The organism is Mycobacterium shottsii (assembly GCF_010728525.1).
Taxonomy (GTDB): domain Bacteria; phylum Actinomycetota; class Actinomycetes; order Mycobacteriales; family Mycobacteriaceae; genus Mycobacterium; species Mycobacterium marinum.
Genome location: NZ_AP022572.1, coordinates 3,344,331 through 3,402,001, shown reverse-complemented (window position 1 = coordinate 3,402,001; position 57,671 = coordinate 3,344,331). Strand labels below are relative to the sequence as shown.

47 protein-coding genes and 4 pseudogenes (1 of these 51 only partly in view) are annotated in these 57,671 nt (G+C 65.9%); 20 read left to right on the top strand and 31 right to left on the bottom strand.

Annotated features, from left to right (window positions below; genetic code table 11):
- The 4 genes from opcA to G6N41_RS15705 form a co-directional block, all read left to right on the top strand.
- Positions 1 to 192, top strand: the 3' portion of a protein-coding gene (gene opcA, locus G6N41_RS15720; protein WP_020728586.1) for a glucose-6-phosphate dehydrogenase assembly protein OpcA. It extends 720 nt beyond the left edge of the window; the window shows 192 of its 912 coding nt (coding positions 721-912); the start codon falls outside the window, past its left edge; it ends in the stop codon at positions 190 to 192.
- Complete coding sequence (pgl, locus tag G6N41_RS15715) at positions 189 to 932, top strand: 6-phosphogluconolactonase (protein ID WP_198913310.1); 744 nt, start codon at positions 189 to 191, stop codon at positions 930 to 932. The genes opcA and pgl overlap by 4 nt, the downstream gene beginning before the upstream one ends.
- Before the next feature lie 49 nt (positions 933 to 981).
- Entirely contained in the window at positions 982 to 1,380 is a 399-nt protein-coding gene (locus tag G6N41_RS15710) for an ATPase (RefSeq protein ID WP_198913309.1), read from the top strand.
- Between the two features lie 95 nt (positions 1,381 to 1,475).
- Positions 1,476 to 2,741, top strand: coding sequence for a PE family protein (locus G6N41_RS15705; protein ID WP_198913308.1), 1,266 nt, complete (start codon positions 1,476 to 1,478; stop codon positions 2,739 to 2,741).
- 23 nt (positions 2,742 to 2,764) lie between these two features.
- On the opposite strand, the gene ppc is transcribed toward G6N41_RS15705, so the two are convergent.
- Complete coding sequence (ppc, locus tag G6N41_RS15700) at positions 2,765 to 5,572, bottom strand: phosphoenolpyruvate carboxylase (protein ID WP_198913307.1); 2,808 nt, start codon at positions 5,570 to 5,572, stop codon at positions 2,765 to 2,767.
- A gap of 69 nt (positions 5,573 to 5,641) precedes the next feature.
- Between ppc and secG the strand changes: the two genes are divergently transcribed.
- Entirely contained in the window at positions 5,642 to 5,875 is a 234-nt protein-coding gene (gene secG, locus G6N41_RS15695; protein WP_011739926.1) for a preprotein translocase subunit SecG, read from the top strand.
- Positions 5,876 to 5,889: 14 nt separating this feature from the next.
- Positions 5,890 to 6,378, top strand: coding sequence for a hypothetical protein (locus G6N41_RS15690; RefSeq protein WP_231608520.1), 489 nt, complete (start codon positions 5,890 to 5,892; stop codon positions 6,376 to 6,378).
- Positions 6,379 to 6,411: 33 nt separating this feature from the next.
- On the opposite strand, the gene G6N41_RS15685 is transcribed toward G6N41_RS15690, so the two are convergent.
- Positions 6,412 to 7,140: a GntR family transcriptional regulator gene (locus G6N41_RS15685; RefSeq protein WP_020728581.1), complete on the bottom strand. Its 729-nt coding sequence runs from the start codon at positions 7,138 to 7,140 to the stop codon at positions 6,412 to 6,414.
- 231 nt (positions 7,141 to 7,371) lie between these two features.
- Between G6N41_RS15685 and G6N41_RS15680 the strand changes: the two genes are divergently transcribed.
- Positions 7,372 to 8,760, top strand: coding sequence for an APC family permease (locus G6N41_RS15680; protein ID WP_231608518.1), 1,389 nt, complete (start codon positions 7,372 to 7,374; stop codon positions 8,758 to 8,760).
- Positions 8,757 to 11,696: an aminotransferase gene (locus G6N41_RS15675; protein WP_198913306.1), complete on the top strand. Its 2,940-nt coding sequence runs from the start codon at positions 8,757 to 8,759 to the stop codon at positions 11,694 to 11,696. Before G6N41_RS15680 ends, G6N41_RS15675 begins: the two co-directional genes overlap by 4 nt.
- Before the next feature lie 45 nt (positions 11,697 to 11,741).
- On the opposite strand, the gene tpiA is transcribed toward G6N41_RS15675, so the two are convergent.
- Genes tpiA through gap form a run of 3 tightly spaced genes read right to left on the bottom strand, consistent with a single transcriptional unit; the run spans position 11,742 to position 14,806 of the window.
- The gene (tpiA, locus tag G6N41_RS15670) at positions 11,742 to 12,527 is read right to left on the bottom strand and encodes a triose-phosphate isomerase (protein WP_198913305.1); all 786 of its coding nucleotides are present in this window, start codon (positions 12,525 to 12,527) and stop codon (positions 11,742 to 11,744) included.
- On the bottom strand, positions 12,524 to 13,774 hold the full coding sequence (locus G6N41_RS15665; protein WP_198913304.1) for a phosphoglycerate kinase: 1,251 nt from the start codon (positions 13,772 to 13,774) through the stop codon (positions 12,524 to 12,526). The genes tpiA and G6N41_RS15665 overlap by 4 nt, the downstream gene beginning before the upstream one ends.
- Before the next feature lie 12 nt (positions 13,775 to 13,786).
- Positions 13,787 to 14,806 carry a type I glyceraldehyde-3-phosphate dehydrogenase gene (gene gap / locus G6N41_RS15660; RefSeq protein ID WP_198913303.1) on the bottom strand — a complete coding sequence of 340 codons (1,020 nt, stop codon included), beginning with the start codon at positions 14,804 to 14,806 and terminating at the stop codon, positions 13,787 to 13,789.
- A 349-nt stretch (positions 14,807 to 15,155) separates the two neighbouring features.
- Here gap and G6N41_RS15655 point away from each other — a divergent pair, with 349 nt between their 5' ends.
- Positions 15,156 to 15,929, top strand: a complete 774-nt coding sequence (locus G6N41_RS15655; RefSeq protein ID WP_198913302.1) for a beta-xylosidase — start codon at positions 15,156 to 15,158, stop codon at positions 15,927 to 15,929.
- Between the two features lie 7 nt (positions 15,930 to 15,936).
- On the opposite strand, the pseudogene G6N41_RS15650 reads toward G6N41_RS15655, so the two are convergent.
- The 3 genes and pseudogenes from G6N41_RS15650 to G6N41_RS15640 form a co-directional block, all read right to left on the bottom strand.
- Positions 15,937 to 17,359, bottom strand: a pseudogene (locus G6N41_RS15650) (phytoene desaturase family protein).
- A pseudogene (locus G6N41_RS15645) lies at positions 17,356 to 19,103 on the bottom strand (DUF3556 domain-containing protein). Before G6N41_RS15645 ends, G6N41_RS15650 begins: the two co-directional pseudogenes overlap by 4 nt.
- Positions 19,104 to 19,288: 185 nt before the next feature.
- Positions 19,289 to 21,067 carry a PE family protein gene (locus tag G6N41_RS15640; RefSeq protein WP_231609017.1) on the bottom strand — a complete coding sequence of 593 codons (1,779 nt, stop codon included), beginning with the start codon at positions 21,065 to 21,067 and terminating at the stop codon, positions 19,289 to 19,291.
- Between the two features lie 330 nt (positions 21,068 to 21,397).
- Here G6N41_RS15640 and G6N41_RS15635 point away from each other — a divergent pair, with 330 nt between their 5' ends.
- From G6N41_RS15635 to G6N41_RS15625, 3 genes are read left to right on the top strand one after another with little or no spacing between them, the layout of a single operon-like run.
- Positions 21,398 to 22,141: a lysophospholipid acyltransferase family protein gene (locus G6N41_RS15635; RefSeq protein ID WP_231609016.1), complete on the top strand. Its 744-nt coding sequence runs from the start codon at positions 21,398 to 21,400 to the stop codon at positions 22,139 to 22,141.
- Between the two features lie 3 nt (positions 22,142 to 22,144).
- Positions 22,145 to 23,779 carry an acyl-CoA ligase FadD12 gene (fadD12, locus tag G6N41_RS15630; RefSeq protein ID WP_198913298.1) on the top strand — a complete coding sequence of 545 codons (1,635 nt, stop codon included), beginning with the start codon at positions 22,145 to 22,147 and terminating at the stop codon, positions 23,777 to 23,779.
- Complete coding sequence (locus G6N41_RS15625; protein ID WP_198913297.1) at positions 23,776 to 25,053, top strand: alpha/beta hydrolase; 1,278 nt, start codon at positions 23,776 to 23,778, stop codon at positions 25,051 to 25,053. Before fadD12 ends, G6N41_RS15625 begins: the two co-directional genes overlap by 4 nt.
- Here the strand turns inward: G6N41_RS15625 and G6N41_RS15620 are convergent, their stop codons facing one another.
- The 11 genes from G6N41_RS15620 to G6N41_RS15570 form a co-directional block, all read right to left on the bottom strand.
- On the bottom strand, positions 25,054 to 26,436 hold the full coding sequence (locus tag G6N41_RS15620; RefSeq protein ID WP_011739914.1) for a WS/DGAT/MGAT family O-acyltransferase: 1,383 nt from the start codon (positions 26,434 to 26,436) through the stop codon (positions 25,054 to 25,056).
- A 102-nt stretch (positions 26,437 to 26,538) separates the two neighbouring features.
- Entirely contained in the window at positions 26,539 to 27,516 is a 978-nt protein-coding gene (whiA, locus tag G6N41_RS15615) for a DNA-binding protein WhiA (protein ID WP_198913296.1), read from the bottom strand.
- Entirely contained in the window at positions 27,513 to 28,589 is a 1,077-nt protein-coding gene (locus G6N41_RS15610; RefSeq protein ID WP_020728569.1) for a YvcK family protein, read from the bottom strand. The genes whiA and G6N41_RS15610 overlap by 4 nt, the downstream gene beginning before the upstream one ends.
- Positions 28,586 to 29,506, bottom strand: coding sequence for an RNase adapter RapZ (rapZ, locus tag G6N41_RS15605; protein WP_198913295.1), 921 nt, complete (start codon positions 29,504 to 29,506; stop codon positions 28,586 to 28,588). The genes G6N41_RS15610 and rapZ overlap by 4 nt, the downstream gene beginning before the upstream one ends.
- A complete protein-coding gene (gene uvrC / locus G6N41_RS15600) occupies positions 29,503 to 31,446 on the bottom strand; it encodes an excinuclease ABC subunit UvrC (protein ID WP_198913294.1) in 1,944 nt (647 codons plus the stop codon). Before uvrC ends, rapZ begins: the two co-directional genes overlap by 4 nt.
- A 19-nt stretch (positions 31,447 to 31,465) precedes the next feature.
- Complete coding sequence (locus G6N41_RS15595) at positions 31,466 to 32,935, bottom strand: HNH endonuclease signature motif containing protein (protein WP_198913293.1); 1,470 nt, start codon at positions 32,933 to 32,935, stop codon at positions 31,466 to 31,468.
- 45 nt (positions 32,936 to 32,980) lie between these two features.
- Positions 32,981 to 33,634, bottom strand: coding sequence for a hypothetical protein (locus G6N41_RS15590; protein ID WP_198913292.1), 654 nt, complete (start codon positions 33,632 to 33,634; stop codon positions 32,981 to 32,983).
- Between the two features lie 19 nt (positions 33,635 to 33,653).
- Complete coding sequence (locus G6N41_RS15585) at positions 33,654 to 34,124, bottom strand: PH domain-containing protein (protein ID WP_038579449.1); 471 nt, start codon at positions 34,122 to 34,124, stop codon at positions 33,654 to 33,656.
- Positions 34,121 to 34,603 carry a 6,7-dimethyl-8-ribityllumazine synthase gene (gene ribH / locus G6N41_RS15580; RefSeq protein WP_020728563.1) on the bottom strand — a complete coding sequence of 161 codons (483 nt, stop codon included), beginning with the start codon at positions 34,601 to 34,603 and terminating at the stop codon, positions 34,121 to 34,123. Before ribH ends, G6N41_RS15585 begins: the two co-directional genes overlap by 4 nt.
- On the bottom strand, positions 34,600 to 35,877 hold the full coding sequence (locus G6N41_RS15575; protein WP_198913291.1) for a bifunctional 3,4-dihydroxy-2-butanone-4-phosphate synthase/GTP cyclohydrolase II: 1,278 nt from the start codon (positions 35,875 to 35,877) through the stop codon (positions 34,600 to 34,602). Before G6N41_RS15575 ends, ribH begins: the two co-directional genes overlap by 4 nt.
- A 138-nt stretch (positions 35,878 to 36,015) precedes the next feature.
- On the bottom strand, positions 36,016 to 36,639 hold the full coding sequence (locus G6N41_RS15570) for a riboflavin synthase (protein WP_198913290.1): 624 nt from the start codon (positions 36,637 to 36,639) through the stop codon (positions 36,016 to 36,018).
- A gap of 109 nt (positions 36,640 to 36,748) precedes the next feature.
- Here G6N41_RS15570 and G6N41_RS15565 point away from each other — a divergent pair, with 109 nt between their 5' ends.
- Both G6N41_RS15565 and G6N41_RS15560 read left to right on the top strand, forming a co-directional pair.
- The gene (locus tag G6N41_RS15565; protein ID WP_198913289.1) at positions 36,749 to 37,450 is read left to right on the top strand and encodes an LppX_LprAFG lipoprotein; all 702 of its coding nucleotides are present in this window, start codon (positions 36,749 to 36,751) and stop codon (positions 37,448 to 37,450) included.
- The gene (locus G6N41_RS15560) at positions 37,450 to 39,003 is read left to right on the top strand and encodes an MFS transporter (RefSeq protein ID WP_198913288.1); all 1,554 of its coding nucleotides are present in this window, start codon (positions 37,450 to 37,452) and stop codon (positions 39,001 to 39,003) included. The genes G6N41_RS15565 and G6N41_RS15560 overlap by 1 nt, the downstream gene beginning before the upstream one ends.
- 4 nt (positions 39,004 to 39,007) lie before the next feature.
- Here G6N41_RS15560 and ribD read toward each other — a convergent pair whose 3' ends face one another.
- The 4 genes from ribD to fmt are packed head-to-tail and all read right to left on the bottom strand — an operon-like array spanning position 39,008 to position 43,171.
- Complete coding sequence (ribD, locus tag G6N41_RS15555; protein WP_198913287.1) at positions 39,008 to 40,027, bottom strand: bifunctional diaminohydroxyphosphoribosylaminopyrimidine deaminase/5-amino-6-(5-phosphoribosylamino)uracil reductase RibD; 1,020 nt, start codon at positions 40,025 to 40,027, stop codon at positions 39,008 to 39,010.
- Positions 40,028 to 40,034: 7 nt separating this feature from the next.
- The gene (gene rpe / locus G6N41_RS15550) at positions 40,035 to 40,733 is read right to left on the bottom strand and encodes a ribulose-phosphate 3-epimerase (RefSeq protein WP_085979811.1); all 699 of its coding nucleotides are present in this window, start codon (positions 40,731 to 40,733) and stop codon (positions 40,035 to 40,037) included.
- A 57-nt stretch (positions 40,734 to 40,790) separates the two neighbouring features.
- On the bottom strand, positions 40,791 to 42,236 hold the full coding sequence (locus G6N41_RS15545; protein WP_407663631.1) for an RsmB/NOP family class I SAM-dependent RNA methyltransferase: 1,446 nt from the start codon (positions 42,234 to 42,236) through the stop codon (positions 40,791 to 40,793).
- Positions 42,233 to 43,171 (bottom strand): methionyl-tRNA formyltransferase, encoded by a 939-nt coding sequence (gene fmt / locus G6N41_RS15540; protein ID WP_198913285.1) that lies wholly within the window; start codon positions 43,169 to 43,171, stop codon positions 42,233 to 42,235. The genes G6N41_RS15545 and fmt overlap by 4 nt, the downstream gene beginning before the upstream one ends.
- A gap of 201 nt (positions 43,172 to 43,372) precedes the next feature.
- Here fmt and G6N41_RS15535 point away from each other — a divergent pair, with 201 nt between their 5' ends.
- The gene (locus G6N41_RS15535; RefSeq protein WP_012393978.1) at positions 43,373 to 44,197 is read left to right on the top strand and encodes a class I SAM-dependent methyltransferase; all 825 of its coding nucleotides are present in this window, start codon (positions 43,373 to 43,375) and stop codon (positions 44,195 to 44,197) included.
- 122 nt (positions 44,198 to 44,319) lie between these two features.
- Here the strand turns inward: G6N41_RS15535 and G6N41_RS15530 are convergent, their stop codons facing one another.
- A complete protein-coding gene (locus tag G6N41_RS15530; protein ID WP_020728558.1) occupies positions 44,320 to 44,802 on the bottom strand; it encodes a MarR family winged helix-turn-helix transcriptional regulator in 483 nt (160 codons plus the stop codon).
- Between the two features lie 223 nt (positions 44,803 to 45,025).
- Here G6N41_RS15530 and G6N41_RS15525 point away from each other — a divergent pair.
- Positions 45,026 to 45,851 (top strand): annotated as a pseudogene (locus G6N41_RS15525) (class I SAM-dependent methyltransferase).
- Between the two features lie 17 nt (positions 45,852 to 45,868).
- Here G6N41_RS15525 and G6N41_RS15520 read toward each other — a convergent pair.
- Together G6N41_RS15520 and G6N41_RS15515 are read right to left on the bottom strand one after the other, a co-directional pair.
- The gene (locus G6N41_RS15520; RefSeq protein WP_231608514.1) at positions 45,869 to 47,815 is read right to left on the bottom strand and encodes a primosomal protein N'; all 1,947 of its coding nucleotides are present in this window, start codon (positions 47,813 to 47,815) and stop codon (positions 45,869 to 45,871) included.
- A 110-nt stretch (positions 47,816 to 47,925) separates the two neighbouring features.
- Positions 47,926 to 48,663 carry a lysoplasmalogenase gene (locus tag G6N41_RS15515; RefSeq protein ID WP_036455538.1) on the bottom strand — a complete coding sequence of 246 codons (738 nt, stop codon included), beginning with the start codon at positions 48,661 to 48,663 and terminating at the stop codon, positions 47,926 to 47,928.
- Between G6N41_RS15515 and G6N41_RS15510 the strand changes: the two genes are divergently transcribed.
- From G6N41_RS15510 to G6N41_RS15495, 4 genes and pseudogenes are all read left to right on the top strand, one after another.
- Positions 48,662 to 49,636 carry an alpha/beta hydrolase gene (locus G6N41_RS15510; RefSeq protein ID WP_198913283.1) on the top strand — a complete coding sequence of 325 codons (975 nt, stop codon included), beginning with the start codon at positions 48,662 to 48,664 and terminating at the stop codon, positions 49,634 to 49,636. The two genes, G6N41_RS15515 and G6N41_RS15510, sit on opposite strands and share 2 nt — an antisense overlap.
- A gap of 26 nt (positions 49,637 to 49,662) precedes the next feature.
- Positions 49,663 to 50,634, top strand: a complete 972-nt coding sequence (locus G6N41_RS15505; protein ID WP_020728553.1) for an alpha/beta hydrolase — start codon at positions 49,663 to 49,665, stop codon at positions 50,632 to 50,634.
- 150 nt (positions 50,635 to 50,784) lie between these two features.
- Positions 50,785 to 52,218, top strand: a pseudogene (locus G6N41_RS15500) (flavin-containing monooxygenase).
- A 136-nt stretch (positions 52,219 to 52,354) separates the two neighbouring features.
- Complete coding sequence (locus G6N41_RS15495; RefSeq protein WP_198913282.1) at positions 52,355 to 52,930, top strand: pyridoxamine 5'-phosphate oxidase family protein; 576 nt, start codon at positions 52,355 to 52,357, stop codon at positions 52,928 to 52,930.
- Positions 52,931 to 53,011: 81 nt separating this feature from the next.
- Here the strand turns inward: G6N41_RS15495 and metK are convergent, their stop codons facing one another.
- The 5 genes from metK to mihF all read right to left on the bottom strand — a co-directional run bounded on the left by metK (position 53,012) and on the right by mihF (position 57,068).
- Entirely contained in the window at positions 53,012 to 54,223 is a 1,212-nt protein-coding gene (gene metK, locus G6N41_RS15490) for a methionine adenosyltransferase (protein ID WP_198913281.1), read from the bottom strand.
- A 128-nt stretch (positions 54,224 to 54,351) separates the two neighbouring features.
- A complete protein-coding gene (gene coaBC / locus G6N41_RS15485; RefSeq protein ID WP_198913280.1) occupies positions 54,352 to 55,593 on the bottom strand; it encodes a bifunctional phosphopantothenoylcysteine decarboxylase/phosphopantothenate--cysteine ligase CoaBC in 1,242 nt (413 codons plus the stop codon).
- A gap of 15 nt (positions 55,594 to 55,608) precedes the next feature.
- The gene (gene rpoZ, locus G6N41_RS15480) at positions 55,609 to 55,941 is read right to left on the bottom strand and encodes a DNA-directed RNA polymerase subunit omega (RefSeq protein WP_012393967.1); all 333 of its coding nucleotides are present in this window, start codon (positions 55,939 to 55,941) and stop codon (positions 55,609 to 55,611) included.
- 86 nt (positions 55,942 to 56,027) lie between these two features.
- Positions 56,028 to 56,621, bottom strand: a complete 594-nt coding sequence (gmk, locus tag G6N41_RS15475; RefSeq protein WP_198967878.1) for a guanylate kinase — start codon at positions 56,619 to 56,621, stop codon at positions 56,028 to 56,030.
- 129 nt (positions 56,622 to 56,750) lie between these two features.
- A complete protein-coding gene (gene mihF / locus G6N41_RS15470; RefSeq protein WP_015355818.1) occupies positions 56,751 to 57,068 on the bottom strand; it encodes an integration host factor, actinobacterial type in 318 nt (105 codons plus the stop codon).
- Positions 57,069 to 57,671: the final 603 nt, after the last annotated feature.

The window sequence follows — 57,671 nt, the reverse complement described above, 5'->3', positions numbered from 1 at the left end:
GAAAACATCGTGCTCAGCCGGCCGCAAGAAGGGATCACCGCAACCCTGAGCCGCACCGCCAAGCCCGATGCCCTGGTTCCGTTGGCGCGCAGGGTCGTCGGGGAATGTCTGGCCGAAGATCTGCGCCGGCTCGACGCCGACGAGATCTACTTCGCCGCCCTGGAGGGCATCAAGAAAGTGCAATACGTGTGAGCCTGGACGTCGAGATCTTCCCTGACAGCGACATGCTGATCGGAGCCGCTGGACAACGCCTGATCCAGACCATCGGCAGCGCGGTAGCCGAGCGTGGACAAGCCCTGATCGTGCTGACCGGCGGCGGCAACGGTATTGGGCTGCTGCGGTATCTGGGCAGTCAAGGCTCGCAGATCGACTGGTCCAAGGTTCATCTGTTCTGGGGCGACGACCGCTACGTTCCCGAGGATGACGACGAGCGCAACGACAAGCAGGCGCGCGAGGAACTGCTCGATCACGTTGACATACCGGCGAGCCAGGTGCACCCGATGGCCGCCAGCGACGGCGAGTTCGGCGCCGACCTGGACGCCGCGGCCCTGGCCTACGAACAGGTACTGGCGGCCAGTGCAGTCCCCGGAAACCGGGCGCCGGACTTCGATGTGCACCTTTTGGGCATGGGGCCAGAGGGCCATATCAATTCGCTTTTCCCGGGCACTCAGGCCGTGCGTGAGACCACCCGTCTGGTGGTCCCGGTCGGCGACTCCCCCAAACCACCGCCACAACGAATCACCCTGACGCTTCCGGCAATTCAGCGTTCACGCGAAGTCTGGTTGATGGTTTCCGGTGGGACCAAAGCGGAGGCGGTGGCCGCTGCCATCGGCGGTGCGGACCCGGTGTTGTTGCCGGCGGCGGGTGCCATCGGGCGCGAAAGCACGCGCTGGCTGCTGGACCGCGATGCCGCGGCCAGGCTGCCTGGCTAGCATCAGGGCTGTCGCCGCACGGTGAGTTATCCCTTGTCAAGGGGTGATAATGACCGTTATGGCAGACAGAGGCGGCCGCCCGACGCCAGCTCGACAGCGGATGAAGACCCTTACACAGGCGGCGTTGAACGCCGACAAGACGGTGGAACAGGTCGAAGACGTACTCGACGGATTGGGTAAGACCATGAACGAGCTGAACAGCTCGTTATCGCCCCTCAACGCCACGGTCGAACGCCTGGAGGGCGGCCTGGATCACCTGGAGGGCACGCTGTCCAGCCTGGACGAGCTGGCCAAGCGCCTCATCGTGCTGGTGGAACCGGTGGAGGCCATCGTCGATCGGATCGACTACATCGTCAGCCTGGGTGAAACGGTGATGTCCCCGCTGTCGATCACCGAGCACACCGTTCGTGGATTCCTGGACAAGCTGCGGAATAGAACAGCGTACTAGAACGCCCGTCCAGGTTTGGGCCGTTCCGGCAAATTAGTGTGGACCTGTCACGACAATTCGGCATTTGGCCGGGAAAAACCGCATACACTGCGGCGATGTCGGCAGCACTAGTGGTGGCCCCGGAGGCGTTTACCGCGGCGGCAGCGAACATAGCGGGAATCGGTTCGTCACTGGGTGCGGCCAACGCGGCCGCGGCGCCCCCGACCACCACGGTGCTGGCCGCCGGCACCGACGAGGTCTCGGGGGCCATCGCAACCCTGTTCTGCGGCTACGCCCGCGACTACCAACACCTCAGCACCCAGGTGGCCAGCTTTCACCAGCAGTTCCTGCAGGCCCTCACCGGCAGCGCAAACTCCTACACGGCCGCCGAAGCCGCCAACGCCAACCCACTACAAGCCCTCGAACAGCAACTACTCGCCGCGATCAACGCACCCACCCAAACCCTGCTGGGCCGCCCCCTGATCGGCAACGGCGCCAACGGGGCGCCCGGCCAAAACGGCGCCGACGGCGGACTGCTGTGGGGCAACGGCGGCAACGGCGGAACCGGCGACGCCACCCACCCGGCCGGCGGCAACGGCGGCAACGCCGGACTGATCGGCAACGGCGGAGCCGGCGGCATCGGCGGGCGCGGCGGCTCTCTCTTCGGCAGTGGCGGCGCCGGCGGCCACGGCGGTGCCGGCGCTGGCGGCACCAGCCCTGGCGGCCAAAGCGCCGGCGCGGGCGGCAACGGCGGCAGCGGCGGCGGAACCGGGCTATGCGGCAGCGGCGGCGACGGCGGCTCCGGTGGTGTCGGCGGCAAAGGCGGGTCGTCAGGCGCGACCGCTAGCCTCGGCGGGATCGGGGGCAGCGGCGGCGCCGGTGGTGACGGCGGGTGGATGTACGGCGACGGCGGGGCGGGCGGTGCTGGCGGCAAAGGCGGCACGGGCGGTCAGGGCTTGGGCATCGGCGGCATCGGCGGCGACGGCGGCGCCGGGGGCGATGCAGGCGCGGGCGGCAATGGCGGCTGGCTGGTCGGCAACGGCGGCATTGCCGGCGAAGGTGGCCACGGCGGCACCGCGGGCTCCGGTGGCCAGTCCAGCGGCAATGCCGACGGCGGCAACGGCGGCAACTGCGGAGCCGGCGGCACCGGCGGTCGCCTGCTCGGCAGCGCCGGCGACGGCGGCGGTGGCGGAGATGGCGGCTTGTCCGTTGGCCCCCACAGCAGCCGCGGCGCGGGTGGCGGTGGCGGCGGCGGCGGTAGCGCGCTGCTGATCGGGAACGGGGGCAATGGCGGTGCCGGTGGCACCGGCTTGCCGGACGGAACCGGCGGCAACGGCGGCACCGGCGGACTGCTCTTCGGCACGCCCGGTGCGCATGGGTAACCGTCGATGACGGCCAGCCGCGATCAGCCGCTGTTTCTTAGCGCACTGGCCAGCCCATTCATCGTGAGCAGAATGCCGCGCTGCACAGATTCGTCGTCCTCACCGCTGCGGTAACGGCGGAGCAGTTCGACCTGAAGGTGGTTGAGCGGTTCCAGGTAGGGGAACCGGTTGAACACCGAGCGCGCCAGGGCCGGGTTGTCGGCAAGCAGGTCATCTTGTCCGGTGATTCGCTTGTACATGGCGATGGTGCGGTGGTGCTCGTCGGCGATCTTGTCGAACACCCGGCGCCGCAGTGTTTCGTCGGCCACCAGTTCGGAGTAGCGGGCCGCCAGTTCCAGGTCGCTCTTGGCCATCACCTGCGCCATGTTGGACAGCACGCTGCGGAAAAACGGCCACCGCTGATACAGGTCGTGCAGCACCTGCAGCCGGTCGGCCTCACTTTCGGGACCCGCCGCCAGCCATTGCTCGAACGCCGAGCCGGTGCCGTACCAGCCGGGCAGCATCACCCGCGACTGGCTCCAAGCCAGCACCCACGGGATGGCCCGCAGGTCGGCGATGGAAGCGGTGGGTTTGCGCGAGGTCGGCCGGCTGCCGATGTTCAGCGCCCCGATTTCGCTGACTGGGGTGGAAGCCTTGAAGTACTCGACGAAACCCGTTGTCTCGTACACCAATTCGGCGTAGGCACGTTGCGCCAATGCCGCCACCTCGTCGAGCACCGCATAGGCCGGCGCCGCCGTATCGCCCAACCCCTCGACGTCCAGCAGCGTCGACTCCAGGGTGGCGGCCAGCAGGCTCTCCAGATTGCGTCGGGCCATCTGCGGTTCGGCGTACTTGGCGGCGATCACCTCACCCTGTTCGGTGAGACGCAACGATCCGCTTACCGCACCCGGCGGCTGCGCCAGGATGGCCTGGTAGCTGGGTCCGCCACCGCGGCCGACCGTGCCGCCACGGCCATGGAAGAGCCTCAGCCGGATTCCGGTCTTGCGCGCCGTCTCCACCAGCGCGAGTTCGGCTCTATACACCGCCCAGTTGGCGGCCAGATACCCGCCGTCCTTGTTCGAGTCCGAGTAGCCGAGCATCACCTCCTGGCAACCACCCCGGGCCGTCACCAAAGCGCGATAGAGCGGAAGATCCAACATCGCCTGCAGAATGGCCGCCCCGTTGTGCAGGTCCTCGATCGTCTCGAACAGCGGCGAGATACCCACCGGGCAATAGGGTTCAGACTCGGAAGCGTCCAGTAGGCCGACCTCTTTGAGCAGGACCGCGGCTTCCAGCATGTCCGATACCGACCGGCACATCGAGATGATGTAGTTGGGCACCGCGGCGGGACCAAAGGTCCAGACGGCGTGGGCGGCGGCCGCCAGAACGCCCAGTTCGCTGCGAGCCAAATCGGAAAGCTGCGCACCATCGCGGATCAGCGGCCGGCGGGTGCTCAGTTCGGCCGCCAACAGCTCGACCCGCTCCCCTTCGGCCAGCGAGGTGTAGTCCGGGTGCACGCCCGCCCACGCGAGCAGCTCTCCGACCACCTGCTCGTGGACGTCGGAGTTCTGTCGCATGTCCAGGCCGGAGAGATGAAATCCGAAGACCCGCACCGCTTCACGCAGCCGGGCCAGCCGGTCGTCGGCCAACAACCCGGCGCCGTGGTTATGCAGTGAGGCATCGATGGTGTCCAGATCGGCCCGCAGCTCGGCCGCGGTGGCATATGGCGGCAAGCCCAACTCCAGCGTGTGCTGCGGTTGCTGGTCCAGGATTTCGGCCGCGGTGGCGCTGAGCCGGCCGCGCACGACCTGCAAGGCGCGCCGGTACGGCTCGTCGGGGCGGGCACCCGCCGGACAGGCATCGGCCAGCGTGGCCAATTCGGGGGTGACGGTGATCAGTCGCGCCGACATCGAAAGCTCCTGCGCGAGTGCCGTCAGTTCGGCCAGGTAGTGCGCCAGCGCGGTGAAAGCGGCACTGCCGGTGGCCAGCCGAACCACCTCGGCGGTGACGTTCGGGTTTCCGTCCCGCTCCCCGCCGGTCCACGAGCCCGGCCCCAAAATGGGTTCGGAAAGCAGGTCGGCATCGGGCCAGCGGGCTCGCAACGCATCCCGCACCTCGGCGTTTACCTGCGGAATCACCTCGAAGAGCGCCGCCGGGTAGTACCGCAACCCGACCTCGATCTCGTCGGAGATCTGTAACCGAAACAGCCGGATCAGCGCGGTCTGCCACAACCTCAAGACCTGCCGACGCAATTCGACTTCGATGCCGCGCCCGTCGTCGGTTTCGGTGTGTCCTTCCGCGTGCAACCGCATCAACTGGGTGATCCGGTGCTGGGTCTCGAAAATGGTGCGCCGCCGGGTCTCGGTCGGATGGGCGGTGATGACCGGAGACACTAGTGCGCCCTTCAGCGCTTCGGCGATGGTTGCCGAATCCAACTGGGCCGCGTCAAGTTTCATATAAGTGGCGGCCAGACTGCTGTCCTGCGGCGGCTCACCGGCGGCGACGTGAATGCTGCGACGGCGCTCACGGTGGATGTCTTCGGCCACATTAGCCAGCAACGCGAAGTGACTGAACGCGCGGATGATCGGGATGGCGTGGTGGATGTCGATGCCCTCGAACATGCGCGCCATCTCGGCGCGGTCGATCTCGGAGTGCCGCACCCGAAAGGCCTCCACCCGCGCCCGCTCCACCAACTCGAAGACCTCGTCACCATTTTGCTCACGCACGGTATCCCCGAGGATGGCGCCCAGCAGTCTGATGTCGGCTCGCATTGGTTCGGTAGCCTCGCGGCCAATCCGGGTCCGGTGGACGTCGCCAATGGGCTCGAGTGCGGTATCGGACACCTCAACCATGTGTCCCAGTATCAAGGACCAACTCGCCCGGCGCCTGTTGTCGATCGGTTGTTCGGTAGGCTGCTGGTCATGGAGTTGGCCCTGCAGATCACCTTGGTGATCACCAGTGTGCTGGTGGTGTTGCTGGTGCTGCTGCACCGCGCGAAAGGTGGCGGCCTGTCAACGCTGTTCGGCGGCGGTGTGCAGTCCTCGCTGTCCGGGTCCACCGTGGTGGAGAAGAATCTCGACCGGTTGACCCTGTTCATCACCGGGATCTGGCTGGTATCGATCGTCGGCGTGGCATTGCTGATCAAGTACCGCTGACGCGGCACACCTCGGTGAGCTATCCCCACCAACCGGCGCCGTACCCGCATGATCGCCCCCCACATCAGGCTTATCCGCCCGCACCGCACGGCTACGTCCAGCCGAGCCCGGGTTCCGGCGGAATCGCGGTAACGACTCAGTACTTCCCGCTGGGGTTCATGTTGGCGCTGTTCAAGCCCAAGATTTTCATCAATGGCTTCCAGGTACCGGTTGCCGGTTGGGGTCGCACGGTGGTGCCCGTGCAACCGGGACGGCACCGGGTGCACGTGCATGTGCCCTACTGGTTGCCGTCGCAGATCGGGCCGGCGGACACCCTGGTGGATGTCTACCCTGGGCAGCTGGCCGAATTGGGGTACAAGGCGCCGGTTTGGGGGTACAGCGCCGGGTCGCTGGGCACGCCGCCGCAAAGCTACAACGGCGTCGGAATCACCATCGCCGTGCTCACGATCGTCGCTGCCTTGGTGTTCGTACTGCCGATCATCGTGGTGTTGTTTCTGGCATGACTCAGCGGACCCGCAGCACTGCAGCCGCTGCAGTCAGCTGGCGACGATCCGGATCAGGACGTCGCGGTTGATCCGAAGATGTTCGGAGATGAGCTGCGTCGATCGTTGCTCGTCGCGGTCGCGAAGCGCCTCATACATTGCCTTGTGCTCGCCGAATGCCTTTGCCGCATCGGTCTTGTACTCGCCCTCGCTGGCCTCGAGAATGGCCAGCGCATAGAGCATCTCGGCCTCGATCGCCGCAAAAAAGCGATCCACGCGCGGGCTGTCGAGGAGGCCGATGATTGCCGCGTGGAAGTCAAGGTCAGACTTGACGATCAGCCCGGAATCGGTCCCCCGCGAGGCCTGCTCCAGCCGGCCGAGCGCCTCGGTCAGGCGGTGGAACCGGTACCCGGAATCCACCGCGCCTGCCCTACACCACCGTTTTGCGGCATCGAGTTCGAGGACCTCGCGCGACCGGTACATATCGGTGATGTCTTCAGCACTGAAGTCGACCACGGTCGAGCCCTTGTGCCGCTGATGGCGAACCAGCCCGTTGGACTCCAATACCCGAAGCGCATCTCGAACCGTGCGACGAGACACCTGATACCGGTCGGCAATCAATTCTTCGCGCAGCGGCGCACCGCGCTTTGCCTCGCCGGACAGGATCGACTCCTGGATCAGATCCGCGACCTGTTCGCCGATGGTGCCGCGCGCCGGTAACCGCCCGCACGTCTGATCTGGACTATCCGCCCTTGGGATCACCACCGCTTCTTCCTCGAGCATTCGTCGTTTCAAAACATTGTTACCACGACGGTTTACACCGCCAATGAGCACGCGCCCGGCAGCCGGCCGAAGTCTTCGGTTCGCGCTTACCGAGATCGGCGCGTATCGTCTACCGACGAATCGTGTCATTGTGATATTGGTGATCAATGTTTCCTCGCAAATCTACGCACCTCTAGGTGGGAGGCCCAGCATGCAAGACGGTTCGACGCAGTTGATCAGACCGGTGCCATCGTGAGTCAGCCCACAGGCGAACCACGGCTGCGCCGGGCGTTGGGCGTGGCCGGGCTGGTTGCATTCGGCTTGGCCTACATCGACCCGCTCGCCATGTTCGACACATTCGGCGTCGTCAGCCAAACGACGCACGGCCACGTGCCGACCGCCTACGTCGTGACATTTGTTGCGATGCTGTTCACCGCCGCAAGCTACGCCGTGCTCGTCCACGCCTACCCCAGCGCCGGGAGCGCCTACACTTTCGCGCGCCGCTCCTTCGGCGGCAACGTCGGCTTTCTGACCGGCTGGGCATTGATGCTCGACTACCTGCTGTTGCCCCTGGTCAACTACCTATTGATCGGGATCTACCTCAACGCGCAGTTCCCCGCCGTCCCGGCGCCCGTCTTCTGCTTGGCCGCAATCGCCTTGGTCACCACCGTCAACATTGTCGGCGTCGTCATCATGAACCGCCTCAACTTCGCGCTCGTCGGTTTGCAGCTGGCGTTCGTCCTCGTTTTCATCACGGTGTCGCTGCTGTACCTGCGCGACCACCCGGACGCGTCGCTGCTACAGCCGCTCTACAGCGCCGGATTCCGCGGCGGAGACATCCTCGGCGGGGCGGCCGTCGTCGCCTTGAGCTTCGTCGGGTTCGACGCGGTGTCGACGATGGCTGAGGAGGCGCGCAACCCGCGCCGCACGGTTCCGCTGGCGATCATCCTCACGGTGCTCATCGGCGGTGCGACCTTCTTGTCAGTCTCCTACTGTGCCACCCTGGTCGAGCCGGACTACCGCGCAATCACCACGCCAAACTCGGCCGCATTGCAGATAGTCGTTTCCGCCGGCGGCCATTCGCTACAAACATTTTTTATCATCGCCTACATGTGCGCCTGCAGCGCCGCCGCGCTGTCATCGCAAGTCAGCGTCACCCGCATCCTGTACGCCATGGGACGCGACGGTGTGTTGCCCCGTGCGGTGTTTGGCCGGATCAGCCGACGATTCCGCACCCCGATCGGAGCGGCGCTGGTCGTCTCGGCAGTCTCCACGCTGGCGCTGATCGCGGACCTCGAGACGATGGCGTCGATCGTTAGTTTCGGCGCATTGGCCGCCTTCACCCTGGTGCATCTCGCGGTCACCGAGCACTTCCTGATCGATCAACGCCGGCGCGGCTGGCGGAGCTGGGCGCTGTACGCGGCGATGCCTGCCGTCGGTGTGGTCCTCACGGGCTGGCTTTGGACCAGCCTGTCCGTCGGTGCCTTTGCCATCGGGTTTGCCTGGCTCGGGATCGGAACCACCTACCTGGCCGTACTGACGCGCGGATTTCGCGAGCCAGCACCGGCGGTGGATTTCGACGCCGACGCCGCGCCCATCCAGACCGAAATTGCTCTCACCAAAGAAGGGACCCTGCAGTGAAACCCGTGAAAGCCCCGACGGGCTTCGACTTCTTCGCGCACCCGGAACTGCCGGGGCCGCCGGTCAGCGAACGCGATGCCGAGAAGTTTGTCGTCGAGAACTACGGAATCAGCGCTCGCGCCAGAAGTCTGGGAAGCCAGCAGGACGCCAACTTCTTGATGACAGATCCCCACGGCAACACCGTCGGGGTGCTCAAGGTCGCCAACGCGGTGTTCAGCACCGAAGAGATCGACGCCCAGGTCGAAGCCGTTGAATGGGTGGCCGAACGCGACAGCGCACTACGACTCCCCCGCGCCATCCCGGACCGCCGGGGCCAGCGCCACGCTCCCATGTCGATCGGGCAGGAAATGCTGGGAGTGGCGCGCCTGCTGACCTTCCTACCGGGCGGCGCCATGTCGCAGTCCGGATACCTCGCACCGAAGATTCTCGCCGGGATGGGCAATGTGACGGGTCGTGTCAGCCGGGCGCTTGCCTCATTCGAGCATCCTGGGTTGGATCGCGTGCTGCAGTGGGATCCACGCTTCGCGAGCGAGTCCGTCGATGCCCTCATCGGGCATGTAGCCGAACCCGCGGAGGCTCACCGCCTAGCGGTCGCCACCGCCACGGCGGTCAACAGCCTACAGCGCCTTAACCCACAACTGCCGCGACAGGCCGTTCATCTCGATATCGCCGACACCAACATGGTGGGGTCCCCGGGCAGCGACGGTCGCCGCCACCCCGATGGCGTCATCGACTTCGGCGACCTGACCAAGACCTGGGCGATCGCCGAGCTTGCCACCACCGTGGCCTCCTGCCTGTACCACGCGGGCGCCGAGCCGGCCACCATTCTTCCGGTCGTCGCCGCCTTCCACGCCATTCGTCCCCTCAGCGGCGACGAGATCGAAGCGCTGTGGCCCATGGTGATCGCGCGGGCTGCCGTGCTACTGGTCAGCGACCTGCAACAGATCGCCATCGACCCCGGCAACGAATACGCCGCCAACACCGTCCAACGCGAACGGGTCATCCTCGACCAGGCTCTGCTGGTGCCGGCCCCGGTGCTGACCGGCCTCATCCGCGACCGGCTCGGCATCGTGCAACCGCAGCACCACCCGCTCCCCAAACCGCACCGACCGATCATCGATATCGACCCAAAGTCCATTGTGAGATTGGACTTTTCCGTGGAGTCCGACGCCGCGAACCGGGGCGCCTGGCTCGATGGCGCCCTCGCCCACGAGCTGGCAGATTCCGCACTTTCATCCAACGCACTCGCCGCAGCGACGCGCTACGCGGCCACCCGCGCGGATTACATCGCACCGTTGCACCCACGAAGCAGCCCCACCATCGCCACCGGCATCGATTTCTGGCTACGCGAAGACACGGAGCTCGTTGCCCCGTGGGCCGGGGACGTCGTCGCCAGCACCGGGACCATCACCCTACGCACCGACTCCCATGAGCTGCAGCTCACCGGCGCACAGCCGGTGCCGACTAGCGGCCAGCGCGTCCAAGCGGGCCAGCCCTGGGCCAAAGCCCCCTTTGGCCAACGCATCCACCTCGCGCTACGCCCGACCGACGCGCCCACCGCGCCCCACACGGTACGTCCCGAGTACGCACCTGGCTGGTTGGCGGTCACCGAAGATCCGGCCGCGCTGCTGGGCTTGGAGCCAGCCCCCTCTGATGGGCTCGACGTCCTGGAACGGCGCGCCGCCACATTCGCCGAAGTGCAGGAGCACTATTACGACGACCCGCCTCAGATCGAACGAGGCTGGCGGCACTACTTGCTGTCCACAGCGGGGCGAAGCTATCTGGACATGGTCAACAACGTCACCGTTCTGGGACATGCCCACCCAGGTGTGGCCGCGGCGGCGGCGCGCCAACTAGAGCGGCTCAACACCAACTCGCGATTCAACTACGCGGTGGTGGTCGAGTTCTGCGAACGACTTACCCAGCTGCTGCCGGATCCCCTCGACACCGTATTCCTGGTCAACTCCGGTTCGGAGGCCGGCGACCTCGCAATGCGGCTGGCGATGGCGGCCACCGGCCGGCGCGATGTCGTCGCGGTCGGCGAGGCATATCACGGCTGGACCTACGCCACCGACGCGGTATCCACGTCGACCGCGGACAACCCCAACGCGTTGAACACCCGCCCGGACTGCGTGCACACCGTGGAGTCCCCGAACAGTTTCCGCGGAAAGTACCGCGGTGCCGGGGCGTCCCAGTACGCCCACGACGCCGTCGCCGCCATCGAGGACCTGGTGCAGTCGGGCCGTGCGCCCGCGGCATTTATCGCCGAAACCGTCTATGGCAGCGCCGGAGGGATGGCACTTCCCGATGGATATCTGGACGCGGTATACACCGCCATTCGTGCCGCGGGCGGCCTGACCATCGCCGATGAGGTCCAGGTCGGGTACGGCAGGCTCGGCAAGTGGTTCTGGGGATTCGAGCAACAAGGCGTTGTGCCCGATATCGTGGCGATCGCCAAGGCGACGGGCAACGGTCATCCCGTCGGCGCCGTCATCACCAGCAAGGCCGTCGCGCAGCGGTTCCGTTCGCAGGGCTACTTCTTCTCGTCCACGGGTGGCAGCCCGCTGTCGAGCGCAATCGGGATCGCAGTGCTCGACGCCCTGAAAAGCGAACGGCTACAACACTATGCCCTGGCCGTCGGCAGTCACCTGATCGCCCGGATACGCAAGCTGGCCACCAAACACCCGCTGATCGGTACCGTCCACGGTTTCGGCCTCTACATCGGCGTCGAGATGGTCCGCGACCGCAAGACACTGGAGCCAGCGCCCGAAGAGACCGCTGCCATCTGCGACCGGATGCTCGAACTCGGAGTCATCATCCAACCAACCGGCGAGCGGATGAACATTCTGAAGACCAAGCCACCGCTGTGCATCGACATGACCGCGGCGGACTACTTCGCCGATACGCTGGACCGAGTGCTCACCGAGGGTTGGTGAGCTACTCGATGAGCACTCGCGGGACCGCTCGCCGTGACTGCCCGGTTACGGCAGCGGTCCCCCGGCGGCGATGGCCGCCAGCGTCGCAAACTGTTCACCATCCAACGACGCGCCACCCACCAGGCCACCGTCGACGTCCGCTTGCGCGATCAGTTCGCCGATGTTCTTCGCATTGACCGAGCCGCCGTAGAGCACCCGAACCGCGTCGGCGATCTGCGGCGAGGCCAGCGAACCAAGCTCGCTGCGGATTGCCGCACAGACTTCCTGGGCGTCGGCTGCGCCAGCTACCCGCCCGGTGCCGATCGCCCAGACCGGCTCGTAGGCGATGACCACCTTGCTGATCTGCTCTGCTGACAGCCCGGACAGCGAACCGCGCAGCTGTTCGACGTTGTGCGCCACGTGATTTCCCGCCTCACGCACATCGAGGTGCTCGCCGATGCAGACGATCGGAGTCAGGTCGTGCTTGAGCGCCGCGGCAGCCTTGGCGGCCACTAGAGCGTCGTCCTCGTTGTGGTAGGTGCGCCGTTCGGAGTGCCCCACGACGACGAAGCTGCAGCCCAGTTTGGCCAGAAATGCCCCACTGATGTCACCGGTATAGGCACCGGAGTCGTGCTGGGACAGGTCTTGACCGCCATAGGTCAGGCGCAGCTTGTCACCGTCGACCAAGGTCTGCACACTGCGCAAGTCGGTGAACGGCGGAATGACCGTCACATCGACTTTGTCGTAGTACTTGTCCGGCAACGAGAATGCGATCTTCTGCACCAGAGCGATCGCCTCGAAGTGATTGAGGTTCATCTTCCAGTTGCCGGCGATCAACGACTTGCGGCTCACGCGGGTCCTCCGCCCTCGGTTTGGCCGGGCTGGGGTCTACCGAGCACCTCGATGCCGGGCAGCGTCTTGCCCTCCAGGTATTCCAGCGACGCGCCGCCGCCGGTGGAAATGTGCGAGAACGATCCCTCCGAAATGCCAAGCGCGCGAACCGCGGCAGCGGAGTCACCGCCGCCGACCACGCTGAACGCACCTTTGCCGGTCGCCGCGACAATCGCCTCGGCGATGCCCCTGGTGCCCGTCGCGTACGCCGGGAATTCGAATACGCCCATCGGGCCATTCCAGAAGATGGTTTTGGCGTTGGACAGCAGCGCGGCGAACCTCTTGACCGATCCCGGCCCGATATCCAAGCCCATCGTGTCGGCCGGGATCGCATCCGCGGCAACGGTTTGAGGTGGTGAATCGGCGGCGAACTTCTCGGTCACCACCACGTCGACGGGTAGCCGCAGCACATCGTGGTAGGTGTCGAGCAGCCTTCGACAGGTGTCGATCATCTCTTTCTCCAGCAGCGACGTGCCGACCGAGTAGCCTTGGGCGGCAAGGAATGTGAAACACATTCCGCCGCCGATCACGATGCTGTCGGCCTTGGTTGCCAGCGACTCGATGACACCGAGCTTGTCGGATACCTTCGACCCGCCCAGCACCACCGCGTACGGCCGCTCGGTCGAACTGGTCAACTGCTCGAGCACGCGGATTTCATCAGCCACCAACCTGCCGGCGTAGTGCGGCAGCAATGTGGCGACGTCATACACCGAAGCTTGCTTGCGGTGCACCACGCCAAAGCCATCCGAGACGAAAGCACCTCCCGGGCTGACCAGTTCGGCGAGCTGCTTGGCCAAAGCGAGGCGCTCGCCGTCGTCCTTGCTGGTTTCGCGCTTGTCGAAGCGGATGTTCTCCAGCAGCAGGACGTCGCCGTCGGTCAGTCCTTCGGCGCGAGCGAGCGCATCGGTGCCGACGATGTCTCCGGCCAACTGCACGTGCCGGCCCAGTTGCTCGCCAAGAGCCGCGGCAACCGGCTCCAGAGACAGCTTCGGGTCGGGCCCATCCTTGGGACGACCAAAATGCGCTGCGATGACGACCTTGGCGCCGGCGTCGAGCAGCGCTTTCAACGTCGGTACCGACGCGGTGATGCGGCCCGCATCGGTAATGACACCGTTCTCGTCGAGCGGCACATTCAGATCGGAGCGCACCAGCACCCCGCGACCCGAAACACCTTCAGAGAGAAGGTCTTCAAGGGAATGGATGGTCACGGCTGCCGGAACCTAGAGGGACTTGCCGACCAGCGCGACCAGGTCGATGAGCCGGTTGGAGTAACCCCATTCGTTGTCGTACCAAGACACCACCTTGGCCTGGTCATCGATCACCTTGGTCAGCCCGGAATCGAAGATCGAGCTGTGCGGGTCGGTGACGATGTCGCTGGACACGATCGGGGCGTCGTAGTACTTCAGAATGCCCTTGAATCTGCCTTCGGCCGCGGCTTTGAACGCCGCGTTGATCTCTTCGGCGGTCGCGGCCTTGGCCAATTCCGCGGTCAGGTCGGTCACCGAACCGGTCGGGATCGGCACCCGCAGCGCGTAACCGTCGAGCTTGCCCTTGAGCTCGGGCATCACCAGACCGATGGCTTTGGCGGCGCCGGTAGAAGTCGGCACGATGTTGAGCGCGGCGGCCCGGGCACGACGCAAGTCCTTGTGCGGCCCATCCTGCAGGTTCTGGTCCTGGGTGTAGGCGTGGATGGTGGTCATCAGGCCCTTGACGATGCCGAACTCGTCGTGCAGCACCTTGGCCAACGGCGCCAGGCAGTTCGTCGTGCACGACGCGTTGGAGATGATGTTCTGGCTGCCGTCGTACTTGTCGTCGTTGACCCCCAGCACGATGGTGAGGTCCGGGTCGGTCGCAGGCGCCGAGATGATCACCTTCTTCGCACCCGCGTCCAGGTGGCCCTTAGCCTTGGCAGCGTTGGTGAAAAGACCGGTGGACTCGACGACGACATCGACCCCCAGGTCGCCCCAGGGCATCGCCGCCGGGCCCTCCCGCACCTCGAGGGCCTTGATCTTCACACCGTCGACGACGATGGTGTCCTCGCCCTCGAGACGCACGTCCTGGGGCAACCGGCCCAGAATCGAGTCGAATTTGAGCAGGTGGGCCAGCGTCTGATTGTCGGTGATGTCATTGACGGCGATCACCTGGATGTCCGCGCTGCCCTGCTGTTGTTGAGCCAATAAGGCCCGGTAAAAGTTGCGGCCGATTCGACCAAAGCCGTTGATACCTACCCGGACCGTCACTTGCCTCTCCCTGCCTTCCATGTCCGCCTAAAAGCGCCTTGCCCGTCAGCCTAGATCAGTGACACGCGTCACCGCCCTGCCGGTAACAAATGCCAGAACTCTGCGGCCGCGAAAACCCAGGCGCGGCGCGGCGGGTTCGCCGGCCCCGGCGGACAGGGCCGGAAGGGGATTCGAGGGGAAACGTCACCATTTGGAAACGGCGCGGTGCGGCGCGGCGCGTGTATCGCGGCGGCCGCTAACAATTGCGCCGGTCGGCTAGACACGAGTGCAGTAGGACCATGCGGTGTTACTGCACCAATTGATTGCAGAAGTACCGGGCGCGAATAAAAATAAAGAGGAGTCGGCGTTGATGACGATCTTTGATCGGTTCAACTTCAAGGTAGTTGCCTGCGCTGGGCTGTGCGGAGCCGCTATTGCGTTGAGCCCACAAGCGGCAGCTGTCCCGCTGAAAACCGACGGCTACGCGTGCATCCAAGGGATGGCGGGCGAAGGCGGAGCACCGGCGGCGGGCGGTCCGGCTGCGGCGGGCGGTCCAGCTGCGGCCGGCGGTCCGGCAGCGGCCGGCGGTCCGGCAGCGGCCGGCGGTCCGGCTGCGGCCGGCGGTCCGGCAGCGGCCGGCGGTCCGGCAGCGGCCGGCGGTCCGGCAGCGGCCGGCGGTCCGGCAGCGGCCGGCGGTCCGGCAGCGGCCGGCGGTCCGGCAGCGGCCGGCGGTCCGGCAGCGGCCGGCGGTCCGGCAGCGGCCGGCGGTCCGGCAGCGGCCGGCGGTCCGGCAGCGGCCGGCGCGACATGCGCGGCCAGCGCTCCCATCAATGACATGGCTGGTGTTCCGATGGCGGTGCCAGGTCCCATTCCGGTGCTTCCGGCTGGTGCGCCACTGATCGATCTCGGTGGGGCCGCGGCGGCCGCACCGGTACCCATCCCGGCCGGCGCACCCATCCCCATCCCGGCCGGCGTTCCGCTGATCGCGCTCGGGCCGGTGCCCCCGGGCGTTCCGGCGGCCGGAGCTCCCATCATCGATATGTCGGGAACCGGCAAGGACGGGCCAATCGGTCCGGCGCCGGCCGGCGGACCTGTGGCGGGTCAGCCGGTTCAGCCCGGCCCGTCGGGTGCGGGAGCCGGCTGAGACAGCCTCAGCGCCGCTTACGCAACCCCTGCAACCGCCGATTCCGCGGCGTGGTAGCCACACAGTCCGTGGATTCCGGCGCCCGGCGGGGCGGATTGGGAACACACATAGACACCGGGTACCCCGATCGCATACGGATCGAGGGCTATCCGCGGCCGGAAAATGACCTGGAGCCCGTCATTGGCCCCGCCGATGATGTCACCGCCGATGAAGTTGCGGTTGTAGGCCTGTAGTTCGGCGGTCGACTTGCTGACGGTCGCGGTGATGCGATCGCGGAATCCGGGCGCGAATCGTTCTATCTGGTCGATGACGGCGGCAGTGGCGTCGCCGGTATAGCCGAACGGTACGTGTGCGTAGGCCCAGATCGGGTTGATGTTGCCCGCCGAACGCGACGGGTCGGCCAGGTATTGCTGCCCGATCAAGACGAACGGTCGTTGCACCATTCGACCTTGTGCGCGTTGGCGTTCGGTGTCCGCGATCTCGGCGAACGTGCCCCCGAGGTGGACGGTCCCGGCCCGCCGGCAGTCAGGATTGGTCCATGGAATGTCGCCTTCGATGGCGAAGTCGACCTTGAACGCCGACGATCCTTCCCGATAACGCCGGTAGGACCGCCTGATCCGCGCGGGCATCGCATCGCCGTACAGCGTCAGAACGTTGGCCGGGCTGAGGTCGAGCATGACGATGTCGGCATCGGGGATGTCACGGCGGCTGGTGACGGTTATCCCCGTGGCCACGACACCGCCGAGCGCGTTCAGGGCGGCTCCCAGTGCCGCGGTTATCGACCCGGAACCGCCTTGTGCGACGGGCCAGCCGTAGCGGTGGCCGCTGGCCAAGATCATCAACCCCAGCGACGCGGTCAGCGGCCGGTCCAGCCGGGTGTAGACGTGCGCGGCAGCGCCTCCGAACAGTGCGCGCGCCTGCTCGGTACGGAACCAGCGCGCCATCATGGTGGCGGGCAGCGCCGCCCGAGGCCCGAAGGCGGCCAGCCGAAGCGGGTGACGGGGAACGCCGAGCAGCGGGCGGAGCAGGTCGCCCGCCAGTTCATCGAAACCGGCCGCCAGGTCCCCCACCGCACGGCGCCACCGTTTGCCGTCGGGCCCCATGCCCGCCGCGGTGTGTTCAATCGACTGGTGCAGCACCCCGGCCGTGCCGTCGTCGAGCGGATGTGCGCAGTCGACTTCGGGCCAATTCCACGTCAACCCGTAGCTTTGAAGGTCGATCTCATTCCAGAACGGTGAGCCGACACCCAGTGGGTGAAACGCTGAGCAGTGATCGTGGATCACCCCGGGCACGGTCAGCTCACCCGAACGCGCTCCCCCACCGATGGTGTCGTGCGCTTCAAGCACCTGCACCTCGACCCCGTGCCTGGCCAACTGGATCGCGGCGGCCAGGCCGTTGGGCCCGGCCCCGACAACGACTGCCTTGGTCATTGGGCGGCGCGTTGAGTCGTCACGTGTACCGGAAATTCGTCGCCGGGCTCGGGCCACGGCTGCCGGGCAAGCATGTCCTCGACTGTGACGTACCCGGCTTCGATCAATCCGGTCTTGGCGTCGACGATGCGGTACCACTGCTTTTGGATGTGGATCGGTTGACCTTCAAGGATGATGACGCGCAGGTCGCCGTCGGCGAAATTGCAGCGCCGCTGCACGGCCTGTACCAGCTGCTCATTGTGCAGGTGGCCCTCGCCGAAGTTCCAGCCGACCAGCGGCCCGGCCACGATTTCGCCCTCACGGACCTTGTACTCGGCTTCGTTGCCGATCGCCCGGGGCAACAACCCGTTGAGCGCCCTGCCGTGGGTATGCATGGCCCGGAACGCGGCCGTCTTGTCGGCCATGATTTCGGCCGTGTTCGCGTCGTAGAGCTTGGCCAACTGGTTGACCACCAGCGCGGAGCTCTTGACGACGCTGGCCTCGATCTTTTCCTCGGCCCCGGCACGGAAACACCACACGCTGGTGGCCCAGTTACCCGCGTAGTAGCGCATCGCCGGCAAGAACGAAATCTTTTCCGGGAAAGGTTTCCCGCTACCACCACGGCGACAGCGGCGAGCACGATCACCAGCAGCAGCGGGGATCGAAGATCTATGGCGCGGATCGAACCGTAGTGCCCGAACAGATAGAACAGCGAAAAGATGAAGAACACATTCCACTCCAGCGGGACTCCCATGGGGAGGTTGGAAAGGATGTTGAGGTGGAAGATCACCATGAACCCGATCAGGAACCAGCGCCACGGCTGGTCACCGGCGACGAGCACCAGAACCGCCGGAACCAGGAACTCCGCCGTGGTCCCACCCACGTGGGCCATGAGTTTCGGCAGCCAGGACGGGCGCAGGTCGTTGACGTAGTCGCGGTAGAGCAGATGCTTGATCGGATTGAACAGCCTGCCGCGCAGTAGCGCGTTATTGCTGGTCATCACCGCGACGACGTACGGGAAATGGTGGTTGAGCTTGGATGTGGCCGCTCCCCACCACAGGCAGAGCATGATGATCTTGAACGCCGCAATCTGATCGGTGAACGGGAAGAAGAACACGAACAGCTTCAGCCAATAGTGTTCCCCGCGCGCGGCCAAAAAGACCGTCTTGTCACGCAGACCCAGTAACGCCAGCGCGATGATCGTCGGTACCACCAGGATCGGGTCGATCAGGCCGACGTCACCGCTGGCTGTCACCGGCCCGGCATGGCCGGGAGAAAGCAGTGCCCATCCCCCGCTGATCAGGACGATGGCGTAGAGCGTCACATCCACCACGGTGCGAGTGTCCCCATCGGTGAAGGGCACCTTTGCCGGCCAGGGGGGCAGGCGAATTGTCTTGGGTCGCAGCCAATAAAGGAACCCGCCAACCGGCGGCATGAACCGCCCGGTCAACGGTCCGGAGCCGCAGCCAAATCCGAGGACCTCGAACAGCAGCGTGAAGATGATGACCTTCTGATACACGATTGGTTGCGTCCACCAGTCGGCGATATGCCCCAGCCCACCCAAACCCGGCGTCAGCGAGATGATCGCCGCGGGGGCGGCGACGTAGATCGCGATCTTGAGCAAATAGAGCAGGTAAACCGCATACGGGGTCCCGAAGCCATGTTCGGCCCAGTGCCGAGTAACAACCTGCAGTCGCGTTGCACGTGGCAGGGTATGCCAGGTTTCGTGATCGACGTCTGGCAAGTCCGGTGACATGAATCCCATAGCGGCCTCATTCTCGGTGCGAAACCCTGCTGGTGTGTCCCTTGCGGTTCCAATCTATCGGCACCACGCGGCCGACGAATAGATGCTTTTGAATCCCGCCGTGCTTTCCCCGTCCGGCCGCGACCAAAAGCACTAGCACACAATGCCTTCACGGCCTTCAGGTTGCTGCACCGACACGGCAACTATCAGGGAAAGTCACGACCGATGTAAGCGGAGACCCCGGCCGCGATCGGAATTGTCGCACCGAAAGTCAGCAGCATGGCGTTGGTGGCAGGGATGAGTTGCAGGTTTTGATTGAAGCCGCTGAGGTTGCCGGCCGCCAGATCCTTGATCGCGTTGATCGAATAGTAGGTATCGGCGGTCAGAATGACCCCCGGCCCTTCGATCAAGATCGGCAACACCTGCCGGCCAACGTAGATCGCGTTGAGCAGTTCGGAAGAAGCGCCGTGCCTGGCGGCCTCGGCGGAGAGGTCGGCACCATATTGGTAGATGCGCGATGTGATGGCGGGATTTATCTGCCCGTTGATGACGCTGTCGAGTGCGCGATACAGATGATCGAGCGGCCCGGCTATCGCGCCGCCGAGCTGCGGTGGAACCGCAATGGTGCTAAGAACACTCGCCGGCCAGCCGGGGATGGGCGGCGCATTGCTCCATATTTCCGGCAGCAACGGCGCGGCCGGCAGATCCGGTAGCGGCGGTAGCCCCATGCCGGCCAGGCCATTATCGATCCCCCGCACCGCGCTCTCGACGAACGCGCCCGCGACCACGTTGGGATTGACATTGGCGGGGAACAACGACGCGGGGGTGGGTACATCCGCGTATCCGGTTCGGTCGTAGCCCAACTCAAAGACGTCGCGCAGACCGGGCTCAATGCCATCGAGCACCGAATCGGGCACAATGCCGCGCAGCGGTTGCAGCAAAGGCAAGTGCTCGTTCGGGATCAAGATATAGGTGGTGTTGACGTCCGGCGAGGACACCGGCAGCACCACGCCCGCCGCCACTTGATCAGGCGTGAGCCCGTAGTAGAGGCTGTGCGAATAGGAGATACCCAACAGCGCATTGACGTCCGCGACGACATTGAGCGGGTACTGCGGTAAATCGGCAAAGCCGTCATATTGGGTCGTGTAGACCGTCGTCGGGTACTCGGTGACCGGCGTCGCGCCATTGAATGTCAGACCCACTGATTGGATATACAGACCTGGAAAACGCGCCAGGATCCCGCCGTTCGGGTTATTCGGATTGCCGAGCAATACGAACGAGAGGTCTTCGGGGCTCGGCCTGCTGTCGATGGGCAGGCTCTGCAGATGCCGCATCTGCAGGGTCGCCACCGAAGCGCCCTGCGAAAAGCCAGCAACGACAACGCGATTCCCGTCGGCGAGTTGTTGCGTGATCGCGGCGTGCAGGTAGCCGGCTCCCGTAGCGGCCGATTCATCGAAGGTCAGGTTGGGAATCCCGGTAAACGGCTGGAACTGCGCGGGTGTCTGTACGCCGAAAAGCGAATCGCCAAAATAGTGCGGTGCGACGAACAGGTCGTAGACCTCCCGCATGAAGCGATACGACGGTCGCGGGGTTCCGGTGGAGCCCACGACCAAGACCGAGCGCCCCCCGGACAGCAAGGCCCAACTCATCAGCGCGTCAACGCCGGACGCTCCCGCGGAGGCGGCGCCGGCCCCAGACCATGCCCTGCCCGGCGCCGTCAACCCGGTGAGTAAGTCTTGCTGCACGTTGCGCAACAGCGCCGCGTTGCCGGTTTCCGCGTCCGCGTACCAACCCGCGGTCCGATCGAGGGCCTGCACCAATTGGTCGTGATAGGTGGCCAGCTGGCCGCCCAGGAGCTGATATTCCTGGGCGTGGGTGCTCATCAACGCCGCGATCCCCGCCGATACCTCGTCAGCCGCCTCGGGAAGAAGCCGCGTGGTCAGGGCCGCGGCTGCCGCGTTGGCCGCCTCGATTGCCGATCCGATGCCCGTTAATTGGGACGCCGCGGCGACCACCGTCTCCGGCGCGGTGACCACGAACGACATCCCACCCCCCTCCGCCGCCTGACCCAGGCAGCTCTGGCAAGGTCAGCCGCCCAGCACATCTAGCAGGGCGGATGCTATCGCGATCCGGCGAACTCTGGTGGGTGATTCGCCGAGATCACTGCCGCCCACCCGGTGGGGCCGCCGGCCGCGGGACCAATTGGCCATCGGTACCATCGGTTGACCCACAGCGCCCATGGTCAGGGGATCTTCGTGAGCGATACCGACAACGACAACGACATCGAAAAGTTCGACCCGGGCCTGACCCGGCGCATGATCGGTGTGATGTGGCCGGTGGTGAAGACGTACTTCCGCTCCGAGGTCCACGGCTTGGACTCGTTTCCGCCGGGCGGGGCGCTAGTGGTGGGCAACCACTCCGGTGGCATGTTCCCGATGGACGTCCCGATCTTCAGCGTCGACTTCTACGACAAGTTCGGTTATGACCGGCCGGTCTACCCGCTCAGCCACGACATCCTGTTCATGGGCGCGACCGGGTCGTTCTTCCGGCGCACCGGCTATATCCGGGCCAGCCGAGACAATGCGGCAAAGGCATTGCGCTCCGGCGGGGTGGTGATCGTGTTTCCCGGTGGCGACTACGACGCGTACCGGCCCACGCTTTCGGAAAACGTCATCGACTTCAACGGCCGCAAGGGGTACGTCAGCACCGCGATCGAAGCCGGCGTCCCCATCGTGCCCGCGGTGTCCATCGGCGGACAGGAAACCCAGCTCTACCTGTCCCGGGGCACCTGGCTCGCCGAACGGCTTGGGCTAAAGCGGTTGCTGCGCAGCGATATTCTGCCCCTCTCGTTCGGCTTCCCGTTCGGATTCAGCGCGGCTATCCCGCCCAACCTGCCGCTGCCGACCAAGATCGTCACCGAGGTGCTGGATCCGATCGACGTCATCGCCCAATTCGGCGAGGATCCCGACGTGGACCAGGTCGACCAACATGTTCGTTCGGTGATGCAGGAGGCTCTCACCAGGCTGGCCGCCACTCGTCGATTCCCGATTCTGGGCTGAGCCATGGCGCCTCGCATCGACCAGATCCTGGGTCTGATCACCACGTTGGCGCGGTCCGGTCTGATCGCCCCGATGCGACCGGACCGATACCTGAAGATCGCCGCCGCCATGCGTCGCGAGGGGATGGGATTCACTGCGGGATTCGCGGGAGCCGCCCAGCGCTGCCCAGATCGGCCGGGCCTGGTCGACGAGTTGGGCACGCTGACCTGGCGGCAGCTCGAGGAGCGCAGCAACGCCCTGGCCGCCGCGCTGCAGGCACTGCCGGCCGGCTCGCCCAAGGTCGTCGGAATCATGTGCCGCAACCATCGCGGGTTCGTCGAAGCGCTGGTGGCGGCCAACCGGATCGGTGCCGACATTCTGCTGCTCAATACCGCATTCGCGGGTCCGGCGCTGGCCGATGTGGTGGCCCGCGAAGGCGTCGACACCGTCATCTACGACGAAGAATTCACCGCCACGGTGGACCGCGCATTTGATGGCCGGCCACAGGCCACTCGGATCGTCGCGTGGTCTGATGGACAGCACGACCTGACCGTCGAACAGCTCGTCAACGCCCACCTGCGCGACCAGCCCGAGCGCACCGACCGCACCGGCCGGCTGATCCTGCTGACCTCGGGAACCACCGGAACGCCTAAGGGCGCCAAGCATTCTGGAGGTAGCGGCGGAATCGGCACCCTGAAAGCGATTCTGGACCGCACACCGTGGCGAGCCGAACAGCCCATCGTGATCGTGGCGCCGATGTTCCACGCCTGGGGCTTCTCACAGCTGGTGCTGGCCGCATCACTGGCATGCACGATCGTCACCCGCCGCAAGTTCGACCCGGAAGCGACGCTGGATCTCATCGACCGCCATCGGGCGACCGGCCTGGTGGTGGTGCCGGTGATGTTCGACCGCATCATGGAACTGCCCACCAAGGTGCTCAACCGCTACAGCGGCCGCACACTGCGGTTTGCCGCGGCGTCCGGTTCCCGGATGCGCCCCGACGTCGTCATCGCGTTCATGAACCGATTCGGCGACGTGATCTACAACAACTACAACGCGACCGAGGCCGGGATGATCGCCACCGCGACACCGGCAGGCCTGCGTGCCGCACCCGACACCGCGGGCCGCCCCGCCGAAGGAACCGAAATCCGGATCCTGGAACCGGAATTCAACGAAGTGCCGGTGGGCGAGGTCGGCAGCATCTTTGTCTGCAACGACAGCCAGTTCGACGGATACACATCGGGCACCACCAAGGATTTCCACGCCGGCTTCATGTCGTCGGGCGACGTGGGCTACCTGGACCGCAACGGACGGCTGTTCGTGGTCGGGCGCGACGACGAAATGATCGTCTCCGGAGGAGAGAACGTCTACCCGATCGAGGTGGAAAAGACCCTTGCTACCCATCCCGAAGTCGCGGAGGCCGCGGTGATCGGCGTCGACGATGAACAGTACGGACAGCCGCTGGCCGCATTCGTGGTGCTCGAACCCGACGCTGATCTTGATGAGAATGCCGCCCCCGAAACCCTCAAACAACATGTGCGCGACAACCTGGCCAACTACAAGGTGCCCCGCGAAATCGCGGTTCTCGACGAGTTGCCCCGCGGCAGCACCGGCAAGATATTGCGCGCCGAACTGCAGGCAAAGGTCTGCGGCTCATGAGGGGCGATCGACTGCGCAAGCTGGCCCGCCGGCCCCGGCCCCTGACCCGGGCGACGGCCGAACTCGTCAACGCCGCCAACGGATTACGGCCCATCAGCCGCAACCCCTATGCCGCCTTTTTCGTGTTCTGGCTTGGCTGGCCGACCTCGGAGGTGCCTGGTCTTTACCTGGCCGCGTCAGTGGTGGACGCGCTGCGCCGCGGACGACGCGGTGATTTCGCCGGGCCGAAGGGCAAAGCCGCGTTGGCCCTTACCGCCGCGGCCTGGGCAACGCTGAGCGTGATCCGCTACCGCGGCATCACCACCCCCGGGCCGGTCCTCGAGGCGGGGTTGACCGAAGGACTGGGGGCTGACTACGCCCAGGAGTTGGCCACCCTGCCGACCGAGCCGACGCGGCGGGGACGACGCAACCTCCCCCTGCGCACGACCGTGGCACGCCGACTCTATGTGGAGAAGACCAACATCGTGGCCTACGGCCCACACCGCCGTGCCAACCTGGCCGACATCTGGCGGCGACGCGATCTGCCGCGCGACGGCAAGGCCCCGGTGCTGGTGCAGGTGCCCGGTGGCGCCTGGGTCCTCGGATGGCGCCGCCCCCAGGCGTATCCCCTGATGAGCCACCTGGTTTCGCGTGGCTGGGTCTGTGTGTCGCTGAACTATCGGGTCTCTCCCCTACACACCTGGCCGGCGCATATCGTCGACGTCAAGCGCGCCCTGGCCTGGGTGAAAGAAAACATCGCCGACTACGGCGGCGACCCGGACTTCGTGGCGATCAGCGGCGGGTCAGCGGGCGGCCACCTGTCCGCGCTGGCGGCTCTGACCCCCAACGAACCCAGGTTTCAACCCGGTTTCGAGGAAGCCGGCACCTCTGTGGCGGCGGCGGTTCCCATCTATGGCCGCTACGACTGGTATTCGACCGAGGCCGAGGGGCGACCTGAATTCGTCGAATTGCTAGCGCGTTTCGTGGTGAAACGGAAATTCCGCGACCACCGCGAGGTCTTCGTCGATGCTTCGCCAATCCACCATGTACGGGCCGACGCACCACCGTTCTTCGTGCTACACGGCCAAGACGACTCCCTCATCCCGGTGGTCGAAGCTCGAGAGTTCGTCGAAGAATTACGGGCGGTGTCGAAGTCCCCGGTCGCCTACGCCGAATTGCCCAACGCCCAGCATGCCTTCGACATCTTCGGTTCCCCACGCGCGCATAAGGCTTCCGAAGCCGTGGCCCGGTTCCTGTCCTGGGTATACGTCACCAACGGCCCGGGCCCACGCTAGCTAGAGACCAGCCGCGCGTTCGAGCTCGGCCAGCGCCGGTTCGATGAGGTCGGCCATCTCGTCGATGTCATTGGCTACCTCGGGTGTCGTCACGAACCCGAAGTCCAGATGCTCCTGATACGAGAAGCAGGTGATGTTCAACGCCACGTCCATCACCGGCGGCCCTAGCGGCACCAAGGAGTCCAGCCGCGCACCCGCCATATAGAGGGGGAACTGCGGGCCGGGGACGTTGGAGACGACGAGGTTGATCGGGGCCAGGTTATGGGAAAGCCCGGTAGCGGTGTACGCACGGGCGGCCAGATGGAGCAGACCGGGCGGGGTGGTCTCGGTAAGCCCCATGATCTGATGCGCCGAGAGCGCCTTGGCCATCTCTTTGGCGTTCTGGGTGCTCTCGTGAATGGCCTTGAGACGCTCGGCCGGATCATTGATGTGGGTCGCCAGCGACGCCGTCATCGAGCTGATCTGGTTACCGACGTCCTCCTTGGTTTGATCGGTGCGGGTGGACACCGGAATCTGCGCGATGAGCGGCTTGGCAGGCAGCTCGTCGCGCTTCTTCAGGTATTCGCGCGCCGCCCCGGCCACCGTCGCCAGCACAACGTCGTTGAGTTTGACGCCGAAGGCATCCTTGACCGCCTTGGCCCTTGCCAGTTCAATGCGGCACCCACTGACCCGCCGGTGCGGCGAGACATGTGCGTTGAACCGGGTCTTGGGTGCATCGAAGTAGCGGGGCGGCCTGGCGCTCACGCCCAGCGCCGCGATCTGCTGGCGCACGGTTTGCTCCACCAGCCGTGCGATGCGGAACGGGGTCATGATTCCCACGTTGATCAGGGCACCCACCGCGCGGCGCTCCAGCCTGGGGATCTGGAATCCGACGAATCCAACTGTTTCCTCTTGCGGCGGCCGCGGTTCGGGCGTGACATCCAGCAGGATCTCACCTAACCCGGCACCCGAGACACCGTCGACAATGGCGTGGTGCATCTTGGTCAGGGTGGCGATGCGCCCGCCTTCGACGCCCTCGATGACCCAGAGTTCCCACAGCGGTCGAGAGCGATCAAGCTTGTAGGACATGAGCCGACCGACGAGTTCCTCGAGCTCGCGCCGGCCGCCCGGCGCGGGGACTCCGATTCGCCGCACGTGAAAGTCGACGTCCAGATCCTGGTCTTCGACGAACCAGGGCCGGTCCAGCCCCAGCGGGGCCCCGGTGACTCTCCAGCGCAGCTGTGGGATCTCCGGGAGCCGTTCGATGAGTAGTTCGCGCAACCGCTGAAAGCTGTAGTCGGGCGCATCGGTCGGATCGCAAATCGCCAGCGCACCAACATGCATGTGCCAGCCTGCGGTCTCCGCAGACCAGAACGCCGCATCAACACTCGAGAGCCGCCTCATTGGGCGACCATAACCTCCCGTGAGCTGCTAGGGCCAGCACTCCCAGAAATCTCACAACGCGCCGTCGTCGTGCGACGGCCCCGCAAGCAGTGCTTGCGCGGACTACGCATCCTCGAGCAAGTCGGGCGTCACCGCCGATTCGGTGTCGGGAATTCCTTCCACCTTCGCCTTGCGATCGGCCATCGACAGCAGCCGCCGAATCCGACCCGCCACAGCATCTTTCGTCATCGGTGGATCGGCGAGGCGGCCCAGCTCCTCCAGCGATGCCTGGCGATGCTCGACACGCAGTTTGCCGGCCGAGGCCAGATGATCGGGCACCGTGTCACCGAGGATCTCCAGCGCTCGTTCCACCCTGGCGGCCGCCGCCACCGCCGCGCGCGCCGAGCGGCGCAGATTGGCATCATCGAAATTGGCCAGCCGGTTGGCCGTCGCGCGCACCTCGCGACGCATCCGGCGCTCTTCCCAGACCAGCCTGGTGTCCTGCGCCCCCATTCGGGTCAGCAGGGCACCGATCGCCTCGCCGTCGCGCACCACCACGCGATCGGCTCCGCGGACCTCACGGGCCTTGGCACCCACCCCGAGCCTGCGGGCGGCCCCCACCAGCGCCAGGGCAGCTGCCGGGCCCGGGCAGCTGACCTCCAGTGCCGACGAGCGCCCGGGTTCGGTCAGTGACCCATGCGCCAGAAAAGCGCCCCGCCACGCGGCTTCCGCGTCGCCGATACTGCCGCCGACCACCTGGGCCGGCAGGCCACGCACCGGACGGCCCCGCATGTCGAGCAGTCCGGTCTGACGCGCCAGCGCTTCGCCGTCGTTGGCGACCCGCAGCACGTACCGGGTGTTCTTGCGGATCCCGCTGGCCGACAGCACGTGCACCACCGCGCTGTAGCCATAGAGGTCGAAGATGTCTTTGCGCAGCCGCCGTGCGATGCTGCCCAGATCCACCTCGGCCTCGACGACGACGCGCCCAGCCACTATGTGCAGGCCCCCGGCGAATCTGAGCAGCGAAGTGACCTCAGCGCGCCGGGCGCTGACCGATTTGACTACTAGGCGACTCAGTTCGTCCTTGACTTCAGTCGTCATCGCCACGCGTCGTCACCCTTCGGTCTGTTGCCACCCGCCCCGGGCCCACCGGTCTGTTGACGTCCGCCCTCGATCGGTATCTCCTGCGGACTCGTCACCGGAGGCGTCGTGAGGTCCCTGTCACGGACCCGCACTGCATCCAGGACGGCCGCTAGCTTGCCCGGGTCATGTAAAGGTGTACCAGGTCGGGCAACGTCGGCGAAGTGGACCTCGGCCTGAAGCATTGTTGCCGTGCGGCGAAGTTGCTCCTTCTCTCGATCGCTAGGCACCCGGTCCGCGTCGATGATTATGTCGTGGACCGTGAACCCCGGGGCATGCTGGGCCAGGACGTGCAGGTGACGCTCAACCGAGAAACCGGCCGTCTCCCCCGGCTCGGCCACCAGGTTGAGCACCAGCGCGCGACGCGCCGACGTGGCCTGCAACGCCGCGAACAGCCCTGGCACCAGCACATGCGGAATCACACTGGTGAACCACGACCCGGGACCTAAGACGATGAGATCGGCGGCCATGATGGCGTCGACAGCCTGGCGGGTCGCCGGTGGGTCGGCCGGCCGCAACCGCACCCGTCTCACCTTTCCCGGGGTGGTGGCCACCGCCACCTGGCCGCGGATCAGCCGGAACATCCGCGGATCAGACTCCAGCCCGGAAACGTCGGCTTCGATCTGCAGCGCAATCGGACACATCGGCAGCACCCGGCCCTTGACGCCGAGAATGCGCCCGAGTTCGTCGAGCGCCGCTACCGGATCGGCCAGCACCTCGGACAGGCCGGCCAGCAACAGGTTGCCGATCGGATGCCCGGCCAGCGCGCCGCTGCCACCGAACCGATGCTGCAGAATGGTCGCCCAAAGCCGGCCGTACGGACTGTCGGATGCCAAGGCCGCCAGCGCCATTCGCAAATCACCCGGCGGTATCACGTCGAGTTCGCTACGTAGCCGACCCGAGGATCCACCGTCGTCGGCAACGGTCACGATCGCGGTGACGTAGGGAGTGAGCCGACGAGCCGCCGACAGCGTCGCGTATAGCCCGTGTCCGCCACCCAAAGCAACGATGCTATGGCTCGCCGGTGAATTCATTCGCGGCCCAGATCCCGGTGCAGCACCCGCACCGAAAGTCGCGAATTCGACCGCAGCAGCCCCACCAGTGCTTCGGCGATGGCGACGCTGCGATGCTTGCCACCGGTGCAGCCGATCGCGACCGTCATGTAGCGCTTGCCCTCCCGACGATAGCCCTCCACGACCAGGGATAGCAGCCCATGGTAGGTCTGCAGAAACTCGGACGCGCCCGGCCGGCCCAGGACGTAGTCGCTGACCGCCTGATGTTGGCCGGTCAGTGGCCGCAGCTCGTCGACCCAGTGCGGGTTGGGCAAAAACCGCACGTCCATGACCATGTCCGCGTCCATCGGCAGTCCGTACTTGAAGCCGAAGGACTCTACGGTGACGCTGGTGATCGCCGCGGCGTCGCCGCCGAAAGCTCGTTCGATGTTCTCCCGCAGCCCGCGCACCGAGAGCGTGGACGTGTCGATGATGAGGTCAGCGGTGGCGCGCACCGGCTCGAGCATCTTGCGCTCGGCGGCCATCCCCTCGGCAAGTGTGTGTCCGCCCTGCAGCGGGTGGCTACGGCGATTCTGTTCGTAGCGGCGCACCAACATGTCGTCCGATGCCTCCATGAACACCACTCGGGGGGTGATGTTGCGGGTGGCCAGTTCGTTGCGCACCGAATCCAGGTCGCCGGTGAAGCCCCGTGACCGAACGTCCATCACCACGGCGAGTTGGGTGATGCGTGATCCGGCCGCCAGCCCGAAATCCACCATTCGGGTGATTAGCTGCGGAGGCAGGTTATCCGCGACATACCAGCCCAAGTCCTCCAGTACCTTGGCCGCCGTGCCGCGGCCCGCCCCGGACAGCCCGGTCACCAGCACCACGTCGATACCGGCCGAGGCGTCGCCTTCTGGACCAGGCGGATTCCCGCCACCCGCAATATGGTTGGTCATTGGGCACCCCCCGGCTGGTCGGGACACAACGCCTCGAGCACGGCAGTTGCCGTTGCTACGCCAATACCCGGTACCGCGGTGATCTGGTCGACGGTGGCCTCCTTGAGGCGGGCTATCGATCCGAAATGGGTGACGAGCGCCTTGCGACGGTGCTCTCCCAATCCGGGCACCGCATCCAGCGCCGACGCCGTCATCCGCTTGGATCGCTTGCTCCGATGGTAGGTGATGGCGAATCGGTGCGCCTCGTCGCGCACCCGCTGCAGCAAGTAAAGGCCCTCGCTGTTACGCGGCATGATGATCGGATCCGGCTCGGAGGGCACCCATACTTCTTCCAGCCGCTTGGCCAGGCCGATCACCGCGACGTCGACGATACCCAGCTCCTCGAGAACGGCGCTGGCGGCGTTGACCTGCGGCGCACCGCCGTCAACGACATAGAGATTGGGCGGATAGGCGAACCGGCGAGATTTTCCTTCCGGGGAAAGCAGATTCGGATCGTTCTGTTCGCTCAGGTGGCGCTGGAACCGGCGTCGAGTCACTTCGGCAATGGATGCAACGTCGTCGGAGCGGCCCTGCCCAGCCGCTTCCCGGATGGCGAAGTGACGGTAGTCGGACTTGCGCGGTAGGCCGTCCTCAAAGACCACCAGCGAGGCGACCACATCGGTGCCCTGCACGTGGCTGATGTCGACGCACTCGATGCGCAACGGCGCATCGGCCAGCCCAAGCGCCTCCTGAATATTCTGCAGTGCAGCAGATCTGGCCTTGAAGTCACCGGCCCGCTTCAGCTTGTGCTGCTGCAGCGCCTCTTTCGCATTTCGCTGCACGGTTTCGGCCAGCGCGCGCTTGTCTCCGCGGCGCGGCACGCGCAGCGTGACCCGCGAGCCGCGCAAGCCGGACAACCAGCTGGACAGTTGGTCGGCGTTGGAGGGCAGGCACGGCACCAGTACCTCGCGGGGAACCGGGTTGACCGACTCATCGGCGGCACCGCCCAACTCCGCCTGGTCGCCATAGAACTGAGCCAGGAATTGCTCCACCAACTGTTCCTCAACGGAAACATCTGGTGCACTGGGCTTTTCGACCACCCAGCCGCGCTGACCGCGAACCCGACCGCCGCGGACATGGAACACCTGCACCGCCGCATCGAGTTCGTCGTCGGCAAATGCCACCACGTCCGCGTCGGTGCCGTCCCCCAGCACCACGGCTTGCTTTTCCATCGCGCGCTTCAATGCAGACCGGTCATCTCGCAGCCGTGCGGCGCGCTCGAAGTCGAGGTTCTCCGCAGCGGCGTTCATCTGCTGTTCCAGCTCGCGGGCGTATCGGTCGGTCTTACCGGAGAGAAAGTCGCAGAAATCATCGACAATCTGGCGATGCTGCTCTTTGCTGACCCTGCCGATACAGGGAGCCGAGCACTTGTCGATATAGCCGAGCAGGCATGGCCTGTCTATCTGCTTGTGCCGCTTGAACACTCCCATCGAGCAGGTGCGCGCCGGAAACACCCGGGTAAGCAGATCCACTGTCTCGCGGATCGCCCACGCGTGCGAGTAGGGCCCGAAATAGCGGACCCCTTTGCGCCGTGGACCGCGATAGACCATGAGCCGGGGAAAATCTTCGTTGAGCGTGACGGCCAGCACCGGATATGACTTGTCATCGCGGTAGCGAACGTTGAAGCGAGGATCGAATTCCTTGATCCAGTTGTACTCGAGCTGCAGCGCCTCCACCTCTGTGTTGACCACCGTCCACTCGACCTTTGCGGCGGTGGTCACCATCTGGCGGGTCCTCGGCTGCAAGTGCGCGATGTCGGCAAAATACGACGTCAGCCTGCTGCGCAGGCTCTTGGCCTTGCCGACATAGATGACTCGCCCATGCGGGTCCCGGAATCGGTACACCCCCGGCTCGACCGGGATGGACCCGGGCGCGGGGCGATACGTCGCGGGATCTGGCACGTACCCAGGCTAGTAGCCGCTAGAGGGGCGGCGGCTCGTCGGGACCGATTGTCGGCTCCGGGGTGTCGTACCGGTCGGCGTGGACGCCGCCGACGGCTTCCAGCGCCCTGCGATTGCATCGGCGCTCGGTGTCGATTCGATTCGCCCGGTTTTGTGCGCGGGTTCGGGCACGGGTCGGCATCCTCGCCGCTCGGCCAGCGCGGGGGCTGCCGGCCGTGCCCACGATTGGCGGTAGCTCCTCGGTCGGCACGCATAGGTTCGGAAACAGCAGCGCGCTCCCCGGGGTGGTCACGTAGGTGTGCCCGTCGGGCAGCAGCCAGATCACCGTACCGTCGGGTAGCTGCAGGTCGCGCCAGCCCCAGAACGTTTTCAGCAGATGGTGTCTGCAGCACAGGCACTTCAAGTTCGACGCGTGCGTGTGCCCGCCGTCACCGTATGCAACGGTATGGTCCAGATCACAGGAAACTGCCGGCTGGTCGCAGCCGGGTGCTCGACACGTCAGATCACGACACCGCACGAAGTCGGCGAGCCCCGCCGATGGCGCGTATCCGGACTCGGGGTGCCCTGACGGTCGCATCAGCGGCCGCAGTGTGGCGACCTTGGCCAGCTCGGCGATCAATGAGGCCGGGATCAGCCCTTCGGCGGCGGGCAACACAGCGGGCGTGTGACCGGTTCCGTCGACAGTCGATTGATCGGCAACAACGTGAATCACCACGTTGCTCGGAGCTGACCGCGCCGCGGCAGTGCAAGCGGCGGACGTGCAGCCGCACGCCAACCGATCACTGCCCGCCACCAGCGCCCCCACCGCGTCGGCGCGGCGCTGCTCACGGGTGCGCGGGTCGGCGGCGCACACCGTGTTCGCAAGCTCGTCGAGGCGCCGGCCAAAGGCTCGCCCCGCGGTCGCGAGCACGCTTCCGGTCAGCGCGGCCAAGCCCGAACCGTCGGCGATCACATCCACATCGACGAATCGACCGTCGGCCGCCTCGGCAGCGCGGCGCACGGCATCGCGATCGACATCGGCCACCACTTGATCGACCGCAACGGACAGCCGACCTCGAGTTACCGCAGGACATCGCGCCAACAGCGCGGCGAGCTGTGCGTCCACCTTCGCCAGCACCTCGGCGTCGGTGATGAGGTCGGTGCGAAACACGATCGTCTGGAATGCCCGATAATCGATATCTCCGGCGCGGAAGGCCTGCCCCACCTTCGGCAATCGGTTGCGCATCGCCATCGCATAACGCAAATAGCACGAGCCCATCGCCACGCTGGTTAGCAATGCGGCAGCCACCTGCGCGGCGACCGCCTCCCAAGTATCCGTCGCCCATTCGGCACGGTCGCCGGACTCCCTGCACCGCAGCACGAACAATGCACCGACCACGTCCAGCCGTTCGGCCGCGGCCGCAGCCTCCCGGCGAGATGCCTCTCGCGCCCTCTCCAACAGCGCATTCGACTCCGCCGTGGGACGGGAGGCATACCAATACTCGAACATACATTCGACACTAGCAGCCGATGGCGACACTTCCCCCGACTCGTGTCAGACCCGGTCGTCGAGCTGCGCCCGTCGGGTGACCGCCCACTCCGCCATCGGAAATCCGGAATTTTGGTCACACGCGGATATGACCAGAGCGGCCCGCGGCACCACCGCCAGGCCGTAGTCGCAGTTCCAATCCGAACGGCCCATGCTCCACACCAGCACACCCTCGGCCGGGGTGCCGAAGGACTTGAGCGTGATCGGCCCGAACTCCCCCGCCGGATACCCGGCAAATGCGTCGCCATGGCATTGCGACACCGCGCGGAATCCGTTCTGCACCACGTCGTGAGGATTCAACGGGCTGTTGTAGACATCGACCGACTCGGCATACATCGCCGTAGCCTGCACTCGGTATGCGGACTCGGCGAAGTCCGCCGAGCCCGGTGGCCGTAGCGGCGAACCTTTGAACAACACCGCGGCCATGCATTCGGGTGGCCGGGCGCTGGTGAAATAGGTTTCGCCCACCCGAGTCGAAGACGCCGGCCCCAGCGGCGTGTTGTCCCCATCCTGCGACAACAAGTCACGAGCCGAGATGTGGGCACGCGGCTGACCGGAGGCCCGAATCGCGCGACCGGCAACGGAATTGGTGCACGCAGTCATCGCCACCACCACGACGAGCAACACCACCGCCGCGCAGCTACGCCCAAGACGCGTCATCGGCCGATCGTAGCGCGACTCAGCGGGCGGGCAGGTCCGGGCGATATTGGGTCAGCAGTGAGCGCACCGCGTCCATTGACGCAACCGCACGCTCCTTGTCCACGGCCTGAATCGCCATCACCGGGATGTACTCGTCATCGGGCAAGTCGACTCGCGCCCAGCGACTGCCCCCAGGAAACGACACACCGACCACGTCTTTCCAAGGAATCAGCTTATAGCCCAACAGATTACGCACCGAGATGCCCGCAGCACCGATCCTTAGCCGCGGTCGGGTGAACAGCAGCACAGCACCGGCGAGAATGAGCCCGAGGGCGCCCATCGCCACTTGATCACCGGTCTGAAATATCATCCCGCTCGAGCCCACCTTGAGGAACAATCCACCGGCTACATGCGCCGCCACGATCAGGATCGCCGCGGTGTACGCGACAACCGGTGTCCAGTAGGGACGCAAGACGACGTCCCACTCGGCGCGTTGCGCTTCGTCGGTCATGCCTCAGCACGCAGCTCGCGCAGGGTCAACGCGGTGGTCAACGCCGCCGCGGTCGCCTGCGCGCCCTTGTCCTCATCTGAGGTTGGCAGGCCAGCCCGGTTGAGCGCCTGTTCCTCGGAGTTGGTGGTCAAAACCCCATTGGCCACCGGCGTGGAGGAGTCCAGCGAGACCCGGGTCAGACCCTGGGTCACCGCATCACAAACGTAGTCGAAATGCGGTGTCTCACCACGTATTACCACACCCAACGCGACCACAGCGTCGTGATTTCGAGTCAGTTCCTGTGCCACCACCGGAATTTCGATCGCCCCCAGGACGCGCACCACCGTCGGGTTGTCGATTCCGGAATCGGCAGCCGTGTTGCGCGCACCGGCGAGCAGGGCATCACAAATCTTGGTGTGCCAGGTGCTGGCGACGATAGCCAGCCGAACGCCGGAAGCGTCGAACGCCGGCACGTCCGGAATGCCGGCGCCACCGCTCACAAAGCACCACCGAATTCCCCTGGCAGGTGCACCGATTCGTGAAAGTCGTCTAGTCCGGTCAAGTCATGTCCCATCCGGTCGCGCTTGGTCATCAGATAGCGGATGTTCTCCGCATTGGCCCGCACCGGCAACGGGACCCGCTCGATGATGTGCAAACCGTAACCGTCCAGCCCTACCCGCTTTGCCGGGTTGTTGGTCAGCAGCCGCATCGAACGGACCCCCAGATCAACCAGAATCTGGGCCCCGATCCCATAGTCGCGTGCATCAGCGGGCAGACCGAGCTTGAGGTTGGCGTCGACGGTGTCATCCCCGGCGTCCTGGAGTTGATAGGCCTGCAGCTTGTGCAACAACCCGATGCCGCGGCCCTCGTGTCCGCACATGTACAGCACCACCCCACGCCCCTCCCTGGCGACCATGGCCATGGCTGCGTCGAGCTGGGGCCCGCAGTCACAACGACGTGACCCGAAAACGTCGCCGGTCAGACACTCCGAGTGCACCCGCACCAATACGTCGTCGCCGCTGCTGTTCGGCCCGGCGATCTCGCCGCGCACCAGTGCAACGTGCTCGACGTCTTCATAGATGCTGGTGTATCCGATGGCGCGAAACTCCCCGTGCCGGGTCGGAATCCGGGCCTCGGCAACGCGCTCGATGTGTTTCTCGTGCTTACGCCGCCATTCGATCAGGTCGGCGATGGTAATCAGTGCCAGCCCGTGTTCGTCGGCGAAGACCCGCAGCTCGTCGGTCTGGGCCATCGACCCTTCATCTTTTTGGCTGACGATCTCACAGATCGCGCCCGCGGGCTGCAGGCCAGCCATCCTGGCCAGGTCCACCGCTGCCTCGGTATGGCCGGGGCGGCGTAACACCCCGCCGTCCTTGGCGCGCAATGGAACGACGTGACCGGGACGGGTGAAGTCTTCGGCCACACTCGCCGGATCGGCAAGCAGCCGCATCGTGGTCGCTCGGTCGGAAGCTGAAATACCAGTTCCCACGCCAGTTTTCGCATCCACCGTAACGGTGTAGGCGGTACCGTGCTTGTCCTGGTTGACCGCGTACATCGGCAGCAGTCCCAGCCGGTCACACACCGCTCCATCCAGCGGGACGCACAGGTACCCAGAGGTGTAGCGCACCATGAACGCCACCAACTCCGGTGTTGCCTTCTCGGCGGCGAAGATCAGGTCGCCCTCGTTCTCGCGGTCCTCGTCATCGATGACGATGACAGCCTTGCCCGCACCAATGTCGGCAACCGCTCGCTCGACGGAGTCTAACCTCGTCATCTTTGCTACCTTGCTGTCAGACCTACTCACACGAGATGTTTCACGTGCTGCAATCAGTATGGACTACCGCACCGCCACAGTTACTGTCTTGCGGCTTTGAGGTCCCTGCCCGCTGATTCTGACCGGTTTCCTACCGCGCTAGTGCGCCGGGTCGGCTGTCGGTCCGGATTGCATCAGTCGTTCGACATATTTGGCGATCACGTCCACCTCCAGGTTTACCTGCGTACCCACCGGCGCTTGTCCCAGCGTGGTGAGCTCTCTGGTGGTCGGAATCAGCGAAACCTCGAACCAGTCCCGAGGCTGCGCACCTAGATCGGAGACGGTCAGGGAAATTCCGTCGACGGTGATCGATCCCTTCTCCACGACATAGCGGGCCACCGTCGCTGGGACCTGAATGCGCGCCACTTCCCAGTGCTCCGACGGGCTCCGGGCGATGATCTCGCCGGTCCCGTCGACATGGCCCTGGACGATGTGCCCACCGAGGCGGCTGTTGACGGCCGCGGCACGCTCCAAATTGACCTGGCTACCGACCTGTAGTTCCCCCAGGTTGGACCGGTTCAGCGTCTCGGCCATCACATCGGCGGTGAACTGGCCGTCGGCGAGCACCTCCACCACCGTCAGGCAGACACCGTTGACTGCGATCGAATCACCATGACCGGCGTCGGCGGTAACGATCGGGCCACGAATGGTCAAGCGTGCCGCATCGGTGAGGGTGCTCCGGTCGGTGATTTCGCCGAGTTCCTCGACTATTCCGGTGAACATTGCACCAGGCTAATTGGCCCTCGGCGGGCCGCGACAAACGCCGTTGTGTAGCGCGCTGCACATCCCGCGTTACCCGACCCGGTCGGCGGCACCCTCTACGATGCAGGGTATGCAGACCCGCCGCCGTCTATTCGCTGTCCTCGCCGCCCTCGGCACCGCCACCGCCCTGGTTGCCGGCTGCTCGTCGGGCACGAAGGACAGCGGCGGACCACTACCCGATGCGACACCGTTGGTGAAGCAAGCAACCGAGCTCACCAGGAACCTCAAGAGCGCGCACTTGGTCCTCACCGTGAACGGCAAGATCCCCGGCCTGTGGATGAAGACGCTCTCCGGCGATCTGACCACCAACCCGACCGCCGCGAAGGGAAACGTCGAGCTCACGCTCGGCGGATCTGCGATCGACGCCGATTTCGTGGTGGTGGACGGAACCCTGTATGCCACCCTCACCCCGAACAAGTGGAGTGATTTCGGCCCGGCTGCCGACATCTACGACCCGTCGCAGATCATGAACCCGCAAGTTGGCCTGGCCAATGTGCTGGCCAATCTCCAGGACGCCAAGGCCGACGGTCGCGACACCATCGACGGACAGACCACGATCCGGATCACCGGAAAGGTCACTGCCGAGGCGGTGAACCAGATCGCGCCCCCGTTCAATGCAACAGAACCCGTGCCGGGCACCGTGTGGATTCAGGAGAACGGTGACCATCAGCTGGTGCAAGCCAAACTGGACCGCGGGTCGGGCAATTCCGTCCAGATGACCTTGTCCAAGTGGGGCGAGCAGGTCAGCGTCAGCAAGCCCCCGGTGAGCTGATGAGCACGCAGACAGGGCGCCGCGTCGCCATCAGCGCCGGAAGCCTGGCGGTATTGCTGGGCGCCCTCGACACCTACGTCGTGGTCACCATCATGCGCGACATCATGGGCAGCGTCGGCATCCCGGTTAACCAATTGCAGCGGATCACCTGGATCGTCACCTGGTATCTGCTCGGCTACATCGCCGCGATGCCGCTGCTGGGACGGGCTTCCGACCGGTTCGGCCGCAAGCTGATGCTGCAGGTCAGCTTGCTCGGATTCGCCGCCGGCTCGGTGGTCACCGCGCTGGCGGGGCATTTCGGCGATTTCCATATGCTGCTCGCCGGCCGGGCACTTCAAGGTGTGGCCAGCGGTGCGCTGCTGCCGATCACCTTGGCGCTGGGTGCAGATCTGTGGGCACAACGAAACCGCGCCGGCGTCCTCGGCGGTATCGGAGCCGCCCAGGAACTCGGCAGCGTGCTGGGGCCGCTCTACGGGATTTTCATCGTCTGGTTGTTCCATGACTGGCGAGACGTCTTCTGGATCAACGTCCCCCTGACCGCGATCGCCATGCTGATGATCCAATTCAGCCTGCGGGCGCACGACAAGAACGCAGAGCCGGAGAAGATCGATCTGGTTGGCGGTGCGCTGCTGGCAATCGCGTTGGGGCTCGCCGTCATCGGGCTGTACAACCCCAATCCGGACGGCAAAGAGGTGTTGCCGAGCTACGGACTACCGGTGCTGACCGGCGCGATCGTGGCCGCGGTGGCGTTCTTCGCCTGGGAACGGTTCGCTCGAACCCGGCTGATCGACCCGAATGGGGTGCATTTCCGGCCGTTCTTGGCCGCCCTGGGTTCATCGGTGGCCGCGGGTGCCGCGCTGATGGTGACTCTGGTGAACGTGGAGTTGTTCGGCCAGGGCGTGCTGAGCATGGACCAGACCCAGGCGGCGGGGATGCTGCTGTGGTTCCTGATCGCCCTTCCGATCGGCGCGGTGACCGGCGGGTGGATTGCCACCAGAGTCGGCGACCGGGCGGTGACGTTTGTCGGGCTACTGATCGCCGCCGGCGGCTATTTGCTGATTTCGCATTGGCCCGTCGATCTGCCGGATTATCGGCACAGCATCTTCGGCTTGTTCACCGTGCCCGCCATGCACGCCGACCTGCTGGTGGCCGGCCTAGGGCTTGGCCTGGTGATTGGGCCGCTGTCGTCGGCCACGCTGCGAGTTGTACCGGCCGCCCAACATGGCATCGCCTCGGCGGCGGTGGTGGTCGCGCGGATGACCGGCATGTTGATCGGTGTGGCCGCGCTGAGCGCCTGGGGTCTGTACCGGTTCAACCAGATCCTGGCGGGATTGTCGGCGGCCGTACCGCCCGACGCGACCTTGCTCGAGCGCGCGGCCGCGATCGGAGCCCAATACCAACAGGCATTCGCCTTGATGTACGGCGAAATCTTCACGATCACCGCGTTTGTGTGCGTCTTTGGTGCGGTGCTGGGTCTGCTGGTCAGCGGACGCAAGGAGCACGCGGAAGAACCGGAGATCTCGGAGGAACCGGCCGTAGCGTCCCGGCCGTGAGTCGCTAGCGCGACACCAGGCTGAGCAACAGGTCGGGGCCGCACCGCTCGACGCCGTCGAACTGCCAGCGCAATGCGTGCGCGATGCTGGACACGCCCACGTCGTCAACGGCGGTGACCGGGCCGCCGAGCAGGATCGGCGCCACGTAGGCAAGGATGCGGTTGATGGCTCCGGCCCGTAAGAAGGCCCCGGCCAGGGTCGGACCCCCTTCTAGCAACACGTCGGTGCGGTCGGAGAGGGCTCGCAGGACCTCCACCGGCTCGTGGGTCTTGATCATCATCGTTCGCGCATCGTCGTTGAGCACCTTGGCTTCAGGCGGAATGTCACGCTTGCCCACCACCACGCGCAGCGGCTGCTCGGCCGCCAAGGAACCATCCGACAGCCGGGCGGTCAGGGTTGGATCGTCAACCAGCACGGTGCCGGTACCGACCACGATCGCATCGGAAATGGCGCGGCGCCGATGCAGATCCGCACGGGCCGCCTCGCTGGAAATCCACTGGCTGGAACCGTCGGCGGCAGCGCTACGGCCATCGATACTCGTGGCGTACTTCCAGGTCACATGCGGCAACCCGGTGCGCTGCTTGTGCAGCCACTCCCGCAACGGTCCGGCCGCCACATGATCGGCCAGCACGCCGGATCGCACCTGCAGGCCGGCGGCCGACAGCCGCCCCGCGCCCCCACCTGCGATCCCATTGGGGTCGGCGACGCCGTATATCACCGTTCCGACCCTGGCTTCGATCAACGCGTTCACACATGGCGGAGTCTTGCCGAAGTGGTTACAGGGCTCCATGGTGACCACCGCTATGGCGCCGGCCGCCAAACCACCCGCCTTGCGCAGCGCCACCACCTCGGCATGATCACCACCGGAGGGCTGGGTGCCGCCGATGCCGACGACCCGGCCTTCCTGGTCGACAATGACAGCGCCGACCGGCGGGTTCGGGTACGTCGTGCCTTTGAACAGCATCGACTGCTCGATCGCCAGACGCATCGCCTCTTCGAGGCTCTTGACCTGTTCGACTGTCATCTGGCGCTCACCGGCCGTGATGGCTGGAAACGGCCCCGGCCTGTCGCCGAAGTGCCTCCACCGCGGCAGCGGGATCCTGGGCTCCATACACCGCCGACCCGGCGACGAAGCAGTCCACGCCGGCCTCCGCCGCTTGCTCGATGGTGTCTGCGTTGATGCCGCCGTCGATCTCGATCAGGATCGTCAACTCACCCGAATCGACCAGCTTGCGTACCGTCCGCACCTTGCTGAGCACCTCGGGAATGAAACTCTGTCCGCCGAAGCCGGGCTCCACCGACATCACCAGCAGGGTGTCGAAGTGCGGCAGGATCTCGAGGTAGGGATCCAGCGGGGTTCCCGGTTTCACACTGAACCCGGCTTTCGCACCGGCCGCGCGAATGTCGCGGGCCACCGCGATCGGGTTGTCAGTGGCCTCGGCGTGAAACGTGACGTTGTAAGCCCCGGCCTCGGCGTAGGGCGGAGCCCACCGATCCGGGTTGTCGATCATGAGATGGCAATCCATTGGAATGTCGCTGGCCGCCAGCAGACTCTCCACCACGGGCAGCCCGAGCGTCAGATTGGGCACGAAGTGACCATCCATCACGTCGACGTGCAACCAATCGGCACCGCGCACCGCAGCGGCTTCGTCGGCTAGCCGGGCAAAGTCAGCTGACAGGATCGACGGCGCGATCATGGGACCCCCGATGCTGTTAGGCATGAGCGACACATTACTGAGCCGCGCGGCGCGACGCGCGGCGCACGTCGGCGATTCGCTCCCGCTGCCTCATGCCCGCCTGCGCAGCGCCGCGGCGAACATGGCTTCGGTGCCGTGCCGGTGCGGCCACAGCTGCACGTACGGCCCCTCCCCCAGGCCCTCGGTGATGGGCTCGAAGAGTACTCGGGTATCCAGCGCATCCACCGGGTGCCGGCGCAGCGCGTCGGCGACGACCCCGACGGTTTCGGCCAGGTGCGGCGAACAGGTGGCATAGAGCACCACCCCGCCCGGACGAGTCAGGTTGATCGCCGCGGCCAGCAGCTCACGCTGCAGCTTGACCAGGGTGGGCACGTCCGACGGTTGCCGGCGCCAGCGGGCTTCCGGCCGCCGGCGCAAGGCGCCCAGGCCGGTGCAGGGCGCATCGACGAGTACCCGGTCGAAAACCGGTTCCAGGTCGGTGTAGCGCCCGTCACCACGGACGAGATCCACCGGCAGCCCGCCGGTGTTGTCCGCCACCAGGTCGGCGCGATGCGACGACGGCTCCACGGCGGTCACCCGGGCCCCCGTTGCCACGCCCAGCGCGGCCAGCAGCGCCGTCTTGCCGCCCGGCCCCGCGCACAGGTCCAGCCACCGGCCCGAGTCGCCCTCAACCGGGGCCAGGGTCAACGCCCGCGCCACCAACTGACTGCCCTCGTCCTGCACCAGCGCCTGAACGTCGCGCACGGGCGCCAGCAGCCCCGGGTCACCACCGAGCAGGTACACGGCGTACGGCGAGTACCTGCCCACGGTGCCGCGCACCTCATCGGCCAATGCGGCGGCCGTCAGCACCCCCGGACGAGCCGCCAGGTGCACTTGTGGACGCTCTTCATCGCTGGCCAGCACCGCATCGAGTTCCGCCGCCGACGGGCCCAGCGCGTCAGCGAAGGCCTGCGCGATCCAGCGTGGGTGAGCATGGACGAAGGCCGCGTGCCCGACGGGGTCGCGGCGCGGGTCTGGCGCCAGCTCCTGGACCCACGATTGCTCATCGCGATCAGCGATCGTGCGCAGCACTGCGTTGACAAAACCCGCCCGCGCCGAATCGAATTCGATGCCGGCTTGTTCGACCGTGGTGGACACCGCGGCGTGGGCGTCCACCCGGGTGCGCAACAGCTGATAGGCACCTAGCCGCAACAAGTCCAGCAGGACGGGGTCGATCGCCTCGGGCGAACGTCCGGCCGCCGCTCCGATGATGGCGTCGAGCAGTCCTCTGGCCCGGCAGGCGCCATAGGTCAACTCGGTGGCGAAGGCGGCGTCGCGGCCGGTGATGCCGCGCTCCCTCAGCAGCGCGGGCAGCACCAGGTTGGCGTAGGCGTTGCGCTCACTCACCGCCCGCAAGGCGTTGAACGCGGCGCCGCGCGCCGGGTCCAGCGGCCGCCGGCGCGGGCCCCTGCGCTGGTTCGGCACGCCCGTGCCCTCCGAGCGTCGCGGCTTTCGGTCCGGTCGGTTTCGCTGTCGTTTGTCCTGGCCGGGGCTCATGATGCACGCACGCTGGGGTCCAGGCGGGCACCGCGTGCCCAGTCGGCGGCGTTCATCAGCTTCTTGCCCGGCGGCTGGACCTGGCCCAATCGCAAAGGTTCCGAGCCAGTGCCGACCCACACGTGCTTGCGATCCACCTGAATCGCACCTGGGGGCAAGGGGCCGGGAGGTTCGGCCGCGGCATCGCGATACACCGGCCCCAACTTGACCCGCAGGTCACCGATGAGCGTCCAGGCGCCCGGATTGGGAGTAACGGCCCGGATCCGACGCTCGATGATGGGCGCCGGCAACTCCCACCGCACCCTGGCCTGCTCGACGGAGATTTTCGGCGCCAGCGTGACGCCGTCCGCAGGTTGCGGGCGCGCTGTCAAAGCCCCCTCGGCGATCCCGTCCAGGGTGGCCGAGAGCAGCTCGGCACCCGAAACCGCAAGTCGCCCAAGCAGATCGCCAGCGGTATCGGTGGGCCGGATGGTCTCGGTGACCACCCCATACACCGGTCCGGAGTCCAGACTGGGCTCGATCTGGAAGGTCGTGGCCCCAGTGACCGCGTCACCCGCGGCAATGGCGGCTTGCACCGGCGCCGCACCACGCCATGCCGGCAGCAGCGAAAAGTGCAGGTTGACCCAGCCCTGTGGCGGCACCCCGAGCAGCGCGTCACCCAGGAGCGCGCCGTAGGCGACCACCGCACAGCACTGTGGCGCCAATTCGGATAGTTCAGCGACAAACTCCGCCGAGTTCGGCCGTGACGGCCGCAGCACCGGGATGCCCCGTTCCAGCGCCGCACGCGCCACGGGCGACGGCTCTGGCTTACCTCGCCGACCCGAAGCGGCATCGGGCCTGGTCAACACCGCGATCACGTCGTGTCGCGGCGAATCGATGAGCTGATGGAGCGCTGGCAGCGCAGTTTCGGGGGTACCGGCAAAAACGAGACGCACCGGGACAGTCTAGGAAGTGCCTGTGAAGTGGCGTGGACCACAATCTTCAATGGCCAGATTCTCAGCCGTTTATAAACTTGCTATTGCATACTGTGTTTGGCGGAAACGTTCTGCGAGCATGCAGTCGAGTTTTCCCGCCGCGCCTGCGACGACGATGTCGAAGTAACGCAGCCCTTTCCCTTTCCTTTTGAGGAGCTCTGAATGACTATCGACACACCCATCCGCGAGGACGTATCGCTCGCGGCTACACACCGGGCGATGTGGGCACTGGGCGACTACGCATTGATGGCCGAAGAGGTGATGGCTCCGCTCGGCCCGATCCTGGTCGCTGCCGCCGGCATTGGGCCCGGCGTGCGCGTGCTCGACGTTGCGGCCGGCTCCGGCAACATCTCGCTTCCGGCGGCCAAGTCGGGCGCCACGGTGGTATCGACGGACCTGACACCCGAACTGCTGCAACGGTCCAAGGCCCGCGCCGCAGCCCAGGGATTGACCCTTGACTACCAGGAGGCCAACGCACAGGCACTGCCGTTCGGCGACAGCGAGTTCGACACCGTGATCTCGGCGATCGGCGTGATGTTCGCCCCGGATCACCAGTGCTCAGCCAACGAACTGGCCCGCGTCTGCAAGACCGGCGGAACCATCGGCGTGATCAGCTGGACGCCAGAAGGTTTCTTCGGCCGCATGCTGGCCACCATCCGGCCCTACCGCCCGAGCCTGTCGGCGGCCCTGCCCCCGTCTGCGCTGTGGGGACGGGAAGCCTACGCCCGCGGCCTGTTTGGGAACCACGTCTCCGACATCCAAACGCAGCGCGGACAGTTGGAGGTCACGCGCTTCCAAACGGCGCAGGCCGTGCACGACTACTTCAAGAATCACTACGGCCCGACGATCGAGGCCTACGCGAACATCGGCGACAACGCGGTGCTGGCGGCCGAACTGGACGCCCAGCTGGTTGAACTCGCCGACCAATACCTGACCGACGGCGTCATGGAATGGGAGTACCTGGTTCTGACCGGCACCAAGAAGTAAGCCGCTCCGCAGCCGTTCCGGGCCGCCCGCCAATTCGGCGGGCGGCCCGGAACGGCTGAATCCCGACGTCTTCGAGAGGACCCCAGAGACCCAAAGCCCAAATGGGCGCCAAAAGGCTGAGCCTATAGATCTATCTCGACATTTGCGTCCGGCTCACCGCCGGCCGCGGTGAACGCGGTCAGCGCGCGAACCAACCCCTGGCGTTCGGCCGGCGGCATTTGCTCGACGATACGAGCGATTTCGTCGCGCCGGTGCGCGGTGACCCGGCGGACGAGATCACGACCACGCTTGGTCAACACCGCGAGTAGTTCACGACGCGAGGTCGGGTGCGGCTGTCGGTCGATCATCCCGGCGCTGACGAGACGGTCGACCATCCGGCCGGTCGCCGACGGCTGCACCCCAAGCAGGTTCGCCAGCGTGGCCAGATTGACCGGTCCCCGATTGGACAGAATGACCAAGGTCCTAAATTGCGGAATGGTGATGTTCTCATCGACCTGCGCGATCGAATGCGCCGAGATGCCTACCAACAGCCGAGACGCCGTTAGCAGCGCATCGGTAATCATGTCCAGTGACTCTTCAGCTGCCGTCGCGTTCTCGGTGGACATTAATGGCCCCCTTCCCCAGATTTCGCTGGGCTTTTCAAGTTCGTTGTCGCACAAAACAGGCTGCAGCAAGGGAAGAGTCTAGCAGCGCCCTACATTCGTAGACAGCGATTATTGATCACGTATACAATCGCCGCCGGGCAACGATCGGAATTGGTTTCCCTGCGCCTGCCTTACGCCGACGATGGTGTCGCAGCAAATTTCCCGAATTCGGTCAGGAGGGGCAATGGCTCTTGACACACCAATCAGCGATCGGCGGGCCCCGGCAACCACGCATCGGGCCATGTGGGCGTTGGGCGACTATGCGGTACTGGCCGATGAAGTACTGGCCCCGCTGGGGCCAATCCTGGTCTCCACCAGCGGCATTCGCCCCAGCGATCGCGTCCTCGACGTTGCCGCGGGTTCGGGGAATGCGTCGACCGCCGCGGCGGTTGCGGGTGCTCATGTCGTCGCCTGTGACCTCACGCCGGAACTGCTGCGCAGCGCTCAGCGACGCGCCGCGGCAGCGGGAGTACACCTCAGCTGGCGGGAAGCCAATGCCGAGACCCTGCCCTTCGGGTTCAACGAGTTCGACGCGGTGCTTTCGACGATCGGGGCGATGTTCGCTCCGCGTCATCAGCGCACGGCCGACGAGCTGGCCCGGGTGTGTCGCAGGGGCGGCAAGATCAGTGTGCTGAGTTGGACGCCGGAGGGGTTCTACGGCAAGTTGCTCTCCACCCTCCGGCCGTACCGGCCGATGCTGCCGATGGGAGCCCCCCCATGAGGTGTGGTGGGGGCGCTAAGACTACATCGGCGACCTGTTCAGCGACCACGTGTGCGATGTCCGGACGCAGCGGGGCTCGTTGCGGGTAGAGTGGTTCGGGCAACCCGAAGAATGCGTCGATTACTTCAAGGATTACTACGGACCGACGATCAACGCCTACCGCAACATCAGCGACGACCCCCAACGAGTTGCCCAGCTCGACGCCGAATTCATCGAACTCAGCCGCGAATACCTCACCAACGGCGTGATGGAGTGGGAGTACCTGATTTTCACCGCGCGCAAGCGCTGACGACGGATCAATTCGGGTTAGCCGATGTGCAGCGGGTCGATCTGTACCCGGACCGGTTCATGAGTCTGGCGTGCGCTGAGCACGCCGACTCCGCGGCGCAGACACCCGGCTAGCTCCAGACCCTGTTCCCGGCGTACCCGCACCAGCATCCTGGTCACGGGCACGCCGTCGTGGGTGCCTGCCGGGCGGCGTACCCCCGACGGCAGGTCGACCGGGCCGAGCATGTCTGCGTCTTCGGGCAACCGGGCTTGATCCAGCAAGGCCATGACCGCCTCAGCGGTGCCATCGATGGCGGCGATGTGCACGCTCGGCGGCAGCCCGACTTCGCTACGGGCCTCCAGTTCGGCTTCGGCGTGCCCCACCGGGTCCCAGCGGATCAGCGATTGCACCGTCGGGATAGCCGATTCGGCGACCACCGCCACCACGCCTCCGTCGGCACGCGAGCGCACCAGGGCGGCGGCAGTCATCCAACGGCAGAGCGCTTCCTCGGCCGCGCGCAGATCCTGACGGCCCAACAACGCCCAGGTATCCAGCAACAGGGCGGCCCCGTATCCCCCGGCGGCCCGGGGCTCAGCGCCCGGGGTGGCCACCACCAGCGCCGGGCGAGCATCGACGTCGGGCACGATCGCATCGCCCGCCGAGGTGATCACCGACGTACCGGGGAAGACGCGTCCCAGCTCTTCGGCGGTGCGCCGGGCTCCAACGACGACGGCCCGCACGGTGTCCGACCCACAGCGCGTGCAGCGCAGCAGCGGTTCCCCATGTCCGCACCATCGACAGACCGCGCCGGGCGCGCCGCGTTCCGGCAGGGACAGCGGCCCCGTGCAATGTCGGCACCGCGCGATTGCCCGGCAGCGCCCACAGGCCAGGGAGGGCACGTACCCGCGCCGTGGCACCTGGACCAGTACGGGCACCCCCGCCTGCAACGACGAGCGGGCGGCGTGCAGGGCGATCGATGGCAGACGCGCGGTCCGTGCGGCCGGGTCGCGTTCGTCGGCGTAGCCGCTGTCATCGAGGGCAATGACGCGCGGGGTGCGCGCCCGAACCACCTGCCGGGCCGCGACGATGTCATGCGCCCACCCGCTTCGCACCAGGGCGTGGGCCTCGGCGGTTCGGGCGTAGCCGCCGATCAACGCCGCGCACCGGGCTTGATGTGCCCGCAGCATCGCCACCTCCCGGGCGTGCGGGTAGGGCGCCCGCGGCTCGGCCAGGGTGTCGTCGCCGTCCGCCCAGACCATGACCAACCCCAGGTCGCTCAGCGGCGCGAACACGGCGCTGCGGGTACCGATCACCAGTCGTGCACCACCCCGCAGCGCGGCCAGCCAGCGTCGGTAGCGGGCGGCCGGACCCAATCCGGCCGACAATGCCGCCACGCTGCGCTCATCGATGCGGGTTGTCGCCGCTCGCCACAGCTCGTCGAGGTCCCGCTGGTCGGGAACGATCGCCAGCACCGCCCGGCCGGCGCGCACCGTCTGCGCGGCGGCCTCGGCGAATCGACCGGCCCACGGCTCGCCGGGTAGCGCCTGCCAGACGGCACGCGCCGCCCGCGCCTCGCCGAGGGCGTCCAAGAACTGGCCGCCCCTGCCGTACCCCGCCCAGCCGGCCCCATCGACCGGAGCCACCTCCGGCAGGTCCGGCCGCGTTGCGACTTCGCGCTCCACCCGCGCATGCCTGGCCGGCACCGCCAGCCGCAAGACGTCCGGCCGGGTGCCTGCATAGCGAGCGGCCACGGCGTCGACCAGTCGGCGGATCTCCGGCGTGAGCACCTGTTCTGCCGATACCACCCGATCCAGCCAGCCCAGCTTGCCCTGGTGGTCGGTGTCGTTGCGGCGCTCGAGCACAAACCCGTCGACCAATCGGCCGTGGAACCGCACCCGGACCCGCACCCCGGGCTGGGCATCGTCGGACTGCTCGGCGGACACCAAGTAGTCGAATTCACGATCGAGGTGGGGCACCGAAAGCATCGGTAGTACCCTCGCGATCGGCTCTACCTCGATCGGTACGCGCTCGCAGCCTCGAGATGATTTGCTAGACAATCTTTTTCTTGCTTTTTCGCAACAGCGGACGCGGCGCATCAGCCGTCGACAGCAGCCGGCCCGTTATCCGAAATATCCCGGCCGAAGAAGAACCCGGCGGTAATCAAGATCTCCGCGGCGGCATATGCCCACCAGATCGGCACCGCCAGGGCCTCGTTACCGAGGATGAACCGGCTGATCGCGATCATCGAGTCCGATACCGCGAAACTCAACGCCCCCACCGCTGTCCATATCGTCGGAAGCCGGGTGACGAATGCCGTGCACACCATGGCGGTCAGCACCAGGATGTAGACCGTCACCGGAATCGTCAGCTTTTCCTGACCGAGGTGCGGCCAAAACCAAATCAACAGCCCCACTGAGACCACGCACATCAACGCCGCCGCAGCGATCCGTGGACGCGATGGAACCGCCCCCCAGGCCATCGGCAGCATTGCTCCGAGAAAGCACAAGTGGGCCAACAAGAACGAACCAAGCCCCAGCACAAATGACTGGGTCCACCACGGGATTGCCAACAACCAGTCACCGGCGGCGGAAAACAGCAACGCCGCTATCAGCCACCGTCGCTCGCGCGCGATCGGGTGGGCGGCCGCCGCTAGCGCGAGCAGCACCGCCATCGATGCCTTGAACGGCGGCTGCAGGATCCAATGCCCGGTCAGTTCCATACCCTGCGGGCGGCGCATCGCGATGATGGTCAGGTACACGCCGTAGCCGAGGCCGGCCCATCCGGCGAGCACCCAGCCGCCGGTCACCAACCGAGGTGCGTACGGTACGTCCATGCCCAGTTTGGACAAAACCGCAGACGAGAAACCCGCTATCGACCCCATCATGCAGAAGGTACTGGATGCGGTTCCGTTTCGGCTATCCACCGAGGATGGAATCGATGCGGTGCGTCAGCGGCTGCGGGACTTGCCACGCCGGCCCGTGCACCCCGAGCTTCGCGTCGAGGACCGGGCCATCGACGGACCGGGTGGATCCATCCCCATTCGGATCTATTGGCCACCAATCAGTCCCGATGCCACCGATCCACTACCGGTGGTGCTGTTCTTTCACGGCGGCGGCTTTGTCATGGGCGACCTGGACACTCACGACGGAACCTGTCGTCAGCATGCCGTCGGGGCCGACGCGCTGGTCGTTTCAGTCGATTACCGCTTGGCCCCAGAGCACCCCTACCCCGCGGCCATCCAAGATGCTTGGGCCGCAACGCGATGGGTCGCCGACCACGGATCCACTATCGGCGCTGACCTCAACCGGGTAGCCGTGGCCGGTGATTCAGCAGGTGGAACCATCGCTGCGGTGATCGCACAACAGGCCCGTGACAATGCCGATGGCCCCATACCGCCGATCGCCTTTCAACTGCTGTGGTATCCGTCCACGATGTGGGATCAGACATTGCCGTCGTTCACCGAAAACGCCACCGGCGAGGTTCTCGACGTCAAGGCCATCGCGGACTTTTCCCGCTGGTATGCAGGCGATACCGACCTGTCTAACCCACCCGCGGGCATGGCTCCGGGCCGCGCCGAGAACCTGGCGAATCTACCGGCTGCCTACATCGCGGTGGCCGGCCACGAACCGCTACGTGACGACGGCATCCGGTACGGCGAATTGCTGGCCGCTGCCGGCGTCTCGGTTGAAGTTCACAACGCCGGATCCCTGGTACACGGCTACATCGGCTATGCCGGCGTGGTGCCCGCGGCCACCGCTGCCATGGAGCGCGGGCTGGCGGCATTGCGCGTTGCGCTGCACGGATAGGCCACAAGTGCGTACCGTGTAGGACCATGACGGAGCAGATCAGCACCCGCCCCGGCATCGATCCCATCCTGAAGATGCTGCTCGACGCAGTTCCGATGACCTTTTGCGCCGCAGACGGCGTCGAATTGGCCCGCGAGCGGCTCGCCGCGCTCAAAGCACCACCGGAACTGCTCCCCGATCTGCGGACCGAGGACCGCAAGATCGGCTATGGCGAGCTTACCGACATCCCCGTCCGAATCTATTGGCCCACCGTGGAGCCCGACCGGGTCCTTCCGGTCGTCGTGTACTACCACGGCGGCGGCTGGGCGCTAGGCAGCTTGGATACCCACGACCACGTCGCGCGGGCACATGCGGTGGGCGCGGAGGCCATCGTGGTCTCCGTCGACTACCGGCTCGCTCCGGAACATCCCTACCCGGCCGGGATCGAAGACAGCTGGGCGGCGTTGCGTTGGGTCGGTGCGCACGCTCACGAGTTGGGCGGGGACCCGAACCGGATCGCCGTAGCCGGCGACTCCGCCGGCGGCAACATCTCGGCGATCATGGCGCAGCTGGCCCGTGACCATGCCGGTAATGGCGCTCCGAACCTGGTCTTCCAGTTGCTGTGGTACCCGTCGTGCGTCGGCGACCTGGCTCTGCCGTCCTTCAGCGAAAACGCCACCGCGCCCATCCTGGATCTCGAGGTCATCGACGCGTTCCTGTCGTGGTATGTGCCCGGCCTTGACGTCAGCGACCACACGGCGCTGCCTGCCACGCTCGCGCCGGGCAACGGCGACCTGACCGGGCTACCTCCAGCCTTCATCGGCACCGCCGAACACGACCCGCTGCGTGACGACGGGGCCCGTTATGCCGAGCTGCTCACTGCCGCGGGGATAGCGGCCGAGTGGTGCAACGAGCCCAACCTGGTGCATGGCTACGTCAGCTTCGCCGTGGTGGTGCCCTCAGCCGCCGAAGCGACCAGCCGCGGCTTGGCGGCGCTGCGCAAAGTGCTGCATTACTAACAAGAACTAGCAGGGACTCGAAAGACCCGGGAGTCCGGCCCTTACGGGCCACCGCCGTCAGCCATACAGTGGTGCCATGGCCATCGAGGCGGCGCTGATCCTGCGGCCCGAGCACGGAGTTCTCGGCATCGGAGGGGAACGCTAGTGAGCATCGAACCGGACTACCAGATCGTGATCGTCGGTGCCGGATTCTCCGGCATCGGTGCCGCGATCAGCCTCGACAAGGCGGGATTCGGCGACTATCTCGTGATCGAAGCCGGCGACGGCGTCGGCGGAACCTGGTTCTGGAATACCTATCCCGGCATAGCCGTGGATATTCCATCGTTCTCCTACCAGTTCTCGTTCGAGCAGAGCCCGGACTGGTCGCGCAGCTACGCACCCGGCCGCGAGCTCAGGGCCTACGCCGAGCACTGCGCCGACAAGTACGGCATCAGGCCCCGAATCAGGTTCAACACCAAGGTCCTTGGCGCCGAATTCGATGACGAGCGCAGCCTGTGGCGTCTGCAGACGGATCCCGGCGGCGAACTCACCGCCCGATTCATCATCAATGCCAGCGGCGTTTTGACCGTACCGAAGCTTCCTGACATTGCCGGCGTTGACTCCTTCGCCGGTGTCACCATGCACACCGCGCGCTGGGATCACAGCCAGGAGCTGACCGGCAAGCGCGTCGGGATCATCGGCACCGGCGCGTCGGCGGTCAAGGTCATCCCGGAAATCGCACCAATCGTGAAACACCTCACGGTGTTTCAGCGAACTCCGATCTGGTGTTTTCCGAAATTCGACTTTCCGTTGCCGGCAGCGCTGCGCTGGGCAATGCGCATCCCGGGCGGAAAAGCGCTGCAGCGGCTACTCAGCCAGGCCTATGTGGAGGCGACCTTCCCAATCTCGGCGCACTACTTCACGGTGTTTCCGTTGGCACGCTGGAGCGCGGTGCTGGGACGGCGCTATTTGCGACAGCGGGTCAACGATCCGGTGGTGCGCGACCAACTCACCCCACGCTATGCGGTCGGCTGCAAGCGGCCCGGATTCCACAACGGCTACCTGTCCACCTTCAACCGCGACAACGTGCAGCTGGTCACCGAGCCGATCGAGAAGATCACCCCCACAGCGGTGGCCACCGATGACGGCACCGACCACGAGATAGACGTGCTGATCCTGGCCACCGGCTTCAAGGTGCTCGACACCGACGATGTGCTGACCTATCCGGTCATCGGACGCGCAGGTCGATCACTGAGCCAGTTCTGGGAAGAGCATCGCGCGCAGGCCTACCAAGGCGTCAGCGTTCCCGGATACCCCAATTTCTTTGCCGTGTTCGGCCCGTATGGCTACGTGGGTTCGTAGTATTTCGCGCTCATCGAGACGCAGACCCACCACATCCTGCGCCGCCTGAAGCGGGCCCGACGCGACGGCGCCACCCGGGTCGAGGTGACCGAGGAAGCCAACGCCCGCTACTTCGCCGAGATGATGCGGCGCCGGTACCGCCAAGTGTTCTGGCAGGACAACTGCCGCCGGGCCAACAGCTACTACTTCGACAAGAACGGCGACGTGCCGCTGCGTCCCACCACTACCGTGGAAGCCTATTGACGAGGCCGGCATTTCGATCTCGACGACTACCGCTTCGGACGCTGAGAGCTCCCCCGAGACAAAACTCACGTCGCCGACCTCGCTGGCCAGCGTTAGGCTCGAACGTGCGGCTTCGAATGAGCAAAAGGAGATTTCGGTGGCCAAAGAGTTCTCGCACATCGATGAGTCGATCCGCGAGTTCATCGGCAACCAGGCCATGTTCTTCGTCGCCACCGCGCCGTCCGATGGAGGCCGAGTCAACCTCTCCCCCAAGGGTTATCGCGACACTTTCGCGGTGCTGGACGACCACACGGTCGCCTACATCGACCTATTCGGCAGGGGCGCCGAAACCATTGCGCACCTGCGCGACAACGGCCGGATCACGATCATGTTCTGCTCGTTCACTCGCAACTCGCGGATCCTGCGGCTCTATGGGACCGGACGAGTGGTGCGCCCCGATGACGGCGAATTCCAAACCCTGAGAGAACATTTCAAGACTCTTCATCCGGGCACGCGCTCCGCCGTCGTGATCGACGTTGATCGCATCGCGGATGCGTGCGGATTCGCGGTTCCCTATTACGACCTCGTCGATGAACGACCGGTGCTGGACGCCCACTTCCGCAAAGCGACCGAGGAAACCTTCTCTGGTGTCATCGATCGCAACCAGCACAGCATCGATGGCCTGCCGGCGTTGGACTCCGACCATCCGCTGCCGCCCAGCGCGCAAAACTGAGCCACCACACGCGCGAGCAGACGCGGAATCGCATTGCGCGGGGATCCCGCGCGCGATTCCGCGTCTGCTCGTGCCGGAAACCTAGATGGCGCGCTTCAGGTCGTCGACCTTGTCGAGCCGCTCCCACGGCAGGTCGACATCGGTGCGACCGAAGTGCCCGTAAGCGGCGGTCGGCGCATAGATGGGCCGCAGCAGGTTCAGGTCGCGAATGATCGCGCCAGGCCGCAGGTCGAACACCTCACCGATGGCCTTCTCGATCTTGACCGGGTCGACAGCCTCGGCGCCGAATGTCTCCACGAACAGGCCGACCGGGGCGGCTTTGCCGATGGCGTAGGCCACCTGTACCTCGACCCGCTCGGCCAGCCCTGCTGCGACCACGTTTTTGGCCACCCAGCGCATCGCGTACGCCGCCGAGCGGTCCACCTTGGACGGATCCTTGCCGGAGAATGCGCCACCACCGTGCCGGGCCCACCCGCCGTAGGTGTCGACGATGATCTTGCGGCCGGTGAGGCCCGCATCGCCCATCGGTCCGCCAAGGACGAACTTTCCGGTCGGGTTGACCAGCACCCGCACCGCCGAGGCATCCAGGGTGTCGTGGGCCAGGTCGTCGAGCACGGTCTTGAGCACCTGCTCGCGGATGTCGGGATCCAGCGTCTTCACCAGGTCGATGTCGTCCGCATGCTGGGTCGAAATGACCACCGTGTCCAGCCGCACCGGCACCCGGTCCTCGTAGGCGATGGTGACCTGAGTCTTGCCATCCGGGCGCAAGTAGGGCAGCACACCGTTCTTGCGGACCTCGGTCAGTCGCCGCGACAACCGGTGAGCCAGCGCGATCGGCAGCGGCATCAGCTCCGGGGTGTCGTTGATCGCGTAACCGAACATCAGGCCCTGGTCGCCGGCGCCTTGCGCGTCCAACGGATCCGCAGCGCCCTCGACGCGGGCCTCATGGGCGGTATCAACACCTTGTGCGATGTCGGGCGACTGGGCTCCGATACCGATGTTCACTCCGCAGGATGCCCCGTCGAAGCCCTTGTCCGACGAGTCGTAGCCGATGTCGAGGATGCGTTCGCGAACGATATTGGTGATGTCAGCGAACGCCTCCTTGGCGGTCGTCGTGACCTCACCCACCACGTGCACCTGCCCGGTGGTCACCAGGGTCTCAACTGCAACACGCGAGCGGGGGTCTGCCGCCAGAAGCGCGTCGAGGACCGAGTCGCTGACCGCGTCACAGATCTTGTCGGGATGTCCTTCCGTCACCGACTCACTGGTAAAAAGGCGACCCTTTTCACTCACTATCTGCATCCTTCCGATAATTAGTTAGCCGAATTATATCCTCAGGCATCAATTTGCGCTCGTCCACTCGAGCAAGGCATCGTTCAGGACCTGTCCAGCCGCTGTACAGCACCGAGCCCGTGGATCGACTACCCGCGACAGCTATCCAGGAACGTAACTATTGCGTCAACGATACGGCTTGCCATCAGCGTCTTCGACCCGTGCTGCAGCGCCGCCTCGGTTCCATCGGCGGCCAATAGCCAGCCGTCGTTGTTGTCCACCTCAAAGGCCCTGTCACCGCCCACGGCGTTGACGACCAGCAAGTCGCAGCTTTTTCGCCGCAGCTTCTGTCGGGCGTGAAACAGCACATCCCCGTTGGCGTCACCGGTCTCGGCGGCAAAACCAACGATGGCACGCATCTTGGGCAGCTGCCCATCCTCGCGCGCACGCACCGCACCGGCCAACACATCGTCGTTGCGCAGGAGTTCGATCACCGGTGGACTGTCGGCAGTCTTTTTGATCTTGGCGGTAGAAACTTGCGCCGGCCGAAAGTCGGCAACGGCGGCGGCCATCACCAGCACGTCCGCGGTGGGTGCGTGCTTGGAGACGGCGTCATCGAGTTGCTGCGCGGTGCTGACGTGCACCACCTCGACACCGGCCGGGTCGATCAACCTGGTGGTGTGCCCCGCGATCAACGTCACCTCGGCGCCCCGCTGGGCAGCGACGCGCGCGACGGCGTAACCCTGCTTACCGGAGCTGCGGTTGCCCACGAAGCGCACCGGATCGATCGGCTCCCGGGTGCCACCGGCGGTCACCAACACCTTGCGGCCGGCCAGGTCGTAGGGCAACGCATCATGGCGTTCCAGCAGCAGCTGGGCCAGGGTGGTGATCTCCTCGGCCTCGGGCAAGCGTCCGGCGCCGGTGTCACTGCCGGTCAGCCGCCCGGATGCGGGTTCGAGCACCACCGCGCCGCGTCGGCGCAGCGTGGCCACATTGTCGACGGTGGCCGGATGCAGCCACATCTCGGTGTGCATCGCTGGAGCGAACATCACCGGACACCGGGCCGTGAGCAGAGTTGCTGTCAGCAGGTCGTCTCCGCGCCCGGCTACCGCCCGGGCCAGCAGATCAGCCGTCGCCGGGGCGACCACGACCAGGTCAGCCTGCTGACCGATTTGAACATGAGGCACCGCCGGCACGTCGTCGAACACCCCGGTGTGCACGGGCTGGCCGGAGAGCGCCTCGAAGGTGGCCGCCCCGATAAAACGGAGCGCAGATTCGGTGGGGATGACCCGGACGTGATGACCGGCCTCAGTCAGTTGACGGACGACCGTGCACGCCTTGTACGCGGCGATACCCCCAGAGACGCCGACGACGATCCGCTTACGGTCCATCCGGGGCCTGCCCTGTTACTCGCCCTCAGTGTGCTCGAGCAGATCGGCGTGGATCTCACGCATCGCGATCGATAGCGGCTTTTCCTGCAGGCCCGGCTCCACCAACGGCCCGACGTATTCCAGGATGCCCTCGCCGAGCTGGTTGTAGTAGTCGTTGATCTGCCGAGCCCGCTTCGCCGCATAAATCACCAGGGCGTATTTGCTCGAGACGCGATCCAGCAACTCGTCAATGGGCGGATTGGTGATGCCCAGCGGGGTGTCGTAGGCACCGACCCCGCCAGAGGAAGGATCGAATTGATCCACGGCGGAAACGGCGGCCAACGGCGCATCGGACTGCGGAATACTCACTTAAGACTTTCTCCTGGCGGCGTAAATCGTTGGGAAGACGGTAAAGATCTCAATTCTGAATTCTGGCTCTTTGCCTGGCTGATGACTCACCCAGAGCCGGGCACAGTTCTCACCAGCAAGGATACCAATTCAGCGCATGCGGATTCCAATCGACCGTTTACCACGACCTTGTCGAAGTCGGGTTGGGCTGCCAGTTCGGTCTGCGCGGTCTGTAACCGGCGACTAATAACGTCCGGCGTCTCAGTGCCCCGACCGACCAGCCTGGCCTTGAGGTCCTCCCAACTGGGCGGCGCCAAAAACACGCTGATGGCCTCGGGCATCGCCTTCTTGACAGCCCTGGCCCCGGCCAGATCGACCTCGATCAGCACCGGAACTCCGGAGGCCGTGGCCTCCCGCACCGGTTGAGCCGGGGTGCCCGATCGGTGCAGTCCCCCGTGAATCTCGGCCCACTCCAGCAACTCGCCCTGGTCGATCATCTGCTGGAAGCTCTCCGGGGTGACGAAGTGGTAGTCCACGCCGTCCACCTCCCCCGGCCGCGGCGCCCGGGTGGTGGCCGAGACGCTGAAGTTCAGGTTTGGGATCCGCTCACGCAAGCAGCGGACCACCGTCGACTTGCCGACAGCGGAAGGACCGGACAGCACTACCACATGTCCTGTGCCCGGTCCTCCGCCGGCGCTCATCGGCGCTCCTGAGTCGGCACCCCTACCAGGCACTGCAGCCTGAATCCTTGGGCGCTGATTGCCCGAACCACCCCTGCTAGCGGGTGATACCCCACCTCAGGCCCAGCGGCCTGCATCGTCGGCAGCGGGCTAGGCGGAGCCGAACTTTTCCAGCAGGGCCTTGCGCTGACGGTCACCAAGACCACGCAGCCGCCGGGTCGGGGCGATTTCGAGCTCGGTCATGATTTCCTGCGCCTTGACCTTGCCCACCTTCGGCAAAGCCTCGAGCAGCGCAGACACCTTCATCTTGCCCAAGACTTCGTCGGTCTCGGCGTCCTTGAGCACCTGGGTGAGGTTGGTGCCGCCGCGCTTCAGCCGGTCCTTGAGCTCTGCTCGCGCTCGACGTGCGGCAGCAGCCTTCTCCAACGCGGCCGCGCGCTGCTCGTCGGTCAACTGGGGAAGGGCCACGATTCCTCCGTCTCTCATCGATATCAATCGATCATTTGTTTGTCTTGGCTGGTACTACAGCCAGCGGAGACGACCGTACTCACGGTTCCTGACGAAATCTAACCCGACCCCCTGGTTTGGGTGACAAATCCCCAGCGTGGGCCCCGGCCGCGACACGAATCAGCGCTCCGCCGCCACGCCCGAGCGGCCACAAACCACGGGGTCGAGCGCCCAGCGGGATCGTCCGGCCACACCCCCAGATATTGACGTCTAGCTGCGGTTATTTGCGATTTGACTGGAATCTGCGGGCGGCGCCGCACGACGATCGCACCGCCCGCCGGCCGGTTTGGGCCGCCCCGGGCCACCCCGAGCAACCCCCCGCGACCAACGTGCCATGGATCACGCATTTCGGTGGCGTGTCGCGCGTGTCGGGCGGTTCGGGGCAAATGGAGCGAATCAGCAGACCAGCGCATGCTCGAACCGTGCGTTGGGCCCGTCCGCGTTGCCGGAACGGGGCGGACCCGGGACCCCACCAGGCCGACTCACGACGCGGGCGTCGCGCCGCATTCACCGACGGACGAACATCGGTCCATTTCGACTGCCCAGCAAATCTGGTACGGATGT

What these genes read in the sequence shown, in the direction of transcription:
- G6N41_RS15505 (WP_020728553.1), top strand. Translation starts at nt 49,663, where the DNA reads ATGACGGAGCAGATCAGCACCCGCCCCGGCATCGATCCCATCCTGAAG.
- G6N41_RS15585 (WP_038579449.1), bottom strand. Translation starts at nt 34,124, where the DNA reads ATGACCGACGAAGCGCAACGCGCCGAGTGGGACGTCGTCTTGCGTCCC.
- G6N41_RS15625 (WP_198913297.1), top strand. Translation starts at nt 23,776, where the DNA reads ATGAGGGGCGATCGACTGCGCAAGCTGGCCCGCCGGCCCCGGCCCCTG.
- G6N41_RS15635 (WP_231609016.1), top strand. Translation starts at nt 21,398, where the DNA reads ATGATCGGTGTGATGTGGCCGGTGGTGAAGACGTACTTCCGCTCCGAG.
- G6N41_RS15710 (WP_198913309.1), top strand. Translation starts at nt 982, where the DNA reads ATGACCGTTATGGCAGACAGAGGCGGCCGCCCGACGCCAGCTCGACAG.
- G6N41_RS15590 (WP_198913292.1), bottom strand. Translation starts at nt 33,634, where the DNA reads ATGACGCGTCTTGGGCGTAGCTGCGCGGCGGTGGTGTTGCTCGTCGTG.
- whiA (WP_198913296.1), bottom strand. Translation starts at nt 27,516, where the DNA reads ATGACGACTGAAGTCAAGGACGAACTGAGTCGCCTAGTAGTCAAATCG.
- rapZ (WP_198913295.1), bottom strand. Translation starts at nt 29,506, where the DNA reads ATGACCAACCATATTGCGGGTGGCGGGAATCCGCCTGGTCCAGAAGGC.
- gmk (WP_198967878.1), bottom strand. Translation starts at nt 56,621, where the DNA reads ATGAGCGCCGGCGGAGGACCGGGCACAGGACATGTGGTAGTGCTGTCC.
- G6N41_RS15570 (WP_198913290.1), bottom strand. Translation starts at nt 36,639, where the DNA reads ATGTTCACCGGAATAGTCGAGGAACTCGGCGAAATCACCGACCGGAGC.
- fadD12 (WP_198913298.1), top strand. Translation starts at nt 22,145, where the DNA reads ATGGCGCCTCGCATCGACCAGATCCTGGGTCTGATCACCACGTTGGCG.
- G6N41_RS15565 (WP_198913289.1), top strand. Translation starts at nt 36,749, where the DNA reads ATGCAGACCCGCCGCCGTCTATTCGCTGTCCTCGCCGCCCTCGGCACC.
- ppc (WP_198913307.1), bottom strand. Translation starts at nt 5,572, where the DNA reads ATGGTTGAGGTGTCCGATACCGCACTCGAGCCCATTGGCGACGTCCAC.
- G6N41_RS15610 (WP_020728569.1), bottom strand. Translation starts at nt 28,589, where the DNA reads ATGAATTCACCGGCGAGCCATAGCATCGTTGCTTTGGGTGGCGGACAC.
- G6N41_RS15595 (WP_198913293.1), bottom strand. Translation starts at nt 32,935, where the DNA reads ATGTTCGAGTATTGGTATGCCTCCCGTCCCACGGCGGAGTCGAATGCG.
- G6N41_RS15685 (WP_020728581.1), bottom strand. Translation starts at nt 7,140, where the DNA reads ATGCTCGAGGAAGAAGCGGTGGTGATCCCAAGGGCGGATAGTCCAGAT.
- coaBC (WP_198913280.1), bottom strand. Translation starts at nt 55,593, where the DNA reads ATGGACCGTAAGCGGATCGTCGTCGGCGTCTCTGGGGGTATCGCCGCG.
- G6N41_RS15510 (WP_198913283.1), top strand. Translation starts at nt 48,662, where the DNA reads ATGCCCAGTTTGGACAAAACCGCAGACGAGAAACCCGCTATCGACCCC.
- G6N41_RS15520 (WP_231608514.1), bottom strand. Translation starts at nt 47,815, where the DNA reads ATGCTTTCGGTGCCCCACCTCGATCGTGAATTCGACTACTTGGTGTCC.
- secG (WP_011739926.1), top strand. Translation starts at nt 5,642, where the DNA reads ATGGAGTTGGCCCTGCAGATCACCTTGGTGATCACCAGTGTGCTGGTG.
- G6N41_RS15560 (WP_198913288.1), top strand. Translation starts at nt 37,450, where the DNA reads ATGAGCACGCAGACAGGGCGCCGCGTCGCCATCAGCGCCGGAAGCCTG.
- G6N41_RS15545 (WP_407663631.1), bottom strand. Translation starts at nt 42,236, where the DNA reads ATGAGCCCCGGCCAGGACAAACGACAGCGAAACCGACCGGACCGAAAG.
- ribD (WP_198913287.1), bottom strand. Translation starts at nt 40,027, where the DNA reads ATGACAGTCGAACAGGTCAAGAGCCTCGAAGAGGCGATGCGTCTGGCG.
- G6N41_RS15575 (WP_198913291.1), bottom strand. Translation starts at nt 35,877, where the DNA reads ATGACGAGGTTAGACTCCGTCGAGCGAGCGGTTGCCGACATTGGTGCG.
- G6N41_RS15515 (WP_036455538.1), bottom strand. Translation starts at nt 48,663, where the DNA reads ATGGACGTACCGTACGCACCTCGGTTGGTGACCGGCGGCTGGGTGCTC.
- G6N41_RS15620 (WP_011739914.1), bottom strand. Translation starts at nt 26,436, where the DNA reads ATGAGGCGGCTCTCGAGTGTTGATGCGGCGTTCTGGTCTGCGGAGACC.
- G6N41_RS15705 (WP_198913308.1), top strand. Translation starts at nt 1,476, where the DNA reads ATGTCGGCAGCACTAGTGGTGGCCCCGGAGGCGTTTACCGCGGCGGCA.
- G6N41_RS15530 (WP_020728558.1), bottom strand. Translation starts at nt 44,802, where the DNA reads ATGTCCACCGAGAACGCGACGGCAGCTGAAGAGTCACTGGACATGATT.
- G6N41_RS15655 (WP_198913302.1), top strand. Translation starts at nt 15,156, where the DNA reads ATGACGATCTTTGATCGGTTCAACTTCAAGGTAGTTGCCTGCGCTGGG.
- G6N41_RS15535 (WP_012393978.1), top strand. Translation starts at nt 43,373, where the DNA reads ATGACTATCGACACACCCATCCGCGAGGACGTATCGCTCGCGGCTACA.